Consider the following 55,954-nt stretch of genomic DNA (forward strand, 5'->3'; position numbering starts at 1 on the left):
CCCGATGCCGGTGTTGAGTGGGCAGTCCATTCAAGTCGTGGAAAACCTCCCTGACGGAATGGTGGTCGAGAGCGCCGTCAACAATGCGGCCTGGGTTTGCACGGGCGCTTACACCGCTGGCGGTGCTCCGGTTTCGTACCCGACGAATGGAAGCGCGGTCACTCTGTCTTGTTCGCATGCCCGAACGGCGGACCTGGGCTTCAATGCAAACAATGGAACGGCGGCGCCAGCCCTGGTGGTTCCAGTCTCTAATTCGACCGCCGGGACGCTGACGAATGCAGCCTGTCTGGCTCTGAGCGGCCCAGGCCCTGTCGAGGCGGGCACTGGCGGCGGCTTTCGCAACAATTGCGCGTCGAATGGGACGGGCGGGACCGACCCGGCCAATTCTGCAGACATCCAAATCGTCAAGACAGCTTCGCAGACCGCGGTGATCGTGGGCGAGCCGCTGACGTACACCCTGCAGGCCACCAACCTCTCGTCGACGAACACTGCCACGCGAGTGCACGTTTATGACGTCGTGAACAACCTGCTCACGAGCGCTACTGCGCCGGGCCTGGTTTCCATCACCGCGCCTGCCGGTGCGTCCTGCGGCCCCACCGCGCCAGCGAATGTGAATTCCGCCGACGTGGATTGCAATCTGGGAGATTTGCCGCCGAACGAAACCAAGATCGTCACCATCACCATCCGCCCCAACAATGCGAATGCAGCGCCGTTGGACCGAGTCAACACTGCCACTGTGAATTCTCTGGACATCGGCGATCCCGTCCGGAGCAACAACAGTTCTTCGGTCACGACCAGTATCTTGCCGCGCGTTGACGCGACGGTCACCAAGACGGTGAACCCGAATGCCGATGTTCGCGTGGGGCAGCCAATGGTCTACACCGTCACCGCCCGAAATGCTGGGCCATCGACGGCCAACGAGCTGACGATCACAGACGTCATGCCGGCTAACACGGCTTTCATCAGTGTTGGCACCGCCTCCAATAATGGAACGTGCTCATCCATTCCTACGGTAGGTGCCGGCGGCACGCTGATATGCCGTTGGACCAACGTCCCTGCGAATAACAACCGGACGGTGACGTTCATTGTCCGCCCGCTTGCCGCGGCCCTCGGCAACACGATCAACAACGTGGTCGACGTAGCGGTTGGCACCAATGACACGGAGACGGACACCACCAACAACTCTGCCAACGTCAATGCGAGCGTCATTGATTCGCTGGTAGACATCCTGGTTCAAAAGACTGACACCATGGATCCCGTCCCACTCGGCGGCGACACGACGTATCGCATCAATGTCCGTAATGCTGGCCCGTCCTTCGGCACGAATATGGTGTTGGTCGACACCTTCCCGAACGCAGGGAACACGGCACGCTTTAGCTATCAAGGCGATTTGACAGCCACCGTTGCGGGGGCGCCGGTCACTGCCTCGTGTACGGAGCCAGCAACCGGGTCGATGAGCGGCACGCTGCGCTGTACCTTCCCGACGTTGGCGGTGGGTGCTTCGAATGAGGTGGTCATGACCTATCGCATGCGTGCGGAAAGCATCATCACTGCCGGAGACTATTCCGGCACGCAGGGCAACAAGGCGGTCGTATCCGTTGACGAAAACGAGATTCAGTTGACCAACAATGAAGTCAATGAAGACACGACCACAAGCCGTGCGGCCCCCGCTGCTGGCAGTGAGATCGATCTCAGCATCTCGAAAACCGCCTCAGCCGACCGTGCATTGCCCGGCGCAGAGTTCGACTACACCCTGACGGTGAAGAACAACCAGGCAGCTGGCAGTGGCCGCAATGTGGTGGCATCCAACGGCGCTCAGGTGACCGATACGCTTCCAGCGGGTTTGACGTTCGTGTCTGCAGCGGGCTGCTCTTATGCAACTGGCACACGCCAGCTGACCTGTGTGATACCGAGTCTTGCTGCAGGCGCGTCTACCGTGTTCACTCTGCGAGTGAAGGTTGATTCGCCCTACACCGGGGCGGCCAGTGTGAACAACACCGCTTGCGTGGATATGCCCGGCGATCCGGTGAGCGCGAACAACTGCTCGACAGCCCCCAAGACAGTAGGCACGCCGCCTTTTTCTCCCTCCCCGATTCCGACGATGTCGGAGTGGGCGCTGATGGTTCTGTCGATGCTGCTGGGTGCGCTTGCGATCCATCAAGTGGGGTCTAGCGCGCGTCGCCGTCCTTAACGCCCTGCTGGAAGTCGCACACGCCCGCTGCCTTTTCGAAGGCAGCGGCTTTCCTGCGCTCTTCGACAGCGTTTGTCGAGCCGGAAATGCAGAGCGGGGCCCGAAGGCGCTCTGCGGCCCGAAGCAGACCCTGCTGAGGTGGAGACCTCGAGCTTTCCCCTGCTCATGACGAACTTACGCGGTGTGAGGACTGGGTGCTCCACGCTGCCACCAGAAGGCTCCTACCCGGGAGCCAGGCGGTGCCTCAAACGTGCAGTGATGTTCCGCAGGAACGCCAACATCGCTGGAGGAATTGTGTTTCCGCGCGAATTCCGGTACTACCCTGCCAGTAGATGCGCTCTCTTTGAGTGCGCAGCGTGAGGAAACGCAAAAATCCGTTCACCGCTTCATTCGCGTACTCAACCACCCCTCGGCTACTGACTTTTTAGAGGCCCTCGCAGGTCGAAAGTTAGTCAGAACGTCCCAGAAGCCGCAGGGGCGGTGTGGAATGGCCCGTTTCTAACAGCGTCCAGTCCCCCGTCGCAGCGGCTGGTGCTGCTGGCCGGGCGCTCGGTGTCGCGGCTCGTCCGTGTCCGCGCCGCGCAGCCCGACGTGGGCCGGTTGTCCGACATCGGCGAAGCGGGATCCAGAGCAGGCTGGGCGCGCCGGGCACCACGATGCCACCAGGGCGTGCCTGATGCGCGCATCCTTCTTCATTTTTAGGGAGCTCACCATGAACGGTCCTTCTGATTCGCTTGTTCTGCCTGCGGCGCACGGCGCCGGTGGCCTGCCGCACCGAAGCAACGACGATGCACTGTCGTTGGATCGCTCGGTGGCGGGTGAAGAGGATCCGGGCGCATCGCTGGATGAACTGACCCATGTACCGCCCCCCGCGCCCGGCCGTGCGGCGCCGACGCCCTCTTCTGCCTGCGTGAAGGATGCCCCTTCTTCACCCGCTCCCGGCTCGGCTGCCCGCTAGGCCGGCTGACCGTTCGCAGCGGCGCTGCGCAGGTCGGCACATCGGCCCAAGCGGTAGCCGGTCAGAAAAAAAGCGGCAGGGTGAACCTGCCGCTTTTCTGCAGTTATGTGCGATCTCTGCCGCCGCCCGCCGGGTCAGGCGGCTACCGCTTCAGCGTTCGGGTTGATGGCGGATTCGGCCAGCATGGACAGTTTCTTGTCCGTCGCCTTTTCTTCTTCCAGGGTTTCTTCCAGCAACTTGGCGGCTTCGGCGAAGCCCAGGTGCCGCGCGAAGGTCGCCAAGGTGCCATAGCTGGCGATCTCGTAATGCTCGACCTTTTGCGCGCAACCGATCAGCGCAGCGTCGCGCACCACGCCCTTGTCGCCTTCGGAGATGGCGTCCTGGGCTTCTTCGACCAACCCTTCCATGGCGGAGCACTTGATGCGTTTCAGGCGGATCTCGCACAGCTCCACGATGCGGTCGATCCGCTCGATCTGGCCCTGGGTTTCGCCCAGGTGGTTCTCGAAGGCTGCGGACAGCTCTGCGTTCTCGGCAGCGCGGGCCATCTTGGGCAGAGCCCGGGCGAGCTGCTTTTCTGCGCTGTAGACGTCCGACAGGTCATGGATGAACAGATCCTTGAGGGTTTTGACGGTCATGGTGATCCTTCTGGTTGAAAGTTGGAATAAGGGAGAAAGGCCAGCCTAGAAAAGCCGCCGTTCGTCCGTTGTAGGACGTTGCCGCTGGCCAAGCGGAGCGTCCTGAACCCCGCTTCGGCACCGCCCGGCCATGACCCATTCGGCTGGTGGTCAGGGGCGGGTAGGCGCCGCTAGTCAACGTGTGTCGTCAGGCGCCTAGGCCCCGTCCCGCGGGTCTTTTTCGTTCTGCGACCCCGCTTCGGTCTCGGCCTGCGGCACCACCTTGGTGGCCACCACCGCGACCGGATCGCTCGCGGGAAAGGTGTCGCTCACTGCATCGTCGAGCGTGTCTTCTGTCACGGCCTGGACTTCTACCGTGACGTCTTTCGGTGCCGCGCCCTCGGGCTGGGTGCGGGGCGCATCGGGGTGGCTGTCTTGCGTAGGGAAGGGCCAGGGTTCGGGTGGCTGCATGGGGTCGTCCTCCAACAAAGATGAGCGGGCCAGGGCGCACGCGTGCGCGATGCAGTACAGGTTGCGCTGGTGAGCGGCCGCGCGGGTGTAGGAAGAGCACGCGCGGCGTGTGCCGCCGGCAGGGCATCGACGGTGTTGCGGTCTCGCCCTCGCAGCCGGCGGAGCCGGTTGCCAATTCGATCGCGCTTTGCACAAGGCGCGGCATGATGGTGGGTGGAGCGCGCACCGTGCGCGCCACCCACCGCTTCTTTCGCACCGCTGCCATGACCTTCGACGCCGATACCGCATCTGTCTTTCAGGAAGATTCCGTCGCCCACCTCACCGCGCTGATCAACGACAACTCCGACTGGATCTGGGAGGTGGACGCTGCCGGCCGCTATACCTACTGCTCTGCCCGGGTCACGAAACTGCTGGGGCACACGCCGGACGACATGATCGGCCGGACGCCGTTCGACTTCATGCCCCCGGCTGAGGCTGAACGCGTGGCGCAGGTGTTCGGCGCCATCGCCGGCGCGGCGCGGCCCTTCGCAGGGCTGGTAAACCGCAACCTGCACGCGGACGGCCATGTCGTGGTGCTGGAGACGAGCGGCGTGCCGATCTTCGATGCCCACGGCACGTTACGCGGCTATCGCGGTATCGACCGCGACATCTCTGCGGTGGGTGAACGCTACCTGCAGCTCGAATCGGTGTATGCCACGGCGCCCGTGGCTCTGGGAACGGTGGACCGCGAAGGCCGCTTCATGCTCGCCAACCAAGCCATGGCCGGGCTCTTCGGGGAAGACGCCGCGGGGCTGCAGGGCCGGGCGCTGGCCCAGCTGTTTACACAGGGCGGCCAGCGCATGACCCAGGATTTTCTGCTGGCGGAAGCTGGGCACCCACTGCCACACCATGAGTTCGCCTGGGACGGCCGCTGGTTCTTCGCCGAAGCGCGTCCGCTTGCCGACGCAGTGGGGCGGGTGATCGGCCTGTCGGTCGCCTGGACCGACATCACGCGCCGCAAGCACGCCGAACAGCAGCTGACCGCCGCGAATCAGCAACTGGAGCGCTACGCCCAGCAGGACTATCTGACGGGCCTGTACAACCGGCGGTACTTGGACGACCGCCTGGCCCGAGAGATCGCGCGCGCCCTGCGAAACCGCCAGCCGCTGTCCCTCTGCATGGCAGACGTGGACTTCTTCAAACCCTACAACGACACCCAGGGCCACATCGCGGGCGACGAGTGCCTGCGTGCGGTGGCCAGCGCGCTGGCGCAAGGCGCGGTGCGCCCGGGCGACGTGGTGAGCCGCTATGGCGGCGAAGAATTCGTTGTGGTGCTATGCGGCACCGATGCGGAGGGTGCGCTGGTGGTGGCCGAGCGGCTGCGGGCTGCGGTGGCGGCACTGCAGCTGCCCCACGCCGGCAGCCCGTTCTCCCACGTGACCGCCAGTGTCGGCGTGGTGACCTGCCAGCCCGGGCCGCGCACGGCGGGCGGCGAAGCGGCGCCGTGCACCGTGCCCGACCTGCTGCGGGCGGCGGATCAGGCGCTCTATGCCGCCAAGCACCAGGGCCGCAACCGGGTGGCGCAGCAGGTGCTGGCCTGACGGCGTATCGCCGAAAAATTGAGTGAAATATGCCTCTAGCGCTCTACAGATAAGCGCTGGTAGCTATCATTATTGAAGCATCTTGCGATGGCATGTCGTGGTCACAACGCCAGGTCGTACCCCACGGTGATCAGCGCGTGGTCACAGGACTGTGCCGTCTTGTAGATGTGCCTTGTGCGCGCCAGCGCTGCGATGGCCGGTGTCGCCAGGTGGTGCGCTTTCACGAAATGGCCGTCGTGCCGGGCACGGGCGGGCAGGAACCGGGGGAGGCTGGGGTGGGCTTTCCTTCGTCGGAAAGGGCCAAGGTGCACGTGGCGTCATGGTGATAAACCTCCGGAGCAGCGAAGCAGTCGAGTGGAAGCGCAGCAGATGGTCCCGAGCCTGCGCTTGCCGATGGCAGCAGGCTGTAGGAGGACCCACCACGCTGGGTGTGCGAGTGGGGACGGCGCTCAAGGAGCCAGGCAACAGCAGCGCCAATCTTTCAATTGCCTGTCACCCTACCGTGATGTAAGTCCCGGTAGTGGCAGAGGTTCTGCCAGCGCATGATTCGCCCCATGAAATTGTTGCTGGTCGAGGATGACTTTGATCTGTCGGGCGCTTTAAGCCGCAGCCTGGGCGTGCGCGGCTTCGAGGTGCTCGTGTGCTCCGATGGCCTGGAGGCGCTGGCCATCGCGCGCAAGAAGCCGTTCGACGTGATCGCGCTCGACCTCACCTTGCCTCACCTGGACGGGCTGGAGCTGCTGCAGCGCCTGCGCTCCGGCGGCGACACCACGCCGGTGCTGGTGCTCACCGCGCGGGGGACGCTGGGCGAGCGCATTGCCGGGCTCAACCTGGGCGCTGACGACTATCTGGTCAAGCCCTTCGACCTGGAAGAGCTGGCGGCCCGCCTGCATGCGCTCACCCGGCGCATCGGGCGCAACGGAGAGCTGCGCTGCGGGCTGCTGCGGCACGAATCAGGCTCGGGGGTTTTCTACCATTCCGACGTTCCGTTGGATCTGTCGCCGCGCGAAGGCGAATTGCTGCGCACGTTGATGCTGCGCATCGACCGCGTGGTGCCCAAGGAGGACCTGCGCAATGCCGTCTTCGGCGGTGACGACGCCGTGCAGCCCGACGCCATCGAGGTGCTGGTGCACCGCCTGCGCAAGAAGATCGTTGGCACCAAAGCCGAGATCATGACGCTGCGGGGCGTCGGCTACCTGCTGTGCGACGACGCCAGCCAGGCAGCGCAGCGGAGCAGCCGGTGAGCCTGCACGTCCCCTGGCCATGGCGCAGCCGCGCGCGACCCGCGTCGCTGCGCAGCCTGCTGCTGTGGTCGTTGCTGGGATCGCTGTGGGCGCTGGTGCTGGCGGCTGTCGCGTGGCAGGCGCATGCCGCGTACCTGCAGCTGGCGGATGCGCAGGACGCCCGGCTGCGCGATGCGTTGGCCGGACTGGTGCGTGCCATGGAAGGTGCGCCCGATGTGCCGCTGGCCGATCGCGTGGAGCCCATCGATGCGATGCTGGCTGCCTTCCGTATCAGCACCGCCGGCGGCGAGTGGATTGCCGGCGAGCGGGGTTGGAGCGCCTACCCCTGGCGTCGGCAACTGGCGCAGCAAGGGCTCGCCGATTTCTACATCAGCCATGGGCAAGGCGCGCTGCTGCGCTCTGTAGCGGTAATGGTTCAGGCGCCAGGCGGCGCTGTATCGCAAGTGCTGGTGCAGGTGGGCCTGCCGCTGGTGCAGCGGTGGCCCTCGGCAGGCGTCTTGCTCACCGGCGCGTCGGGTGCTCTGCTGGCGGGCGCGGTGCTGCTGTCGTTGGTCATTTGGGTCAGCGTGACCTTGACGCTGCGCTGGGTGCAGCGCTGCGTGGCCACCCTGGTGCAGCCATTGGCCGATGCATCGGAAGACACCGGCCCTGCCGAACTGCGCGAACTCTCGCAACAGGTGCGGGCGCTTTACCGCAGCGAGCACGACTGGGTGGACGAGCAGCGGCGCTTTCTGGCCGAGGCATCGCACCAGCTGCGCACGCCCATGGCGGTGCTGCGCACGCAGCTGCAATCTGCTATCGACGGCACGGTGGCCGCGGCAGAGGTGCTGCCGCAGATGCTGCACACGGTGGACCGTGCCACGGGCTTGGCCAACCAGTTGCTGAGCCTGACCAAGCTGGAGCAGCTCAAGCGCTCGGGCGGGCTCACTCCCACTGACATCCGCGCTGCGGCACGTGATGCGGTGATGGAGCTGTCCCCGCTGATCGCCGCCAAGCGGCTGGATTTTTCGCTCGAGGGCCCGGCCGCATACGCGCCGGCCGACGCCGTGATGCTCGGGGAGCTACTGCGCAACCTGCTGGCCAACGCCATTCACCACACCCCGCACAACGGTCGGCTGGGCATGCTGCTGCGTCACAGAGGTGAGGGCGGCCAAGGCGGTGAAGGGGGCGCCGAGCTGTTGGTATGGGACGAAGGGCCTGGTGTCGATGACACGGTGTTCCCACGCCTCTTTCAGCCGTTCACCGCGACCAAGGGTGGCGTGGGGCTGGGGCTGTCCATCTGCCGCCAGATCGCGGATGCGATGGGCGCCACCATCCAGATCTTCAACCGCATCGATCAGGGCAAGGTCATCGGTGTCGATGCAGTCATCTCCTGGGGTCAAGGCCCGTGAAGCAGGCTACGTTGCCGCGCGCGCCGCCCTACTGCACAGCCTCTTCTCATCCTCATTCGTTCACATCACAAGGAGACATCTCCATGCATGCCATCCGCTCTTGCCTGGCCGCCATCGCACTGGCCAGCCTGGCGACCGCCGCACCCGCCCAGGGCACCGGTCAGGTCAACGTCATCTGCTCGGTGCAGGACGCCTGGTGCTCGATCATCGCGTCCAGCTTTGCGCGCTCGACGGGTATCAAGGTCAACATGGTCAAACGTGGCTCGGGCGAGGCGCTGGCCCAGCTCATTGCCGAACGCACCAACCCCAAGACCGATGTGTGGTTCGGCGGTACGGGCGACCCGCACCTGCAGGCTGCCGAACTCGATCTGACGCAGGAATACCAATCGCCCCACCTGAGCCAGTTGCATGGCTGGGCGCAGGAACAGGCGCGGCAGTCGTCCTATCGCACGGTCGGCGTGTATTCCGGCCCGCTGGGCTTCGCCTTCAACACCGAGTTGCTGGCCAAGAAGAAGCTGGCCGCGCCGCAGTGCTGGAAGGACCTGACCAACCCGGCCTTCAAGGGCGAGCTACAGGTGGCCAACCCAGCCAGCTCGGGCACGGCCTACACCATGATCGCCACGCTGGTGCAGCTGATGGGAGAGGATCAGGCGTACGACTACCTCAAGCAACTGCACAAGAACGTGAGCCAGTACACCCGCTCGGGCACTGGCCCGATCAAGTCGGTGTCACGCGGGGAGGCGGTAGTGTCCATCAGCTTCGTGCAGGATGCACCGGGCGAGCAGATGCAGGGCTTTCCGATCGCCACCCACACGCCCTGCGAAGGCACGGGCGCCGAGGTGGGCTCCATGTCCATCATCAAGGGCTCGCGCAACCTCGAGAACGCCAAGAAGTTCTACGAGTGGGCGCTGACGCCAGCGGCACAGCAGCTGGGCGCGGCCGTCAAGCAGTTCCACCTCCAGTCGAACAAGGCCACACCGCTGGACAGCAACACGCCTGATTTCCAGAAGATCAAGTTCATCAATTACGACTACGCCAAGTACGGCAAGACGGCCGAGCGCAAGCGCCTGATCGAGCGCTGGGAGCGTGAAGTGAACTCCCTGCCGCGATAAGTCGGAGCACGTTTTCATGAAGACTCATCACAACGGCGCCATCGCGCTGTGGGCAGCGCTTGGCCTGGCTGCTTTTACTTTGCTGCCCTGGCACATGGTTCCCGACGGTTTGTTCTCGCTGCAAAGCTGGGGCGAACTGGTTGGTGGCCACAACACATCGACCGGTCTGGCGCAGGTGCTGCTGCACCGGCGTGCCTGGTTGATCGTGGCCGCCATCGCGCTGGCCCTGGGGCTTGCCGCTGCCGCCATGCAGCCTACGCGGCGCCAGGGCCGTGTGCTGGTCTGGTCGGGCGGGCTGGGGGTGGTGGCCCTGCTGGTGCAGGGCTTCGCCATCGGCCCGGCGGTGCTCGCCGATGCGGCTGCCCAGGGTGTTTCACACGGCTTTTCGCTCGCCAGTTGGCTGGCGGGGCCGGACGCCATGCAGCCCGGTTTTGGGCTGGGCGCTGCCAGCGTGCTGGTGGCGCTGCTCACGCTGGCGGCCTTCGGCGCGGCACGGCTGGGTGCGTTCAAGGGCGACCTGTTCGTGGCCAGCTGCGTGCTGCTGAGCGCCGGCCTGCTGCTGCTTTTTGTCGCCTACCCGGTGCTGCGCACCCTGTCCGGCGCCTTCATAGACGAGAACGGGAACGTGGGCGTGACGGCTGCGCTCGCCCGCCTGGGCGCCGAGCGCATCTGGGGCCTGGGATGCCTGAATTCGAGCCTGCAGTGCGGCGTGGCCTGGAACACGCTGTTCCTGGCGGTCTTCATCGGCGCGGGCACCACGGTACTGGGCACGCTGCTGGCGCTGATCGACGACCGCAGCGATTCACGCATTCGCGGAACGCTGCGCGTGCTGGCCCCGCTGCCTATCGTCACGCCGCCGTTCGTCGTGGGGCTGGGGCTGATCCTGCTGTTCGGCCGTGCGGGCATCGTCAACCAGTTCCTCGAATGGGCCTTCGGCATTCCGCCTTCACGCTGGTTCTACGGCGCGTTCGGTGTGGCGCTGGCGCAGATGTTCGCCTTCACACCCATCGCTTACATGATCATGCGGGGCGTGGTGCAAGGCATCGGCCCGTCGCTGGAAGAGGCGTCGCAGACGCTGGGGGCTTCGCGCTGGAGCACGTTCTGGAATGTGACCTTCCCGCTGCTCAAGCCGGGCCTGGCCAATGCCTTCCTGGTGGGCTTCATCGAAAGCATTGCCGACTTCGGCAACCCCATCGTGGTGGGCGGGCAGTTCTCGGTGCTCTCCACCGAGGTGTTCTTCGCCATCGTGGGCGCGCAGTTCGACCAGGGCCGCGCCGCCACGCTGGCCTGGCTGCTGACCCTGTTCGCGCTGGGCGCCTTCGCCCTGCAGCGCGGCCTGCTGGGCAAGAAGAACTACACGACGCTGTCGGGCAAGGGCGATGCCGGCATCCCCATGCGCCTGCCAGACAGCGTGCGCCGCGTAGCGCTGGCGGTGTCGGTGCCTTGGCTGCTGTTCACAGCCGTGGTGTACGTGTTCGCCTTCAGCGGCGGCTTCGTGCAGACCTGGGGGCGCGACTACACACCCACGCTGGCGCATTTCCGCTCGGCGTTCGACGTGATGTGGACGGGTGGGGTGGAGTTCGTCGGCGTGGGCTGGCCGTCGCTGATCACCACGCTCAAGCTGGCGGCCATTTCGGCCCCGCTCACTGCTGCGCTGGGGCTGATGGTCGCGTGGCTGCTGACGCGGGTGCAGTTCAGGGGGCGCAACCTGTTCGAGTTCTCTGCGCTGCTGGCATTCGCCATTCCAGGCACCGTGCTGGGCGTGAGCTACATCCTGGCCTTCAACGGGCCGCCGTTCGAGCTGACGGGGACCGCCATCATCATCGTGCTGTGCTTTCTGTTCCGCAATCTGCCCGTGGGGGTGCGCGCCGGCATTGCAGCCTTCAAGCAGTTGGACCCATCCCTGGAAGAAGCCTCCGTCATGCTGCGCGCCGGTACCGCGCGCACCTTGCGCACGGTGGTGCTGCCGCTGCTCAAGCCGGCACTGGCGGCAGCCCTCATCTACAGCTTCGTGCGCTCCGTCACCACAGTGTCGGCGGTGATCTTCCTCGTCACCGCAGAAACCGAGCTGGCCACCACTTTCATCATCGGACGCGTGGGGCAGGGTGACTACGGTGTGGCGCTGGCCTACAGCACGGTGCTGATCATCGCCATGGGCGTCGCTACCGCCGCCATTCACATGGCCGTGGGCGGGCGCAAGCTGGGCCGCCGCAGCGTCGCAGGCCGCACGCGGTGATCCCCGGGCTAATGAACGCACACGAGCAACATCAAGGAGCCCCCATGAACGGCATCGAATTTCGCAACATCTTCAAGCGCTACAGCACCTCGGCCAGCGCGCCGGCGGTGGTCAACGACATCAGCTTCACCGTCCCCCGGGGAACGCTCACCACCATTCTGGGGCCCTCGGGCTGCGGCAAGACCACCACCCTGCGCATGATCGCGGGGCTGGAGACGCCCAGTGCCGGCCAGATCTTCATCGACGGCAAGGACGTCACCACGCTCGGGCCGGCGCAGCGCAACGTGAGCCTGGTGTTCCAGAGCTACGCGCTGTTTCCGCACATGAGCGTGATCGACAACGTCTCCTATGGCCTGCGCATGTCCGGCATGGCCAAGAGCGAGGCGGCGGCCAAGGCGGTCGCCATGATCGAGACCGTGGGCCTCAAGGGCCTGAACGAGCGCATGCCCAGCGAGCTGTCTGGCGGGCAGCAGCAGCGGGTGGCGCTGGCGCGTGCGCTGGCACTGGAGCCGGCGGTGCTGCTGTTCGACGAGCCCCTGTCCAACCTGGACGCCCGCCTGCGTCGGTCGATGCGCGAAGAGATCCGCGCCTTGCAGCAGCGCCTGAAACTCACCGTGGCCTATGTCACCCACGACCAGAGCGAGGCACTGGCCGTGAGCGACCAGATCATCGTGATGAACCAGGGTGTCATCGCACAGCGCGGCACACCCAGCGAGTTGTACGAATCGCCCTGTTCGGAGTTCGTGGCCGGCTTCATGGGCGAGGCGATGCTGTTCGATGGCGTCAGCAATGGCCAGGGCTATGCCGACCTGCCCCCGTTGCGCATACGCACGGCGCCCGACATGGCTGCCGGGCCGGTCAAGATCGCCGTGCGTCCCGAAGCGTGGCGCATCCATGCTGCCGGCAACGAGGGTCTGGCTGCGCGCGTCACCAAGCGCACCTATCTGGGCAACGTCATGGAATACACGCTGAGCACGGCGTTGGGCGAGATCTTCGTGGTCTCCCCTGAAGTGGCCCAGCCGCTGAGCCCCGGCGCGCCGGTGAGCCTGGACCTGGCGGGGCATGGGGTGTCGGTCGTCGCGGCTGCCTGACCAGCACGCCACGTGCGCCCTGCGGGGGCGCAGCGTTCACAGCGTCAGGTCGTAGCCCACGGTAATCGGCGCGTGATCGGAGAACTTTTCCGTCTTGTAGATGTGCTCCGTGCGTGCCAGCGCTGCGATGGCAGGGGTGGCCAAGTGGTAGTCAGTGCGACAAATAGCCTACATAAAACCTGGGTGGTGCGGCCATGTCAGAGGACCGCCCCCGGGCCGGAAGCAGACGCTCAGCTGTGTTGCCAGCGCAATCTTCCGAGGCCGCCGAACATCGCGCTGCTTGAGTTCGGCGACCTTTCTACTCAACCTTAAAGCGAGCACTTAGTCCTTGCAGGGCCAAGCCGCTCAAAGCTATGGTAGGGGCGGCACAACCCTTGGCGATGATGTGAATGGTCAGCTCACGCGCCTGAGGAGACAGGGCGGTATGGGTGATGCAGTGCTGCGTCATCATGCCGGTGAGATACAGGTCGGTGATGCCGGCTTGGCGCAGGATCTTCTCCAAGTCGGTGTTGAAGAAACTGTCAGCTTGACCTTTCACGACCATTGGCGAATCGCCCAACGCGGCAGCGACATGGCCATGGGTTTTCACACCCTCGGTGTCGGGCTTGAACGCAGGAGCATCTGCGGAATTGACGTGCTGCACGCCGACGACCAGCCATCCGTCGCGCTTCGCTTGTCCAATTGCTTCTACCGCACCTTTGCAAGCTTCCTCCGCGTTTTCCAGTACAAATCCGCCGCCGGGAAAGTACTCATTTTGAATGTCGATGACGACAAGTGCTTTTTTCATGGTTTTCTCTTTTCAGGTCATAGGGCCTGCCCGAACTCTTGGGCAGGGTCACTTCATCAGAACTGCATGGCCTCGCCGTCGTCTGGGATCGTCACGCGGTTTTGAATCTTCTTTTCCTGCACGAATTCGCGCAGATCCTTGCGGCTGAGCGACATGTGGTTCACCGAATCCATGTGGACAGCGACGATCGCGGCATTGGGCGCTGCTTGGGCGGCCTGCAGCGTGTCCTGCTTGCCCATGATGATGGGATGCTCCTCGAAACCGCTCATAAGGGCGCTGCCCGTGTTCAGAATCACCACAGCTGGCTTGTACTGCTTCAGTGCCTGATCTACTTCCGGGCGCCACACCGTGTCGCCGGCAACATACACCGTCTTGGCGTCGGGCGCAGAAAACACGACCCCCATAACGGGACCCATACCTTCGGCCCGTGCCGGGTCCGCGAACCACAGATCCGTGCCGTGCTGACCGCCGGTCTTGCTCAACGTGACTCCGTTGAAGGTGGTGGTGCCCGCAAGGACGCGCACATCCTTGAAGCCTTGGCCACGAATGGTCTTGGCATCCGTTTCGTTTTGAACGAACAGGGGCATGTTCTTGGGTATCTGGCGCTGCGCCGCGTCGTCCCAGTGGTCCGTGTGGGTGTGGGTCACCACGACGGCTTCGACGCTCTCCATGACATCTTCAACAGAGAACGGCAGGTCCACCAATGGATTGCGGAGTTCGCTGCGATAGGTGTTCGGAAAGCCAGGAAACGCGCCTTTTGCTGAGAGCATCGGATCGACCAGGAACGTGGTGCCCGAGAAGTCAATCTTGACGGTCGCGTTTCGGATGTGCTGAACCTTGACGGTCTTCGCTTGAGAAGTGGGGGCCGTCGGGGCGCTGGCGCCGGTGTAGGCGGTGGCGCAGGCGACAAGCATGGCGGTGGCGCCCAAGGCGACGGCGCTGCGCAAAACGTTCAAGACTTGCATGGTTTTCCTTTTCAATGATTGCTGGTTGCGCGAAGTGAGATTGCGTTCGCGCGATGGGGTCAATTTTGCGGACGGGCAGGGTTCTGCACCAGTGACCCAAATGCCGTTGTTCGATATAATCGGGCCATCATTTGAATCTCGGAGCCGTTGTGCAACCTGTGCGAGTCGTAGTGCTGGCGTTTGAGGGGGTTAGCCTTTTTCACCTCTCTGTCCCAAACATCGTTTTCGGCATGAAGCCGGCACCTGAGGGATTGCCTCCGTATGAAGTTCAGTACTGCGCGCCGGTGCCTGGCCGTATTCGCAGCGACCAAGGCGTGGAGATCGAGGTGTCCTGCGGCCTCGACATCATGGCGAAGGCCGACCTTGTCATCGTTCCCGCATGGAGCAGTCCCGAGACCATCGCTCCCGCGGTGCTTTCGGACGCCCTGCGAAAGGCCCATGCGCGCGGCGCCCAGGTCGTCGGGCTGTGCCTGGGCGCTTTTGTGTTGGGCGATGCGGGTTTGCTGGACGGGCGCCGTGCAACGACCCACTGGGCTTGTCGTGAACTCTTCGCCAAGCGGTTTCCGCTGGCCAACTTTCTTCGTGACGTGCTTTATGTAGACGACGGTAACGTCATGACGTCTGCGGGAACGGTGGCTGCGATCGACTGCTGCTTGGACCTTGTGCGCCAGCGCCATGGTGCCGAGGTGGCCAATCGTGTGGCGAGGCTGCTGGTGACGCCGCCGCACCGTCAGGGTGGTCAGGCGCAGTACATCGAGCAGCCGGTGCCTGCGTTGCCCAGCGAGAATCGTTTGCCGGGCGTTTTGGAATGGGCGAGGACGCACTTGTCGGAGCCCTTAACGCTGGATGTGCTGGCCGACACAGCACGCATGAGCCGGCGAACCTTCACCCGACGTTTTCGTGAGGCCACGGGGAGCACGTTCATGAAGTGGCTGACTGCCGAGCGTGTTGCAAGGGCGCAGCAGTTGCTGGAAACCACTGGACTGCCGATCGAACGCGTCGCCACCGACGCGGGATTTGGTACCGCACTGTCGCTGCGACAGCACTTTGCGAGCCAGCTGCACACATCTCCGTCTGCATACCGGCAGCTCTTCTGTGAAGGTCAACAAAGCGCATCGAGGTAAAAACGCCTGAAGACCGAACCCTGCTGCACGCCCAAGCCCGGCACGCCTTTGGCAAACGAAGCGGAGGGCGATGCCCTGCCTGATTAAAGGTCGAGTTCGTAGTCGATGGTCAGAGGTGCGTGGTCGCTGAACTTGACGTCCTTATAGATGGCGACAGTACGGGCGGTTTCCGCCACGGACGGAGAGGCCAAGTGGTAGTCCAGCCGCCAGCCGACGTTGTTCAGGTAGGCCTGCCCGCGATTGCTCCACCAGGTGTATGCCGCATCGGTGGTGTCCGGCTGCAGCTGACGATAAACGTCGATCAGTCCACCGGTTGCTTCAGTGATGTGCAACAACTTTGTCATCCACTCGCGCTCTTCAGGCAGGAAGCCGCTGTTTTTCTGGTTGCTGCGCCAGTTCTTTAGGTCGATCTGCTGGTGCGCGATGTTGATGTCGCCGCACAGAATGAATTCGCGTTCTGCCTTCAGCTGCATCAGGTGGGGATGGAATTCCGCCAGGAAGCGGAACTTGGCCAGTTGCCGCTCCGGGCCTGACGACCCGCTGGGGAAGTAGGCGCTGATGATGGACAGCTTGCGGGATGGCGTGTCGAAGCGGGCCTCGACATAGCGGCCCTCGTTATCGAACTCGGCCGAGCCGTAGCCGATTCGCACGTCGCTGGGCTCATGGCGCGAGTAGATGCCCACGCCCGAATAGCCCTTTTTCGTCGCGAAGTGGAAGTGGCCCTTCAGGCCCGCCAGATGTTCAAAACGGCCCTGCATGTCAGCCGACTGGGCTTTGATCTCCTGCACACAAATACAATCCGGCCGGTTTGCGGCGATCCAGGCTTCGACGCCTTTGGAGGTGGCCGAACGGATGCCGTTGAGGTTGAGGCTGGTTAACTTGAACAAGGATGAACTCATGGTGACAGACAACGCGCAAAAGGTGGAACAGGCTCGCCTGGCGCAAGATTTCGTGCAGTTCGCCGAGGCCTCGGGTGTGCTGCGTTTTGGCGAATTCAAGACCAAGGCGGGCCGCATGAGCCCGTACTTTTTCAACGCCGGGCTGTTCGACGACGGCGCCAAGATGGGCCGCCTGGCGGAATTCTATGCAAAGGCGCTGCTGGCCAGCGGCATCGAATTCGACATGGTTTTCGGGCCGGCCTACAAAGGCATTCCTCTGGCCGCCACCGTGGCAGTAGAACTGGCGCGCCTGGGCCGTAACGTGCCTTTTGCCTACAACCGCAAGGAGGCCAAAGACCACGGCGAGGGGGGCACGCTGGTCGGCGCCCCTCTGAACGGGCGTGTTTTGATCGTGGACGACGTGATGTCCGCCGGCACCGCTGCGCGTGAATCCATCGCCCTCATTCGCGCTGCGGGCGCCACGCCGCATGCCATGGCGATTGCATTGGATCGGCAGGAAAAAGCCACTGAAGACGGCCGCGACGTAGAGCACAGCGCGGTGCAGTACATGCGCGGCCATTTGGGCATGGAGGTCTGCACTATCGCCACGCTGGCCGATTTATTGCAGTATCTGGCTGAAAGCGGAGAAGGCGCCGGGATGGCGGCCCACCACCAACGCGTGCTGGCCTACCGCCAGCGCTACGGAGTCGGCCCGGCGTAACGAGCGCTTCACTTCCTCAAAACACCCAGCACGCTCACAGGAATCGGCATTTGAACGCACCAGCAGCATCGACGAGAACGGCGCCCATCGCGAAGGCCAGGGTGGCGCGTAGCTCGACTGCGGCGGCGGTTGTGGCCGGTCTTGCTGTGGGCAGCTTGTGGGCCATCCCTGCAGGGGCGCAGTCCACCCCGGGTGCGACTAGCGGGGCCGTCTACAGTTGCGTCGACCGCCAAGGTCGCCGCCTGACGGCCGACCGCCCGATTGCCGAGTGCACCGACCGCGAGCAGCGCGTGCTGGACCAGACCGGTGCCGAGCGTCGGCGCCTGGGCCCCACGCTGACCGAGCAGGAGCGTGCCGTTGTCGAAGCGCAGCGCCAGCGTGAGGCGGCAGAGCGCGCCCGTGTGATGGAAGAGCGTCGCCGTGAGCGTGTCCTGGTGGCGCGCTATCCCGACCAGGCTACGCATGACGTCGAACGCGAAGCAGCGCTGGCGCAGGTGGATGAGGTGACCGCTGTAGCGCAAAAGCGCGTGGACGACCTGCTGCGCGATCGCAAGAAATTCGATACCGAGATGGAGTTCTACCGCAAGGACCCGACCAAGGCGCCCATGACGCTGCGCCGGCAGATCGCCGAGCAGGACGATGCGCTGGCCGAGCAGAAACGCTTCGTGATCGTGCAAGAGGCGGAAAAGCGCCGGGTGAACCAACGGTTCGACGCCGAACTGGCCCAGTTGCGGCCGCTCTGGGCCGCCAAGGCCGCTGCGCAGAGCGCGGCACCGCTGGTGCTGCCACCGCTGCGCTGACGGGTGCGCGGCCGCCGCACGCGGCTTTCGGTGCGACGGGCCTGGGTTCAGGCGGCTGCCAGTTTGGCGCGCAGCACGTCGTTGACTTGCTGCGGGTTCGCCTTGCCCTTGCTGGCTTTCATGGCCTGGCCCACCAACGCGTTGAACGCCTTGTCCTTGCCAGACTTGAACTGCGCGACGTTGTCGGGGTTGGCGGCGATGACGTCGTCGATGATCTTTTCCAGCGCGCCGGAGTCGTTCATCTGCTTGAGGCCCTTGGCGTCGATCACCGCGTCCACGCTCTTGTCCTCGCCGGTCCACAAGGCATCGAACACCTGCTTGCCGGCATTGTTGGAGATCGTGCCGTCGGCAATGCGCGTCAGCAGAGCAACCATTTGCTCAGGCTTCACGGGCGCATCTTCTATAGCGATTTCATCTGCGTTGAGTCTCCGCGACAGCTCACCCATGATCCAGTTGCAGGCGATCTTGGGAGATACCGGCGTGTGGGCGCCCGCAACCACTTGCTGGAAGTAGGTCATGGTGGCCTTGCTTTGCGTCAGAGCCGATGCGTCGTATTCCGACAGGTCGTAGTCGGCGACGTAGCGCGCAGCCACAACGCGAGGCAAGGCATCCATCTGGGCGCGTTGCTCTTCGATCCAGGCTGGCGAGATCTTCAGCGGTGGCAGATCCGGGTCCGGAAAGTAGCGGTAATCCGCCGCGTCTTCCTTGGTGCGCATGGCGCGCGTCTCGCCCGTGTCGGGGTTGAACAGCACGGTCGCCTGCTGGATCGCATGGCCGTCCTCGATTTGCTCGATCTGCCAGCGGATCTCATAGTCGATCGCCTGCTGCATGAACTTGAAGCTGTTCAGGTTCTTGATCTCGCGGCGCGTGCCCAGCGGGTCGCCTGGTTTGCGCACCGAGACGTTGGCGTCGCAGCGAAAGCTGCCTTCCTGCATGTTGCCGTCGCAGATGCCGATCCAGGTCACGATCTTGTGCAGCTCGCGCGCATAGGCCACCGCCTCTTCGCTCGACCGCATGTCGGGCTCGGTCACGATCTCCAGCAGCGGCGTGCCGGCGCGGTTCAGGTCGATGCCGCTTTGGCCAACGAAGTCTTCGTGCAGCGACTTGCCGGCGTCTTCTTCCAGGTGCGCGCGCACCAGTTTCACGGTTTTCTTTTCATCACCCAGATAGAACGACACCTCGCCGCCCTGCACGACGGGGATCTCGAACTGGCTGATCTGGTAGCCCTTGGGCAGATCAGGGTAGAAGTAGTTCTTGCGGGCAAAAATGCTCTCTGGCGCAATGGTGGAGCCGAGTGCCAGTCCTAATTTGATAGCGCAGGCCACCGCTTCGCGGTTCATCACCGGCAGCGTGCCGGGCAAGGCCAGGTCCACCGCGCAGGCCTGCGTGTTGGGTTCGGCGCCGAAGGCCGTGGGCGCACGGCTGAAAATCTTCGATTGCGTGGCGAGCTGGGTGTGGGTCTCGAAGCCGATGACGACTTCGTAGCCGTGGATCAATTTGCTGCTGGTGGTCATGTCACAGGCCTCCTGGCTGGCGGAGGTGGAAGTCGGTCGCCTGCTGCAGGCGGTGCGCTGCGTTGAGCAGGCGGCTTTCCTGGAAGTAGTTGCCGATCAGCTGCAGGCCCACGGGCATGCTGCCCTCGCCGAAACCCGCCGGCACGCTCATGCCGGGCAGGCCGGCCAGCGATGCGGGCAGCGTGAAGATGTCGGCCAGGTAATCGGCCAGCGGGTCGCTGCCGTGCTCGCCCAGCTTCCAGGCCACGGAGGGCGCCACCGGACCGGCGATGACGTCGCAGTCCTTGAACGCCTGCTGGAAGTCGTCGGCGATCATGCGGCGGATCTTCTGCGCCTGCAGGTAGTAGGCGTCGTAGTAGCCATGGCTCAGCACGTAGGCGCCGATCATGATGCGGCGCTTGACCTCGTCGCCGAAGCCCTCGGCGCGCGTCTTCTTGTACATGTCCACCAAGTCGGTGTAGTCCTTGGCGCGGTGGCCGAACTTCACACCGTCGAAGCGGCTCAGGTTGGACGACGCCTCGGCCGGCGCGATGATGTAGTACACGGGAATGGACAGCTCGGTGCGCGGCAGCGTGATGGGCACCAGCTTGGCGCCCAGCTTTTCGTATTCCTTGAGCGCGCCATCGACAGCCGCGCGTACGTCGCCAGACAGCCCTTCGCCGAAGAACTCGGCAGGAATGCCGATGCGCAGCCCGTCGATGCTGTCGCCCAGCTTGGCACTGAAGTCTTCAGCCGGCACGTCCAGGCTCGTGGAGTCGCGGTCGAGGTCGGGGCCGCACATCGCCGAGAGCAGCAGCGCGCAGTCTTCGGCCGAACGCGCCATGGGGCCGGCCTGGTCCAGGCTGGAGGCGAAGGCGATCATGCCGTAGCGGCTGGCGCGTCCGTAGGTCGGCTTGATGCCGGTAATGCCGCAGAATGACGCCGGCTGGCGGATCGAGCCGCCCGTGTCCGTGCCGGTCACGGCTGGCGCCAGCCGTGCGGCCACGGCCACGGCGCTGCCGCCGGAAGAGCCGCCGGGCACACGCGCCGTATCCCAAGGGTTGCGCACGGGCGCGGGGGCGTCTAAGCCCACCGGCGCGATGGCCGAGTTTTCGTTAGCCGAGCCCATGGCGAACTCATCACAATTGAGCTTGCCCAGCGTCACGGCGCCGGCATCGGCCAGCCGCGTAACCACGGTGGCATCGAACGGCGACTGGTAGCCGGCCAGCATCTTCGAGCCGGCGGTGCTGGGAAAGTCGCGGGTGACGAAGATGTCTTTATGGGCGATGGGCACGCCGGCAAGCGGGCCGGCCGTGCCGGCGGCCAGGGCGGCATCTTGCGCGCGGGCCTGGGCCAGCGTGACCTCTTCGTTCACGGACACGAAAGCGCCCAACTGTTGATGAGCGCGGGCGCGCGCCAGGAAATGCTGGGCGGCTTCGACAGCGGAAACCTGTCTGGTGCTCAGTTGGCGGGCCAATTCAGCGACGCCCAGATCGTGCAGGGCGGAAGTTTGGATGTCGATCATGCGGCTTGTCTCACTCAATGACCTTGGGCACCAGGAACAGGCCCCGCTCGACGGCGGGCGCGCTGCGCTGGTTGGCCTCGCGTTGATCGGGCTCGCTGGCCACGTCTTCGCGCAAGCGCAGGGCCACTTCCTGGATGACGGCGATGGGGTGCGGCAGGGGCGTCAAGCCAGCAGTATCCACAGCCCGCATTTTCTCGACGATGCCGAAGAAGCCGTTGAGCTGTGTGAGCATGCGCTCACTGTCTGCGGGGCTCAACTCGAGCCGCGCCAGATTGGCGATGCGGCCAATGTCCTGGGATGTCAGTGCCATAGGGAAAGAGGAGGGGGAAACCGGATGTAAAGCCCAATTCCGGGTTGCGCCATTGAGAGTTATTCACAGGGGATGCGGTATTATCCCGCCTTTGCCGCAATCGCCTCTCCAACGCCGGTCATTGTGCGAAAAAAGCCAACAAACACACCCTAAAACCCGGCGACGGCAGGCCGACGCGCATGCCGTGCCCAAGAGGAATATTGAATGTTCGGAGTCTTCCGTCGGTACTTCTCCACCGACCTTGCCATTGACCTTGGCACCGCCAACACCTTGATCTTCGCCCGCGACAAAGGCATCGTGCTGGACGAGCCTTCCGTGGTCGCCATCCGCCACGAAGGCGGCCCGCACGGCAAGAAGGTCATCCAGGCCGTCGGCCGTGAAGCCAAAGCCATGCTGGGCAAGGTGCCCGGCAACATCGAAGCCATCCGCCCGATGAAGGACGGCGTGATTGCTGACTTCGTGATCACCGAGCAGATGATCAAGCAGTTCATCAAGATGGTGCATCCGCGCACTCTGTTCACGCCCAGCCCGCGCATCATCATCTGTGTGCCCTGCGGCTCGACCCAGGTCGAGCGCCGCGCCATCAAGGACGCGGCCGAGGCCGCAGGCGCCACGGCGGTCTACCTGATCGAAGAGCCCATGGCCGCTGGCATCGGCGCCGGCCTTCCCGTGTCGGAAGCCTCGGGCTCCATGGTGGTGGACATCGGCGGCGGCACGACCGAGGTGGGCGTGATCTCGCTGGGCGGCATGGTTTACAAAGGCTCGGTGCGCGTCGGCGGCGACAAGTTCGATGAAGCCATCATTAATTACATCCGCCGCAACTACGGCATGCTGATCGGCGAGCCCACGGCGGAATCCATCAAGAAGCACATCGGCTCGGCGTTCCCGGGCTCCGAAGTGCGCGAGATGGAAGTCAAGGGCCGCAACCTGTCCGAAGGCGTGCCGCGCAGCTTCACCATCTCCAGCAACGAAGTGCTGGAAGCGCTGACCGACCCGCTGAACCAGATCGTTTCGGCCGTCAAGAACGCGCTGGAACAGACCCCGCCCGAGCTGGGCGCCGATATCGCCGAGCGCGGCATGATGCTGACCGGCGGCGGCGCTTTGCTGCGTGACCTGGACCGTCTGCTGGCCGAAGAAACCGGTCTGCCCGTGCTGGTGGCCGAAGACCCGCTCACCTGCGTGGTGCGCGGCTGCGGCATCGCGCTGGAGCGCATGGACCGCCAGGGCAGCATCTTCACAAGCGAGTGATGGCACAACCCCTTGTGGCGCTTCGCGCCTTCCCCCTTCTCTCGCCTCGCTGCGCGATGCGGGAAGGGCGGAGTGAGTGCCGCGGCTCCATGCCCGCCCGCGCGGGCATGGACGGCTCGAACGCCCCTTGCCTCCGACAAGGGGCCGGACGCCAGTGGCCTGGCAAAGCCAGTTCCACGGCGTCCGCTGGTAGGGCCGTGCGCCGACCTTCGGCCGTTTGACGGCGCTCCGCGCTACGGAATACGATTCGAGCCATGCCCCACGGCACCCTGGAACGGTCTGCGCCGTCCTTCTTCCGGCAAGGGCCGTCGCCGCTTTCCCGACTGGTTCTCTACAGCGCTCTAGCGCTGTTTTTGATGGTGGCCGACGCGCGCTTCGGTGTCACCGATCCGTTGCGCAAGGTGGTCGCGACGGCGCTGTACCCGTTGCAATGGGCCATGCTGCAGCCGGTGGAATTCGTCGGGCGCGGGGCGGGCTATTTCCAGGCGCTGGATGCAGCCGAGCACAGCCGCGAAGAAGCCCAGCGCAAGATGACCCTCATGTCGCAGCGGGCCAACCAAGCGGAAGACCTGCAGCAGGAGAACGCCCGCTTGCGCAAGCTGCTCGAGCTGCGTGAACGCATTGCCACCCCGGCCCATGCCGCCCAGGTGATCTACGACACCGCAGACCCCTACACCCGCCGCGTGATGATCGACCGAGGCCAGATGGCCGGTGTGGAGCTGGGCTCGCCCGTGCTCGACGAAGCCGGCGTGCTGGGCCAGGTCACCCGCGTGCACCCGTTCCTGAGCGAAGTCACACTGCTCATCGATCGCGACCAGGCCATTCCCGTGATGAACATCCGCACTGGCGCGCGCAGCGTGGCTTACGGCGACCCGATCGCGGCCCACGGCGGCGGAATGGAGTTGCGCTTCATGCCCGGCAATGCCGACGTGCAAGAAGGCGATCTGCTCACCACCAGCGGGGTGGACGGGCTCTACCCGTCAGGCTTGCCCGTGGCACGCGTCATTCGCGTGGAGCGCCGGGCCGACTCGGCCTTTGCGCGCATCTACTGCGTGCCGTTGGCGCAGGTGCAGAGTGCACGCCACGTGATGGTGCTGCAGCCGCTCACGGCCGAGCTGCCGGCGCGGCCACCGCCGGTCGAGGCGGCCCCGAAGCGAAAGGCGCGCCGATGATCATGCCCAAGGGCCAGCCGCTGCTGATGCCGGTACGCCCGCTTTTCATTGCCGCCAGCTTGCTGGCTGCGCTCGCCGTCAACATGCTGCCGCTGGGCCGGGTGGTGTGGACGCCAGACCTGGTCATGGTGCTGCTGGTGTTCTGGGGTGTGCATCAGCCCCAGCGCGTGGGCATGGGCGTGGCCTTTGCCATGGGCGTGTGCATGGACGTGTACCAGTCCGCGCTGCTGGGCCAGCACGCGCTGGCCTATACCGCGCTGATGTACGGCGCGATCTTCGCGCACCGCCGGCTGCTGTGGTTCAGCGTGCCTTCGCAGGCCTTGCAGGTGCTGCCGCTCTTCGTGGTGGCGCATGCGATCGAGTTGCTGGTGCGCCTGTTGGCCGGCGGTATCGTGCCCGGCATCGAGGGCCTGGCAGCGCCCGTGCTGGAATCCTTGCTGTGGCCGCTGGCCAGCTGGGTGCTGCTGGCGCCCCAGCGCCGCCCGCCCGACCGCGACGAGAACCGACCCCTTTGACCATCACCATGGCTGCATTGGCCTTCACTGTCTGCTTCGCTCGCTGCGTGGGCAACGGCGCATCGACGCAGGTGTGCCCATGAACGAGCTGCGCAACAACGAAGCCGACGCCTCGCGCTTCCGGCTGCGTGTACTGGTCGTCGCTCTGGTCGTCTTTCTGGCCTTCTGCCTGATCGTGGCGCGCCTTCTGGTGCTGCAGGTCGGGCGGCACGACGAGCTGGCGGGGCAGGCGGAAAGCAACCGCACGGCGGTGGTGCCCATCGTGCCCAATCGCGGCCAGATCATGGATCGCAACGGCGTTGTGCTGGCCACCAACTATTCCGCCTACACCCTCGAAATCACGCCCTCCAAGGTCGACAGCCTGGAAGACACCATCGACGAACTGGCCAAGGTGGTCGATGTGCACCAGCGCGACCGGCGCCGCTTCAAGCGGTTGATGGAAGACGCGCGCAGCTTCGAATCGCTGCCCTTGCGCACGCGGCTCTCCGACGAGGAGGTGGCCCGCTTCACCGCGCAGCGCTATCGTTTTCCGGGGGTGGACATCAAGGCGCGCCTGTTTCGCAACTATCCGCTGGGCGATATCGCCAGCCACGCCATCGGCTACATCGGCCGCATCAACCAGCGCGAGAAAGAGCGCATTGACGATTCGGAAGACGCCGCTAACTACCGCGGTACCGAACACATCGGCAAACTGGGCGTGGAGCAGAGCTTCGAGACCACGCTGCACGGCCTGACCGGCGTGGAGCGCATGGAAACCTCGGCCGGCGGCCACGCCGTGCGCCGGCTGGCCAGCCACCCGGCCACGCCCGGCAACACGGTGATGCTGTCCATCGACATCAAGCTGCAAAAGCTGGTGGAAGAGATGTTCGGCGACCGTCGTGGCGCCCTGGTGGCCATCGACCCGCGCAACGGCGAGGTGCTGGCACTGGTCAGCAAGCCCACGTTCGACCCGAACCTGTTCGTCGAAGGCATCGACACCGAGAACTGGCAGGCGCTCAACGAATCCATCGACAAGCCGCTGCTCAATCGTGCGCTGCGCGGCACCTATCCGCCGGGCTCGACGTACAAGCCCTTCATGGCGCTGGCGGCGCTGGAACTCGGCAAGCGCCCGGCCTCGCAGGTCTATAACGACCCGGGCTTTTTCAACTACGGCGGGCGCACCTTCCGCAGCCATGAAGGCGGGCTGGGCGGCGTGGACATGCACCGCGCCATCCAGTTTTCCAGCAACACGTATTTCTATTCGTTGGCCGTGGACATCGGCGTGGATGCCATCCACGACTTCATGAAGCCGCTGGGTTTTGGCCAGATCACCGGCATCGACCTGGGCGGCGAGGTGCGCGGCACATTGCCCAGCACCGAATGGAAGCGCAACGCCTACAAGCGGCCCGAGGCGCGGCGCTGGTATTCGGGCGAGACCGTGTCGCTGGGCATCGGGCAGGGCTACAACAACTTCACCATGCTGCAGCTGGCAGTGGCCGAGGCCACGCTGGCCAACGGCGGCACACGCTACCGCCCGCATCTGATCAAGGCCATTCGCGACACCGTCTCCGGCCAGGTGACCGAGGTGGAGCAGCCGCCCGGCGAACGGCTGGGCTATTCGGCCAAGAACGTCGAGATCGTGCGCAACGCGCTGATGGCGGTGAACAAGGGCGGCACCGGCACGCGCGTGTTCGCGGGCGCGCCCTACACGTCGGCCGGCAAGACCGGCACGGCGCAGGCGGTGAGCATGGGGCAGAACGTCAAGTACAACGCCAAGGCGCTGGAAGAGCACCAGCGCGACCACTCGCTGTTTGCCGCATTCGCCCCGGCGGAGAACCCCAAGGTAGCGGTTGCGGTGATCGTGGAAAACGCCGGCTTCGGCGCTGCGGCCGCCGCGCCCATCGCGCGCCGAGTGTTCGACTACTGGTTGCAAGGCGACTACCCGAGCGAGCAGGACCTGGCGGCTGTGGTCAAGGGCCAGGCCAGCGCGCCCATCGGCACGCCGCGCCGCGCGGTGGACGTGCCGCTCATCGCTCCCTGATCGGCCCGTTGGCTGAGCCGGGCCGGACCGATCCGATCACGGCTTGGGCGAGCGCGGCGGCTGCAACTGGCTCACCACGAGCGCCAGCACGATCAGCGCGGCGCCCGCCACGCCCGCCGCACCCAGGCGCTCGCCGATCAGCCACCAGGCCGTCAGCGCGGCAAACACCGGCTCCAGCCCGAAGACGATGGCGCTGCGCATGGCGTCCACGCGCTGCTGGCCCCAGGCCTGCAGAGTGACCACCAGCACGCTGGCGACCAGGCCAAGATACAGCAGTGCCAGCCACGACGCGGTGGGCAGCGCCGTGAGCGCCGTCACCGACGACGCGACGCCACCATGCCGCGCCAGCAGCAGCACGGCGGCCGCAGCGAACATCACCACGGCCTGGGCCGACGCCATGCGGGTGGCGCGCAGCGGCTGGTGCGCGGTGCGGCGCGCGCATTCTTCCAGCGTCAGGATGTAGATGGCATAGAACAGCGTGCTGGCCAGCGTCAGCGTATCGCCCAGGTTCCACGGCTCGTGCTCATGGAACATCAGTGCCATGCCGGCCAGGGCCAGCGCGCAGGCGGCCCACAGCGTCCAGCCGTAGCGGCGCCCCAGCACGGCCATGGCCAGCAGCGGTACCACCAGCACGTTCAGCCCGGTGACGAAGGCGTTGCGGTTGCTGCTGGTGCGCGCCAGCCCTTCGATCTGCAGCCAGAAGGCCAGAAACAGCAGGCCGCCCAGCAACAGGCCCCAGCGCAGCTCGGCCTGACGCATGTCGCGCCACAGCGGCGCCAGCACCAACAGGGCGATGGCAAAGCGCAGCCAGATCAGCTGCAGCGCGTCGAGCTGCGCCGATAACAGCTTCATGGCGGGAAAGGTGGTGCCCCAGACCAGGGTCACCAGCAGCAGGGCCAGCAGGCCCCGGCGGTCAGCACGCATGCGGGATTTTCTGTGGCCGGCGATGCCGGCAGTATCAAAAACAGGAGCGGCTAGCGCTTGATCTATAAGGGTTTCAGATATATTTATATCTGAAAGCTTTATCCATAAAGCGCAAGCAGCTCACTTTTCAGGAGCAATCGCCGAAGCGAAGGGCGCGCCCGGCCCACCCGCCACTTCAGGCCCCCATGCGGCCGATGAAGGCGCGGATGCGGTCGTTGGCCGGGTTGTTGAAGAACTCCGCCGGCGGCGCATCGTGGGCGATGCGGCCCTGGTCGAAGAACATCACGCGGTCGGCCACCTCGCGGGCGAAGCCCATTTCGTGGGTGACGACGATCATGGTCATGCCGCCGCGTGCCAGCTCGCGCATCACGTCCAGCACCTCCTGAACCATCTCGGGGTCGAGCGCCGACGTGGGCTCGTCGAACAGCATCACCTTGGGCTCCATGGCCAGCGCGCGGGCAATGGCCACGCGCTGCTGCTGGCCGCCCGACAACTGCCACGGGTACTTGTGCGCGTGGTCCTGCATGCCCACGCGGCGCAGCAGCGTCATGGCCTTGTCGTTGGCCTGGGCGCGCGGTATGCGGCGAATGCGGCGCGGCGCCAGCGTCACGTTGTCCAGCACGCTCATGTGGCCGAACAGGTTGAACTGCTGGAACACCATGCCGACTTCGCTGCGCTGCTGCTGCAGCGTGCGCTGGTCGTCGGTCACCGGCGCGCCGCCGATAGTGATGGTGCCGCTGTCGTGCGGCTCCAGCCGGTTGATGGCGCGCAGCAGCGTGCTCTTGCCCGAGCCCGATGCGCCGATGATCACCGTCACCTCGCCCGTATTGAACGTGGTGGACACCTCTTTCAGCACCTGATGCGCGCCGAACGACTTGCACACCCGGTCGGCCACGATGTAGTGGTTGGCGTTGTGGGCCGCGTTCATTGGATGCGACCTTCCACGTCGAAGCGGTGTTCGATGGCGTTGGACACCTGCGTGACCAGCGTGGTCAGCAGCAGGTAGGTGACGGCCACCGTGGTCAGCGTGGCGATGGGCTGGAAGGTCGCGGACTGGATGCGGTTGCCCACGTTGGTCAGCTCCACCACGCCAATGGCGTAGGCCAGCGACGAGTCTTTGAGCAGCGCCACGAAGTTGCTGATCAGCGGCGGCAGCGAGATCTTGAAGGCCTGCGGAAGCACCACGTCGAAGAACACGAAGGTACGTGACAAGCCCAGCGCGCGCGCCGCCTCGGTCTGCCCGCGCGGCACGGCCAGCAAGCCGGCGCGAATCGCTTCGGCGTTGTACGCGCCCACGTTCAGGCCCAACGCGACGACGGCCGCGGCGAAGTCAGGCAGATTGGCGCCAGGAACCAGCACCGGCAGCGCGAAATAGACGAAGAGAATCTGCACCAGGAGCGGCGTGCCGCGAATGGCCCAGATGTAGATGCCGGCCACCCAGCGCAGGCCGATGAAGCGCGCCGTGCGGGCCAGCGCGGCCGCGGTGCCCAGCACCAGCCCGACGGCGCCGCTGACCAGCGTGAGCAGCAGCGTGGTGCGGGCACCATCCGAGAACGCCTGGGCGTTCGGGCCGATGGGGTCAGGAAAGAACGAGAGCACCCAGCCCAGCAGCGCCAGGGCAAGCACCATCAGCACAAGGGCGGTCACCAGCGTGGCATTGCTGCGTTGCTGGCGGCTCCACTGCGTGGGCCAGATTGCGGTCAGCATTTGATGAAATGAGGCCGGCGCCCGGAGCGTGAGCCACGGGCGCCGGTGGGTTCGTTAATGAACAGAAGGGCTTACTTCGTGCAGCGCACGTCTTCGTTGAAGTACTTCTTGGAGATGGCGGCATAGCTGCCATCGGCCAGGGTTTCCTGGAAGGCTTTGTTCCAGGCTTCGGCCAGGCCGGTGTTGCCCTTGTTGACGGCCGGCGCGATGCGCTCGACGAACAGCATGTCGCCGAGCTTGAAGCCGGCCTTGGCGTTCTTGGTGGCGGCTTCCTTGGCCACGAACTTGTCGCTGACCCAGGCGTCCACGCGCTTGGAAATGAGGGCACGCTGCGCGTCGGTGTCTTGCGGGAAGTTCTTCACTTCCTTCACGCCGGTGAGCTTTTGCACGTTTTCCAGGTAGCTGGTGCCGGTCTGCACGGCCACGACCTTGCCCTTGAGGTCATCGGCGGTGCGCGTCTTGCCGTCGACAGACACGATGATGCCGCCCGAACAGTAGTGCGGCTCGGCGAACGTGACGGCCTTGGAGCGCTCTTCGGTCACGCCGTGCGATGCGATCACCACGTCCCAGCGGTCTTGCGGCAGGCCGGTCAGCAGGGCGTCGAAGCCCAGCGTCTTCCATTCGAGCTTCACGCCCATCTTCTTGACCACGGCCTCGGCGACTTCGACTTCGAAGCCGGTCAACTTGGTGCCCTGGAAGAAGTTGAAAGGCGCGAACTGGCCTTCGGTGGCGATGATGATCTTGCCGTCCTTCTTGATGGCGTCGATCGTGCGGGCCTGCACGGAAAAGCCGGCACACAGGGCCACGGCCAGAGCAATCGTCTTGAGCATCTTCATCTGCTGTTCCTGCGGGGGGATGGTTCCAGGTACAAAAAATCCGGCTTGGCGGTTGGCCAAGCCGGAGCGTTGTCGCACGCCCTGTAGGGGATGAAAAGAGGGCGTCACGAGGCGGTCACATTATAGGGACGGGACTGGCGCACCAGGCACTGCCGCAAACCCTGAGCGGGCTGCAAGCAAGTTCAGGGCCCGGCTGCATCGCCATGGTTTCAAGACCGGCGGATCAGCGTGGATTTACCGAACAGGCTCTCCAGCAAGTCCACCGCCAGCTCGGCCGTCTGATTGCGGATGTCGAGCGCGGGATTCAGCTCCACCAGATCGGCCGAGCGCAGCGCGCCGCTGTCGGCAAGCATCTCCATGCACAGCTGCGTTTCGCGGTAGGTGGGGCCGCCGCGCACCGCCGTGCCCACGCCGGGCGCGACGGACGGGTCCAGGCAATCCATGTCGAAGCTCACGTGCAAATGGGTGTCGGCGTCAACATCGCGCAGCGCGCGCTCCATCACCACGCGCATGCCCAGCTCGTCGATGGCACGCATGTCGTAGACCTCGATGCGGTGCTCGCGCACGAACTGCTTTTCGCTGTCGTCCACGCTGCGCACGCCCACCAGCCCGATCTCGCCGGCCCGCAGCGCGGGGGTGCCGGCCAGCCGCGTCAGGCCCGCCGGGCCGTGGCCCAGCAGGCAGGCGACCGGCATGCCGTGCAGGTTGCCGCTGGGGGTGGATTCAGGCGTGTTGGCGTCGGCATGGGCATCGAACCACAGCACCTTCAGCCGCTTGCCGTGGTTGCGGCAATGCTGGGCTGCCGCGCTGATGGAGCCGATGGCCAGGCAGTGGTCGCCGCCCATCATCAGCGGCAGGTGTCCCGCCTCCAGGTCGGCCAGCACGGCGGCGTAGACGGCCTCGTTCCAGGTCGTCACCTCCATCAGGTGCCGGAAACCGCTGGCCGCCTCGGCCTGCGGGTTGCCGGGGCCGGCCAGATTGCCGCGGTCGATCACATCGAAGCCGCGGGCGCGCAGTGCGCGGGCGATGCCAGCGATGCGCAGCGCGTCGGGCCCCATGCTGGCGCCCAGCACGCTGGCCCCCACGTCCGTGGGCGCGCCGATCAGGGTGAGGGTGGGCGTCGTGGTGGTCATCGGTGCAGGCTCCGTGAAGGTGGGCAGGTCAGCGCAGGAAGGCGTCGTAGCCGGTCTTGAGGATGAGCGCGCTCACCACGAAGATGAATATGCCACGCACGAAGCCGGTGCCGTGCTTGAGGGCCATGTGTGCGCCCAGCACGCTGCCCACCACGTTGGCCACGGCCAGCGGCAGCGCGAAGTGCCACCACACGTGGCCCTTGGCGGTGAAGAGGATCAGCGCGGCGACGTTGGTGGCCAGGTTCAGCAGCTTGGCCGACACCGATGCGTTCAAAAAGTCATAGCCCAGCAGCCGTACGAACAGGAACACGAAGAAGCTGCCGGTGCCCGGCCCGAAGAAGCCGTCGTAGAAGCCGATGGTCAGGCCGATGGCGCAGGCGGCGAGGGTCTCGGTGCGGCCCGCCAGGCGCGGCGTGTGGTGGCGCCCCAGGTCTTTCTTGGCCAGCGTGTAGATCAGCACCAGCACCAGGATGAGCGGCAGCAGCTTGCGCAGGAAGTCGGCCGAGATGACGGTCACCGTCCACGCGCCCGCGAAGGCGCCGACGAAGCCTGCCGCTGCCGCCGGCAGCATCGCCTGCCACGGTATCTGCACGCGGCGGCTGTATTGCCAGGTGGCGATGCCGGTGCCCCAGACGGCGGCGCTCTTGTTGGTGCCCATCAGGGTGGCGGGCGGGGCGGTGGGGAAGGTGGCGAACAGGGCCGGCAGCAGCACCAGGCCGCCCCCGCCCACGATGGCATCCACGAACCCGGCCAGCAGCGAGGCCAGCGAAACAATGATCCATTCCATAGGCCGGCGATTGTCGCACTGCGATGCGGTGAATTTGCTATTCAATCAGGAGCATGCTGCGCTTGTCAATCAAGCGCTGGAGGCCTCTGGGGCTTGTGGGATTTATGCGTTCGGAAAAAGAAAAGGCGCCGGGGTTGCCGGCGCCTTGTAAAAAATGCATCTCATGGGGGATGCTTGGAATGTCTTGTTGGAGTTGGTAAGGTTTGTCTCCTCAGTCCCCTCGTCTGGCACGCCTTGAGCGCGCTATCGAGTGCGTGGACTGTAACGGCGCGCACTGCCGTGGTGCATCAGTGGTTTCCCGCCCCTGTGCGGGCGCTCAAAACCGGTTCGGTCATGCACCGAAAAATGGCACGACCGTTCACTTCGCGTCGGCGCGAATCCAGTCCGCCGCCTTCTCCGCCATCATCAGCGTGGGCGAATTGGTGTTGCCGCTGGTGATGGAAGGCATGGCGCCTGCATCCACCACGCGCAGCCCCGCGATGGTGCCGCCGCGCCCGTCGCGCACGCGCAGTCTGGAATCCAGCACCGCCATGGGGTCGCCGTCTCGCCCCATGGCGGTGGTGCCCACGGGGTGAAAGATCGTGGTGGCGATGTCGCCGGCCAGCCGCGCCAGGTCCTCGTCGGTTTCGTACTGCGGCCCGGGCTTCCATTCGGTGGGCTCGTAGCGCGCCAGCGCCGGCTGGGCGGCGATGCGGCGCGTCACGCGCAGGCTGTCGGCGGCGACCTGGCGGTCTTCGGGCGTGCTCAGGTAGTGGGGCGCGATGGCTGGGGCCTGGCGGAAGTCGGGGCTCTTGATGTGCACGGTGCCCCGGCTGGTCGGGTTCAGGTTGCACACGCTGGCGGTGAACGCCGGAAACGCGTGCAGCGGCTCGCCGAAGGCTTCCAGCGACAGCGGCTGCACGTGGTATTCGAGGTTGGCGTAGGGCTGGTCGGCACTGCTGCGCGTGAAGGCGCCCAGCTGAGAGGGCGCCATGCTCATCGGGCCGCTGCGCTTGAGCGCGTATTCCAGCCCGATCTTGGCCTTGCCCAGCCAGCTGCCGGCCAGCATGTTGAGCGTGGGCACGTGGTTGACCTTGTAGACGGAGCGAATCTGCAGGTGGTCTTGCAGATTGGCGCCCACGCCGGGCAGATCGACCTGCACGTCGATGCCATGCGCGCGCAGCAGATCGGCCGGGCCGATGCCCGAGAGCTGCAGCAGCTGCGGTGAATTGACGGCGCCCGCGCTCAGCACCACTTCGCGCGTGGCATGCGCGGTGGTCATCTCCTCGCCCGTCCACACATGCACGCCGGTGCAGCGGCGGCTGCCGTCTTCCTGTGTCTCGATGATCAATTGGGTGGCCTGCGCGGCGGTCCACATCTCGAAGTTGGGCCGGCCGTAGCAGACAGGGCGCAGAAACGCCTTGGCCGTGTTCCAGCGCCAGCCGGCCTTCTGGTTGACCTCGAAGTAGCCCACGCCTTCGTTGTCGCCGCCGTTGAAGTCGTCGGTGGCCGGAATGCCGGCTTGCTGCGCTGCTTGGGCGAAGGCGTCCAGCACGTCCCAGCGCAGGCGCTGCTTTTCGACCCGCCACTCGCCCAGCCCGCCGGTGGTCTTGCTGCCGTGCAGCTGGCGAAAGCGCTCGCTGGCCGTGTCGGGCTTGTCCAGGCGCCAGTGGTCTTCATGGCGGCGAAACGCGGGCAGTACGTTGTCCCAGCGCCAGGCGTCGTCGCCCGTGACCTGCGCCCACTGGTCGTAGTCGCGTGCCTGGCCGCGCATGTAGATCATGCCGTTGATGCTGCTGCTGCCGCCCAGCGTCTTGCCGCGCGGGTAGCGCAGGCTGCGGCCGTTCAGGCCCGCTTCGGGCTCGGTGTGATAGAGCCAGTCGGTGCGCGGGTTGCCGATGCAATACAGGTAACCCACGGGAATGTGGATCCAGTGGTAGTCGTCCTTGCGGCCGGCTTCGATCAGCAGCACGCGGAAGCGCCCACCGGAACTCAAGCGGTTGCACAGAAGGGCGCCGGCGGTGCCGCCACCGATGATGATGTAGTCGAAAGTGGTGTCGCTCATGTCGGGCGGAAAAGGTGCACCGGGCGGGCACGATAAAGGGATGAATGGCCGGCGCCATTGTGCGGAACGCCTGAAGACTGTCGATAGGGAAACAGCTGATTGCTATGTTATTTGTAGCGTATTGCGCTTATATATCGAGCGCTACGGGCCTTTTTGATGTATTTTTCATCGACAAGCCATACTGTACCGATGAGTACACTAATGGCGACTTTGGCTGACGTGACAGCCTGTTGCACTCAGCTACCATGCTGCAGCGCCAACGTGCGCCGGCGCCCCGCTGACGCACTGCGCGCGCTGCTTTTCCAACCTCTCAAGCTCCACCCGATTCCACCACCGACTGACCGATGACCGACCGCCAGCCCAGCATCACCCGCACCGACGCGCCCGAGGGGCCGTCCGCCATGCTGCATGGCCGTTGGGGTGCGGCGGAGCTGGGCGAGCGGCGCCAGTGGCGCAAGCTGTCCGCGCAGCTGGCTGAATCGCCCCCGGCCGCCGGCCTGGGCTGGGACTTGCACGACCTGGACTGGCTCGACCACGTGGGTGCGCAACTGCTCTGGAACCACTGGGGCCGCGCCTGGCCAGAGCGCCTGCAGTTGACCGACGCGCAGCGCGACATCCTCCAGCGCATCGAACAATTCAGCAGCGAAGAGCCGCCCGCCGAGCGCTGGAGCCTGACCGAGCAGATCGACACGCTGGGCGCCAAGGTGATGCACGCCGTGGGCCACGGCCGCGACCTGCTCACGCTGGTGGGCCAGCTGGTCATCGACCTGCTGCGGCTGGTGCGCAACCCGCGCCTGGTGCCGTGGCGCGACGTGTCGGGCCACCTCTATCGCATGGGCGCCACCGCGCTGCCCATCACCGCGCTGGTGGGCTTCTTGATTGGCGTGGTGCTGGCCTACCTGATGAGCCTGCAGCTGCGCCAGTTCGGCGCCGAATCGTTCATCGTCAACATCCTGGGCATCTCGCTGATCCGCGAACTCGGGCCCATGCTCGGCGCCATTCTGGTGGCGGGCCGCTCGGGCTCGGCCATCACCGCGCAGATCGGCGTGATGCGCGTGACCGAAGAGCTGGACGCCATGCGCGTCATGGGCATCGCCCACGGCCTGCGGCTGGTGCTGCCGCGCGCGGTGGCGCTGGGCATCGCCATGCCGCTGATCGCGCTGTGGACCACGCTGGCGGCGCTGGGCGGCGGCATGCTGGCGGCCGACATCGCCATGGGCATATCGCCCGCGTACTTCGTGCAGGCACTGCCGGCGGCGGTCGCCCCGGCCAACCTGTGGATGGCCATGGCCAAGTCCGCCGTGTTCGGCGTGGCCATCGCCCTCATCGGCTGCCACTGGGGCCTGCGCGTCAAGCCCAACACGCAGAGCCTGGGCGAAGGCACGACGGCTTCGGTGGTGAGCTCCATCACCATGGTCATCATCGTGGATGCGCTCTTTGCCATTGGCTTCAAGAACCTGGGAATCTGACGCGATGACCGACGCCGTTCTCATTCCCGCAAACGACCTGGCCGCCGATGCCGCCAGCGCCGGCTCGGCCGCGCCGGCTCCACCGCCGGCCGACGCACCGGCCGTGGTCGAGGTGACAGGTCTTTCCACCGTGTTCGGCAAGGGCGACGAAGCCTTCACCGTGCACCAGAACCTCGACCTCACGGTGCAGCGCGGCGAAATCCTCTCGGTGGTCGGCGGCTCGGGCACCGGCAAGACCGTGCTGATGCGCCACATCCTGGGGCTGACGCAGCCCACCGAAGGGCGGGTGACGGTGCTGGGCGAGCCAGCCTCGCAGCTGACCGCGCGCGGTGCGGCCAGCCGCGTGGGCATGCTGTTCCAGCAGGGCGCGCTGTTCTCGGCCTTCAACGTGCGCGACAACATCGCCTTTGCGCTGCGCGAGCAGGGCACGCTGCCCTCGCGCCTGGTGTGCGACGCCGCCATGGTCAAGCTGCAGATGGTGGGCCTGAAGGCCGAGCACGCCACGCGCATGCCGGCCGACTTGTCGGGCGGCATGATCAAGCGCGTGGCCCTGGCGCGCGCGCTGATCATGGACCCGCCGCTGTTGATTCTCGACGAGCCCACCGCCGGGCTCGACCCCAACAGCTCCGACGATTTCTGCGAGCTGCTGCGCGAGCTGCACGCCTCTTTGGGCCTCACCGTCATCATGGTCACGCACGACCTGGACACGATCTTCGCGCTGTCCACCCGCGTGGCGGTGCTGGCTGAAAAACGCGTCATCGCCAGCGGCACGCCGCAGGAAGTGGCGCAGGTCGACCATCCCTTCATTCACCAATTCTTTCTCGGCGAACGCGGCCGGCGCGCCATGGCCCCTGTGCCTGCGCCTGCGCCCGATTCGCCGCAATCCGACAAGGACGACTGATGGAAAACAAGTCTCACGCGCTCGCTGCGGGCATCTTCGTCGTGGTCGTGACTGCGCTGCTGGCGGGCCTGGGCCTCTGGCTCACCCGCGACCGCACCGACTACACGCTGTATGAAATGTCCAGCAAGGACAGCGTCAGCGGCCTGCAGCCCGAAGCGGCCGTGCGCTACAAGGGCGTGGCCGTGGGCAAGGTCACGCGCATCGGGTTCGACCCGCAGGTGGCGGGCAACGTGCTGATCCGCATCGCCGTGAACGAATCTGCGCCCGTGTCGCCCACCACCTTCGCCACGCTGGGCTACCAGGGCGTCACGGGCCTGGCGCACATCCAGCTCGACGACGCCGACGCGCCGCTGCAGCCGCCGCCCCCGGGCGACAGCGGCCTGCCGCGCCTGCCGCTGCAAAGCTCGTCGTTCAGCCAGATCGCCGAGCAGGGCCCCGCCATCCTGGCGCAGGTGCAACAGGCGACCGAGCGCATCAACAAGCTGCTGGGCGACGAGAACCAGGCGCGCTTCACGCTGGCGCTGGACAACCTGGCGAAGGCCGCTGGCAGCGCCAACACGCTGGTTCAGCGCATCGACAACACAGTCGCTACCAAGCTCGACCCGGCGCTGGCCACCGTGCCGGCCGTGGCGCAGGACGCGCGCGCCACACTGCAGGCACTGCGCACGGCCGGCGACAACGCGGCTGCCGCAGCCGGCGAGGTGCGCACCGCAGTCTCCAAGCTCAGCGTGGAGGGCGGGCCTATCGACCAGATCGCGGACAGCTCCAAGTCGCTGTCCGACGCGGCCGATCGCTTCGGGCGCGTGTCGTTGCCGCGCCTGAACAACGCCGCCGATGAAGCCGCCCGCGCCGCCCGCCGCCTGGGCCGCACCGCCAGTGGCATCAGCGATAACCCGCAGTCGCTCATCTACGGCAACGGCAGCGCGTCCGCCGGCCCCGGCGAGCCCGGCTTCACGCCGCCCCAGCGCACGGCCCCCGCACCTTGAGCGCCCGTCGCCACCGAACACGTCTTACGAAGGAAATCGGCATGTTTACTATTAAAACAATAGCTGCAAGCCCTGGTGGATCAAGCGCTAGAGCCCTGTTTGGCTTGTGTTTTGCAGCTGCTCTGGCAGGCTGCTCGGTGCTGCCCACACCGCCCACCCGGGCGGAGGTCTACGACTTCGGCCCCGGCCTGGCCGGCGTCCAGGCCAGCCCACCCGCGCAGGCCGTTACGGCACCGGCCGGCAGCGCCAGCACCGCGGCGCTCGCGCCCGTCGCGCTCGCCGAAGTCAGCACCACCGGCGTTCCCGAAGGCAGCACCGCCGTGCTTTACCGCCTGGCCTACGCCAACGCGCAGCAGCTGCGCCCTTACGGCCAGGCCCGCTGGAGCCAGCCACCCGCCCAGCTCGTGCAGCAGGCCCTGCGCGACCAGATGGGCCAGCGCCGCGCCGTGCTGCTGGGTGAAGAAGGCATCGCCCAACTGCTGGACAACGGCCGCCCCCCCACGGTGGTGCGCGTGCAGCTGGAAGAGTTCAGCCATGTCTTCACCGCGCCAGGCACCAGCGGCGGCCTGGTGCGGCTGCGTGCCTCGATCGGCGAATCCACCACCGCCGGCGAAAAGCTCATCGCCCAGCGCGTGTTCACCGTTCAGCGCCCCGCTGCCACGGCCGATGCGGTCGGCGGCACGCGCGCGCTGGCCGACGCCACGACGCAGGCCGCCGTCGAGCTGGAACAGTGGCTGGAGCAACTGGGCCGCTGAGCGCGACGCCGCAAGGCTCAAGACAACGAAAAAGGGGCGCCATGAGCGCCCCTTGCCGTTCCTGCCGCTTCAACCCATTCAAGCGATCAGAAACTGTGCCGCAGCGTCACCGTCGCGTTGCGCGGCGCGCCCGGCAGGTTCAGGTTGGGGCTGCTGCCGTGGGCCGACACGATGTACTGGCGGTCGAACAGGTTGCGCAGGTTCAGCTGCACGGTGGTGCTCTTGCCGATGCGGTACTGCGCCATGGCGTCCACCACCGTGTAGCCCGGCAGCGTGACGGTGTTGCCTGGGTTGGCGAAGCGCGCGCCCACGTAGCTCACGCCGCCGCCCACGCTCCAGGCATCACCCAGCGCCTGGGTGATCCAGGCCGAGAGCGCGTTGCGCGGCGTGATGGTGGCGCGCTTGCCCTGCACCGGCTGGCCGGCGTCGGTGGTGTTGGAGCGCACCACGCGCGCATCCAGATAGGCGTAGCTCACGGTGGCCTGAGTGCCGGCGCGCAACTCGCCGGCCAGCGACAGCTCAAGCCCGCGCGTGCGCTGCGTGCCGATGGGGATCAGGCGCGTGGGCTGCGTGGGGTCGGTGGTCTTGATGTCGGTGCGCTCGAGCTGAAAGAGCGACGCCGTGGCCGTGGCGCGGCCGTCCAGCAGCTCCCACTTGGTGCCCACTTCGTAGTTGGTCGTCTGCTCGGGCTCGATGGCGGCGTTGGTGGCCGACAGCGCGAACATCTCGGCCGACGGCTGGTACGACCGGCTGACCGACACGTAGTACGACTGCACGCTGTCCGGCTGCCACACCAGCCCCAGGCGCGGGCTCCAGGTGCTGTCGGTGCGGCCGAAGTCGGCCTGGCCCGCCAGCCGGTTGTCGGTGTCCTGCCCGAAGCGGTCGTAGCGCAGGCCGGCCAGCAGCTTCCACTGCGGCGTGAAGGTGATCTGGTCCTGCACGTAGAGCGCGCGCGTGTCGTAGCGGTTCAGGGCGCTGGCCGTCAGCGCACCGCCGCCGTTGAGCGGCACCACCGGCAGCACCGGGTTCAGCACATTGACGGTGGCGACCGTGCCGCCGGTATAGGTCAGCGCGTCCTTGTTCTGCTGGCCCAGCTCCAGGCCGTAGAGCAGCTCGTGCGCCACGCTGCCGGTGCGCAGGTTCTGGATCAGCTCGGTCTGGTTGAACACGCCGTGCTCGAAGCGGTCCACGCCCGAGCGCGTGAGCGCCACGGTGCCCGCCGCGTCGTTGGTGGTGCCGGCGGGCAGCGTGTTCTGGCGGTCGAGTTCGTAGTGGTAGTAGCGCAGCGCGTTGCGCACGCGCAGGCTGTCGGAAAAGCGGTGGTTGAAGGTGGCGGTGAACGAACCCACGGTGGATTCGGACGTGTCCGCATCGCGCGCGTTGGCCGAGCCGAAATAGGTGCGCGGGTTCACGTTCACCGGCCGCCCGCGCAGGGCGGGAATGCCGAAGTCGGTCACGCGCTCATCGCGCAGCCATTCGGCCTGCAGCATGAGCGAGGTGTCGGTGCCGGGCTTCCACAGTACCGACGGCGACACCGTCTGGCGCTTCAAGAATTGCTGGCTGCGGTAGCTGTTGGCGTCTTCGGCCGCGCCCGTCACCCGCCACGACCAGTCGCTGCCGGCGGGCGCGCGGCCCACGTCGAACTCGGCGCGCTTGTCGGCCCAGCTGCCCAGGCTGACGGCCACGTCCGACACGTCGGTGCCGGGCTTCTTGGTCACGCGGTTGACCAGCCCGCCTGAAGAGCCCCGCCCGTACAGCACGGCGGCCGGGCCCTTGACCACTTCCACGCGCTCGATGTTGGAGAGGTCGCGAAAGTACAGCGCGTCGTCCCGAAAGCCGTCGACGAACTGGTCGCCGATGCTGGTGAAGCCGCGAATGCTGACCTGGTCGCGCTGCCCGTCGCCGTGCGACAGGCCCACGCCGGCCACGTTGCGCAGCGTGTCCTGCAGCGACGTGGCGGCCTGGTCGCGCAGCACCTGCTGCGGAATCACGTTGATGGTCTGCGGCACATCGCGCAGCGGGGCCTCGGTCTTGGTGCCGCTGGCCGAAGAGGGCGCGTAGTAGGCCGTGTCTTCGGCGCCGCGCGCGGCCTGCACGCGCACCTCGCGCATCGTGCTGCCGGCACCCGTGGTCGCAGCGCCAGCGTTGCCCGCCTCCACGGCGCGCTCGATGGTGAAGGTGCGCTCGTCCTGCGCGCGCACCACCAGCCCGCTGCCCGCCACCAGGCGCTGCAGCGCGCTCTGCACGTCGAGCGTGCCCTGCACCGCAGGCGCCTGCACGCCCTGCGCCACGTCGGCCACGAACAGAATCTGCACGCCACTCTGGCGCGCGAGCGCACCCAGCGACTGCGCCAGCGGTTGGGCCGGCAGGTTGACGGACACGGGCGTTTGGGCCGATGCGGAGGCGCAGGCGAGGTACAGCGCGGCGACAAAGGCGCTGAGGGTGGCGGCGCGGCGCGGCCGGCTAAAGAGGGCGGTGGACATGGCGGTGGACAGGATGGAAAAGGGCTGCGGGAAGGATGAAGTGACCCGGCGCTGCACGGTGCGCGCGGCGGGCCTTACTGCTAGCCGCGTGGCGCGGCAGGTTTGTACACCCTGTGCCGTAGAAAAAACGGTAGCTGCTGGGTTTGGAGCCGTTTTTTAAGCCAAATTGGCCTCCAGCGCCCGCCCATCAAGCGCAAGCAGCTATGGTTTTTGATGTGCATAGCGGCTGGCGATCTCCACGCCGCCATCCGGCCGGTGGTCGACGCGCACCGGCGCCAGGCGCGGCAGCAGGTCGATGAGCTGGTCGAGCCGGTCCAGGTCGAACTGGCCCGAAATGCGCAGCGCGCCGGCGCCGGAGTCGGCCAGCACGATAGGGGCGCGCCGGTGGCGCTGCATCTCGGCCACGGCGTTGGCCAGCGGGGTGGCGTCCAGCACCAGCCGGCCCTCGCGCCAGGCGCCTACGGTGAGCGGGTTCACCAATTGTGGCGCGGGCCAGCGGGTCGGATCACTGCCGGCGCGCAGGCTCTGACCGGCCGACAGGTCGACCGGCGCAGCGTTGCCGGCGGCGGAATGCACGCGCACTTGGCCTTGCAGCACGGTGACGGTGGTGCCGCCGTTGCCGTTGCTGTGGGCATCGCTGCCTGCAGCGGGCGTCTCGCGGCGCACGGTGAACACGGTGCCGATGTCCTGCACCACCACATTGCCCGCCGCCACGGTGAAGGGCCGCTCCAGCCAGGGCAGGGCGGCATGCCAAGGCGTGTGGGCCACGGTGAAGGCGGCCTCGCCGGCGGTCAGCGTGAGCCGGCGCGAGCGCAGGTGCTGCGCCACTTCCACGCGCGACGCGGTGTTCAGCCGCAGCTCGCTGCCGTCGGCCAGCACCACGGTGCTGCGCTCGCCCACGGCGGTGGCCAGCGATTGGCGCTGCAGTGCCGGATCGGCCCAAAGCAGCGCGGCAACCGCCACCAGCGCGACGGAGGTGAGCGTGGCTGCGCCGGCGCCGTGCAGGCCCGTGCGGGCGTGCCGGCGGTGCGCGGCAGCCTGCTCGATCTCTTCGGGCGTGGGCAGGTGCTGGCGCAGCAGGTCGGCAAAGGGCGCCAGGGCGTCGTCGATGGGCAGGTGCGCGCTGCGGCCGCTGCGGGCCGGTGTGGGGGCCGGCTCGGCGCCCTGCGCTTCAGCCGGCATGGTCTGCCACCAGCACCGGCGCCACGTCGCGCAAGGCCCGGGCCAGGTGGCGCGCGACCATGCCGCGCGAAATGCCCAGGCGTCGCGCGGCCTCGTCCTGCGGCATGCCGTAGAGCTTGGTCAGGATGAAGGCCTCGCGGCTGGCCTGCGGCAGGCCTTCGATGGCGGCCAGCAGCGCGCGCTGGCGCTGGCCGGCGGCCACGGCCAGCTCGGGCGGCGACAGCCGGGGCGCGGCGGCGGGCGCGTGCCACTCCAGCTCCAGGCCGTTGATGGCGGTTTCAGGACGGCGCGCCTGGGTGCGATACCGGTCAATGGCCAAATCGCGTGCAACGCAGCGCAAAAACGCCAGCGGGTTGCCGATGGTCTGCGGCACGGGGCGCTCCAGCAGCCGAACGCACAGGTCGTTGACGATCTCGCGCGGCTGGCACTCGTCGCCGAAGCGTCGGCGCAGCGACGCGACCAGCTCGTCGTAGTGCTGCACCAGCACGGCCAGCAGGGGCTCGGGCGATGGCGGCGGCAACAGCGTGGTGTCGGTGGGCGGCATGGTGGCGCATTATAAAGAGAATGGGAATTATTCTTATTGATTGAATGGTGTGGCGCAGGCAAGGGTCGGGTGCGGCGGGCACAATCGGCCTCTTTTCACTGGCCACCGAGGCCAGCCGCGAACACCACGGATCCGGAGGGTTTCATGAGCATCGATCTCGCACACATCAACGCCGAACTCGGCCGCAACGCGCAAGGCCTGGTCGACTGGGCCATCGGTCTGGGGCGGCCTGCCATCGTCACCACCAACTTCCGTCCGTTCGAAGCGGTGATCCTGCACATGGTCACCCGCGCGCAACCCGACGTGCCCGTGGTGTGGATGGACAACGGCCACAACACCGAGGCCACCTACCGCTTTGCCGACGAGGTGGCCAAGCAGCTGGGGCTGAACCTGAGCATCTACCTGCCCCGCCGCTCGCGCGCGCACCGCGAGGCTGTGGACGGCCCCGTGCCCGCGCTGGACGACCCGCGCCACGCGGCGTTCACCGAAGAAGTGAAGCTGGAGCCCTTTGCCCGCGCGCTGCGCGAGACGGCGCCACAGGTGTGGTTCACGGCCTTGCGCGCCACCGATACGGCCGTGCGCGCGCAGATGGAGCCTGTGAGCATCAACCCGGACGGACTCATCAAGGTGGCACCGCTGCTGCACTGGTCGTCCAAAGAACTGTACGAATACCTGCAGGCGCATGGCCTGCCCAACAACTTCGATTACGTGGACCCGACCAAGGGCGAAGACAACCGCGAATGCGGGCTGCATCTGTCGCACTGAGCGGCGGTGTCATTCAATCGCAAGGCGTGCCTGAGGCACGCCTTTTTTGTGGGCGCGCGGTTCGTAGGCTTGGGCTGACGCGGGCTGCGTCATGGCACCTACGCCCTGGCCCACAAGGCGCTTTTACAGTTCGTTCCATCGCACACAGCACGGTTTCTCTCCATATCGGAGCGGCGGGCTGAAGCGACAACAACGCAAAGGAGATCGCCATGAACGAAGACACCGTCAAGGGCAACTGGAAGCAGTTCACCGGCAAGATCAAGGAGCAATGGGGCAAGCTGACCGATGACGACCTCGATGTCGCCGCCGGCAAGCGTGACCAGCTTCTGGGCAAGCTGCAAGAGCGCCACGGCCTGGCCAAAGACGCGGCTGAAACCGAACTGAAGTCGTGGGAAGGCCGTAACCCGGACTTCCGCTACGACCGCTAAAAAGCAGTCTCTGCCAGGCCCGCGGGCCTGGCCTGCATCGAATCCAACAAACAAACAACAAGGCCCGCGTCGGGTGGTCGTCATCGACACCGCACAAGGGCAGCAGAACCCCTTTTTGACCCGAGGAGAAATTCAATGAAACATACCCGTAACCTCATTGCCATCGTTGCTGCCACCATGCTGGCCACGTCCGCCATGGCCATGACCAGCGCCGAACACAAGACCGCCAAGGACCAGATATCCGCCACGTACAAGGCCAACAAGGCCAAGTGCGATGCGCTGACCGCCAACGCCAAGGACATCTGCCAGAAGGAAGCCAAGGGCGTTGAGAACGTGGCCAAGGCCGAGCTGGAAGCGCAATACAAGCCCAGCGACAAGAACACCTACAAAGTGGCTGAAACCCGCGCCGATGCCGACTACGAAGTCGCCAAAGAAAAGTGCGATGACATGAGCGGCGACGCCAAGAACGTCTGCCAAAAGGACGCCAAGGCAGCCCACGTGACCGCCAAGGAAAACGCCAAGGTGGCCCGCGCCCAGGCCAAGCCAGCCGACACCGCTGCCAAGAAGGACGCCAACGTCGCTGAAGTGAAGCAAGAAGCCACCGCTGAAAAGCGCGAAGCCCAGTACAAGGCTGCCAAGGAACGTTGCGACACGATGAGCGGCGACGCTCAGAACAAGTGCGTGGCTGACGCCAAGCGCATGTACGGCCAGTAATTCGCTGTCGCCCCAGGCAACTGCGTTACTGAGTACAAAAACAAAGCGGGGAGCACCGGCATCTGAAGAGACGGCCTGCGTTATCCCACTGTGAGGCCCTGCGGTTGCAGGGCCTTTTTTCGTTGGTGAGACGACTTTGGATTTGCTGAGCTGAATCAATGCCGCCTTCGCCATCGATCCCTAAGCTGCCCGCTGAGCCCGGCCATTCGGTGGGCGTTGAAAGGACGGGTCATAAAGATGGCGCAATTGGAATGGTCGCTGGGGCTGGCGCTGGATCTGCCGCTGATGGACACCACCCACCAGGAATTCGTCGAACTGCTGGCGGCGGTGCAGGCGGCCGATGATGCGGCGCTGCTGCCTGCCTGGCATGCGCTGGTGCACCACACGGTAGAGCACTTCGGGCAGGAAGACCGGTGGATGCAGTCCACCCGGTTTGCATCCAGCAACTGCCACTCGATGCAGCATCGCGTGATCCTGCAGGTGCTGGGCGAAGGCACCGAGCGGGCGGAGAAGCACGGCGAGTTGCAGGTGCTGCGCGGCATGGCGTCGGAGCTGGCCGTGTGGTTTCCGCAGCACACGCAGAGCATGGATGCCGCACTGGCGCTGCACTTGCGGCGCGTGGGGTTCGACCCTGTCACCGGCCAAGTCGCTGCGCCGGCAGAATTGCCTGCCGCCTTGATCGAAGGCTGCGGCAGCGCATGTTCCGGCGGTGACGAGGACGGGCGTGGTCATCGTTCAGAAGTGCCGGCCACGGCGTTGGTGGATGAGGCGGCACCTGCCTGACACTGGCTATATCTCGTCAACCCATACGGCTTCGCGGCAGGCGCATGCCCGCCATGCGCCACGCCAATAGCCGTAGCGCGCGGCGCAGCGACACCGGCATGCCGCCGCCCACGGCCGGGGCGTAGGCGGCTTGCAAAACTTCCTGTTTCACGCTGCGCAGCGCTGCACGGTCCTGCGCCGCCAGGGCGTTCAGCAAGCGGTCGTGATAGCGCTGCACTCGCTGCGCCTCGGCATACGGCAGCGCAGGACCGCTCGGCTGGGCGCGGTTCATTCGGCCTCCCGGGGTGCAGCGTGGGCGGCGCCCTCTGGCCGAGCCGTGCCATACCAGTTGACCTTGCGGGTGAGCACCATCACCGCGCCCAACACCACAAAGAGTGCGATGGAGCCCACGGCCAGCGCGGTCTGTTCCAGCTGCAGCAGCACATACAGTAGGCCGTAGAGCAAGGCAATGCCCGCGCCGAACGGCACGCCGCGCAGCGCCCCGCCCAGCATGTGGCTGGCGTAGTAGCCCAGCAGCAGCACGCAGGCGCCGGCGGCCGCCGCATACGAGACACCGAACGGCAGATGCTCCGACAGGCTGACCAGCAGCAGAAAGAAGCTGCACAGCGCGGTGCCCACCAGCAGGTATTGCACCGGGTGCACGCGCAGCTTCTTCATCAATTCAAACAAAGCCACCGCCACGAACGTGAGCGCGATGAACAGCACGCCGTACTTGGTGGCGCGGTCGGACAGGGAATATGGATTCACCGGGTCGACGAAGGCCACGCTGAAACTGTCGGTGCAGCCGCGCGCCGGGTTTGTGGCGGCTTCCGTGCGATCACCGTCTTCACTGTCTTGCAAGGCGGGATCAGTCCAGCCGGGGTCGCAGATGCGGCGCCCGGCGATCACGTCCTGCTGCGCCGTGGATGCCAATGACGACAGCCGCCAGCGCGCAGTGAAGCCGTCAGCGCTCCATTCGCGTTCGGACGGCAGAAAACGCCCGGAGAAGGAAGGGTGCGGCCAGCTGCTCTGCATCTGCACGTCGGTGGTGCTTCCCAGCGGCACGATGGCCAGCAGCTCTGTGCCGACCAGTTCCAGGTCGAGGTTGGCGCTGACGGCACCGGGCTGGTGGACCAGCGCTTGCGGCAATTGAGCATGCAGCCCGCGCGCGTAGGTGGGGTGGAAGGTGCCGGGCTTGAGCGCCAGCGATTGATCGCCCACCTGCAGCTGCGCGGTGCGGATGCCGCGCGCATCGCCCACGGCCACCATCAGGATCGGGGCGCCGCACTGCATGCGCGAGCCTTTCACGGTCGCTTGCGGCCGCAGGCTCGACAGGTCGGCCCATTGCGCCGTCAGGTGCGCCTTGAGCGTGAAGGCGTTGACCTTGTGCAGGCCGCGAGCGCGCTCTTCCATCACCGCCGCCGTGCGCATCTGCAACTGCTCGGGCATGGCGGTCAGACGGAACTCGCGCCGCCGCTCCACGCTACGCCGGTCCGCCCCCGTGCCCACGGTCTCGTCCCAGCTTTCCACGCAGGCGCTGTGCATGAACGGCCCCAGCAAGGTCTGCGGCCCGGCCAGGCTTTGCGCCACGCTGCGGGTGGCTTCGCTGCGGTATCGCTGCCGGTCGCGCACGACGTCTTCGATCAGGCCGAGGCCGAAAAGCAGCAGCGCGGTGATGACTGCCAGTGCGGCGATCTTGGTGAAGATGGGGTGTTTCAAGAGACTGGTCCTCCATGAGTGGTTCATGGAGAGGCAGTGTTCTGGCTCCCGGTGAGCAGGGAATGAAGTTTGTGAAGCGAGGGTGAAGTGCTACGTGCTTGCGTGCATTCTTAGCCCCGGATGGGAGAATGTCGGCCCCCAACGAGGAGTCATCATGAGATCCAGGCCTACGGCTGCGAGAGTGCCGAGCACAACGTTTTCTCTTACTTTGGGTGTCGTGCTTGGAATCGGTGCAATAGCTGGTGTTGGCAGTGTCCACGCAACGGGCAAGACTGCGGAGGTCGTCTGCACTTACGCGCCCAGTCAAAGTCGTCTTGTCGCTGCGGTGTCTGCATCAGCTGGCGGGTCGGGTGCGACAACGGCAGCAGTAGCAGCCGCCACAGGTTTGACGGTCGTACCTCATAGCAGTGGCGCGTTGATTCTCACGGGCTCATCAGGGTACGTAGCCGGGACGCTGGGCGCTACCGCTTCTGCAGTGGCGGCTGCGCCGACAGTAGTGGCAGTCAGTCTGCTGGTGGGAGGAGCTGTTGTCGCGCTGGAACTGCTGTGCGCGTCAAAGAATCACCCAGAGCAGGTTGCTCAGATTCATGCAGCGACTGAAGAGTTCTTGCGGCGGTTCAAGCCTGCAATTCAAAAAGCTCAGCAAGAAGCGGGGCAAATGGTCAAGTCCGTTCGGCCTGCGTTGGGAGAAGGTGTTGTCAAGGTACGCACGGCGACTCAAGGCGCCATGAAATACGCGTATCGCAAGAGCGTGGATGCAAAGGGTATTTGGGAAGAAATGCGCAAATAAGGGTGACTCCAATACAGTTGCAGCTGCATCGGCCTACTAGTTCACACTGATTTTATGGCGATGGGAAAAGCAGTTTTGCTCGTGTTCCTGGGTGGATATTTTCAATGCCCAGACTGCCCCCATGCAGCGCCATCACGCGCCGCACGATGGCCAGGCCCAGCCCGGAGCCGCTGCGCGAGCCATCCGGCCGTGCCGTGGTGAAAAAGCGCTCGCCCAGGCGCGGCAGGGCGTAGTCGGGCACGCCGGGGCCGTTGTCCTGCACGGTGATCGCGCGGCCGTCGAGCTGCACGCGCACCGTGCCGCCTTCGGGCGAGAAGTCGATGGCGTTGTCGATCAGGTTGCCGATGGCCAGCGTGACCAGCTCCGCCTCCCACGGGCCGCTGGCGCCGTCGCCGCTCAGCTCCAGTGCGATGCCGCGCTGGCGGGCGCGGGCGGCGCTTTGCTGCACGGCGCGTTCGGCGCAGTCGCGCAGGGCGACCGGCGCGGCGGCTTCGGCGTGCTGGCGCTGCTCCAGCTTGCTTAGTTCGAGCAGGCGGTCGATGAGGCGCTGCAGCCGCTCGCTCTGCTCGACGACTTGGGCGGCGAACTGCGCGCGGTCGTGCGGGGGCAGATCGTCCTGCAGCAGCTCGCCCGCGCCGCGGATGGCGGCCACCGGGCTCTTCAACTCGTGCGTGAGGGCGCGCACGTAGCCTTCGATGTAGTCGTGGCCCTGCAGCCGCTCGCGCATGCGGTCCATGGCGCGTGCCAGGTCGCCCAGCTCGCCGGGTACCTGAGGCACGGGCGGCGGCGGCGCTGCGAAGTCGCCCGGCGCCTGCACGCTCAGGGCGTAGTCGCGCAGGCGGCGCACGTGCCACACCGTCCACACCGTGACGGCCACGCCGACCAGCGCCGACAGCACCAGCAGCAGCACGCCGCCACGCAGCACCTTGTTCTCGGCCCGGTCGATGAAGCGCTGCACGGCACGCGTGGGTTTGGCCACGGTCAGCACGCCGGCGATGCGGCCGCCCACCTGAATGGGCGCGGCCACATACATCACGCCGCTGGTGTCGTCGCCCGATACGTCGCGGCTGGCGCGGGCGCCGTATTCGCCGCGCAGCGTGCGGGCCACGTCGCGCCACTGCGAATAGTCTTCGCCCAGGGCTTTGCGCTCGCTGTCGAAGACGACGCGGCCCGTGGCGTCGGTCACGTAGATGCGGAAGTCGAGCGTCTGCTTTGACAGGCCCCAGATGGACGCGTCGATGGGCCGGCTGGCGTAGCTGCGCACGTGCCGGGCGAAGGCGCTGTCGGGCGCATCAGGAGCGTCGGCGCGCAGCCGCCCGGCGGCCAGGTCGTCGCTCGCCAGCTCGGCCAGGATGTTGGCGGTGTCCACCATCATGTCTTCCATCACCTCGCGCACGCTGGGCTTGATCTCGGCCGTGAACACGCGCAGCACGAAGAACGCGGCGATGCCGTTGATGAGGAAGAAGGCGAACAGCAGGCGGATGCCGAGGCGCATGGGTTCAGGTGGGTATTGTGGTGAGTGCTATTAAAAATATAGCTGTCAGCGCTTATATATCAAGCGTTGGAGGCCGATTTGACTCATATACCGCGCTCGCTCAGCCGTCCAGGCTGTAGCCCATGCCCCGGTGCGTGCTGATGTATTCGCGCGCCGGGTCGGCCTCGCGCAGCTTGGCGCGCAGGGTCTTGATGTGCGTGTCGACCGTGCGGTCGGTGCTGTCGCTGTCGTCGCCCCAGGCGGCGGCCAGCAGCGCGTCGCGCGAATGGATGCGGCCGGCGCCTGCCAGCAGGGCGGACAGCAGGCGGTATTCGCGCCGCGTCAGCGCCAGCGCGCGGCCGTGCAGGTAAATGCGCTGGCCGGCGGCGTCGTCTTGAAAGGGGCTGGCAGGAGCCGGCGCAGCGGCGGTGGCGCCGGAGCGCCGCAGCAGCGCCTTGACCCGCGCTGCCAGCTCGCGCGGGCTGAAAGGCTTGGGCAGGTAGTCGTCGGCTCCCAGCTCCAGGCCCAGCACGCGGTCGATCTCTTCGCCCTGCGCGCTCAGCACCAGCACAGGCGTGGCCTGGCCGACCAGGCGCAGCTCGCGCAGCAAGTCCAGCCCGTTGCCGTCGGGCAGGCCCACGTCCAGCACCACCAGGTCGAATGGCGCGGTGCGCGAATCTCGTAATTGCGAGCGCGCGTCGCGCAGCAACAGGCTGTGCAGGGTGGCCAGGCCCTCGCGCTCCAGCGCATAGGCCACCGTGCGTGCGATGGCCGGGTCGTCCTCGACCAGCAGAATGCGCGCAGACATCGGCGGGCCCGCCCGTTCAGCGCGCGACCAGCACGGGAAAGAGCTTGCCCAGGCCGTCGGCCATCACCTCGACGGCCAGCGCCGCGAGGATCAGGCCCATCAGCCGGGTCATCACGTTGATGCCGGTCTTGCCCAGCACGCGGGCGATGGGGTCGGCCAGCGCAAAGCACAGCGCCGTGGCAATCGCGATGACCACGCCGTAGCCCACCAGCGCCGCGTGCTGCCAGAAGGTCTGCGCGCGGTCGGCGTAGATCACCACGGTGGACATGCTGGCCGGCCCGGTCAAGAGCGGAATGGTCAGCGGCACCACGGCGATGCTGTCGCCCTGCGCGGCTTTCTCGGCGCCTTCTTCCAGCTCGTTGGTCATCGGTTTCGCTTCGGCGGGCTGCGCGTTCAGCATGTTCAAGGCGCTGATGAGCAGCAGCATGCCGCCGCCCACCTGAAAGCTCTGCAGCGAGATATTGAAGAACGCCAGGATCTGCAGGCCCAGCAGCGCACACGCGGCAATGACGCAGAACGCGCTGAACGAAGCCACCTGGATGGTGCGGCGCCGCTCGGCCGAGGAAAAGCCCGCCGTGTAGTGGATGAAGAACGGCACGATGGCCAGCGGGTTGACGATGGCCAGCAGCGCAATCAGGGGTTTGAGCGATTCCATCAGCGTCCTCCGGAGATTTCCATGAGTGTCATGGTGGTGTAGGGCGACGCATCGCCCATCAGCCACACGATGCCCTCGGCGACTTCCTCGGCCGTGCCGCCGCGCCCCATCGGCACCAGGTGCGCCAGGTCGCGCACACGGTCGGGCAGGCCGCCGCTGGCATGAATGTCGGTGTCGATCAGGCCGGGGCGCACGGCGTTCACGCGAATGCCCTCGGCCGCCACCTCGCGCGCCAGGCCGAGCGTCAGCACGTCGATGGCGCCCTTGGCTGCGGCGTAGTCCACGTATTGGCCCGCCGCGCCCAGTCGCGCTGCGGCGCTGGACACGTTCACGATGCTGCCTCCCGCGCCGCCGTGCTGCGTGCTCATGCGGCGCACGGCCTCGCGGGCGCAGTAGAAGCTGCCCAGCACGTTGACGTCGAACATGCGGCGCAGGCGCGCGCCGTCCATGACGTCCACGCGGGCCGGCACATCGACAACGCCAGCGTTGTTGACCAGCGCGGTCAGTTGCCCGAGCCGCGTATCCACGGCTTGGAACATCGCCACCACGTCGGCTTCTACGGCCACGTCGCCCTGCACGGCAATGGCTTGGCCCCCGGCCTCGGTGATCTGCCGCACCACGGCGTCGGCCGCGCCGGCCTGGCGGGCGTAGTTCACTGCCACCGCCCAGCCCTGGCGGGCGGCCAGCACTGCCGTGGCCGCGCCGATGCCGCGGCTGCCGCCAGTGATCAAGGCCACTTTGTCCATATGCTGTCTCCTGCAAGAATGTGCGGCATTACAGCACTGCGGCGCGCCGTCCGGCAGTCCCACGGGCCGATGCCGCAGATGATCCGCAGTTGTCTTGAACTTTCCACCACGAGGAGCATGCATATGGGCAGTTTTGTCGATCTCACTTCCGCCGACGGTTTCACCGTACCCGCCTGGGTCGCGCAGCCCGAAGGCCCCGTGCGCGGCGCCGTGGTGGTGCTGCAGGAGATTTTTGGCGTCAACTCGCACATCCGCAGCGTGGCTGACCGCCTGGCCGCACGGGGCTATGCCGCGGTGGCCCCAGCCACGTTCGAACGCGTGGCGCCCGGCGTGGAGCTGGGTTACACCGGCGAGGACATGCAAGCCGGCATGGCACTGAAGACGCAAGTCGAAGCGCTGCCCGGCGCCGGCGTGCTGCCGGACATTCAGGCGGCCATCGATCATGCCGCGCAACTGGGCGGCGGCAAGGTGGGCATCGTGGGTTTCTGCTGGGGCGGCCTGCTGACCTGGCGCGCCGCGTGCGAATTGAAGGGCTTGTCCGCTGCCATCTGCTACTACGGCGGCGGCATGACCCAGGACGAAGAGGCGGCGCGCACGCCAGCCTGCCCGGTGCTAGCGCATTTCGGCCGCCGCGACCATTTCATTCCGCTGGATGGCGTGCAGGCCCTGAGCCGCGCGCATCCGGAGGTGGAAATCCACGTCTACGACGCCGACCACGGCTTCAACTGCGACCAGCGCGGCTCCTACGACGAGGCCTCGGCCACTGCGGCGCGCGAACGCACGCTGGCCTTCCTGGCCCAACACGTCGGCTGATCGGTTTCTGACCGATTCGGGTGGTTGCGCGGCGCCTTGCGCAGCCACCTGCAGGGCAGGTCGAGCGAGTGGGAATGGACGGTTGATACGCGCTGGCGCCGAGTGCGTCAAAATCACGCCCATGAACGCGCTCAACATCGCTGAATACACCCAGACCCTCGGTTTACAGGCAAAAACGGCCTCTGCGCTTATGGCACGGGCGCCGGCAGCTATCAAAAACAGAGCATTGCTGGCGCTGGCCCGCCTGTTGCGCGAAAGCGTTGGCGACCTGCAGGCAGACAACGCCCGCGACCTGGAACGCGCCCGCGCCGCCGGCCTGGCCGAACCTATGGTGGACCGCTTGAAACTCAGCCCCCAGGTTCTGGAGACCTGCGCCCTGGGCTGCGAGCAACTGGCGGCCATGCCGGACATCATTGGCGAGATTTCCGGCCTGAAGCAGCAGCCCAGCGGCATTCGCGTGGGGCAGATGCGCGTGCCAATTGGCGTGTTCGGCATGATCTACGAGAGCCGCCCGAACGTCACCATTGAGGCCGCCAGCCTGAGCATCAAGAGCGGCAACGCGTGCATCTTGCGCGGCGGCTCCGAGGCCATCGATTCCAACAAGGCGCTGGCCCAACTGGTGCAGCGCGCGCTGGCCGAAGCCGGCCTGCCCGAAGACGCCGTGCAACTGGTGCAGACCACCGACCGCGAGGCCGTCGGCCAGCTGATCGCCATGCCCGCGTATGTGGACGTGATCATCCCTCGCGGCGGCAAGGGCCTGATCGAGCGCATCAGCCGCGATGCCAAGGTGCCGGTCATCAAGCATCTGGACGGCAACTGCCACACCTATGTGGACGACCCCTGCGACATGGCCATGGCCGTGAAGGTGGCCGACAACGCCAAGACGAACAAGTACAGCCCATGCAACGCCAGCGAGGGCTTGCTGGTGGCGCGCGGCGTGGCGGCGCAGTTTCTGCCGCAGATCGGCACCGTCTATGCCGCCAAGGATGTGGAAATGCGCGGCTGCCCTGAATCGCTGGCGCTGCTGGCCACCGTGCCCGGCGCCAAGCTGGTGCCTGCCACCGAGCAGGACTGGAGCGAGGAATACCTCGCGCCCATCATCAGCATCAAGGTGGTGGACGGCGTGGATGAGGCCATTGCCCACATCAACCGCTACAGCAGCCACCACACCGACGCCATCCTGACGCGCGACCACGTGCATGCCCAGCAGTTCCTGCGCGAGGTGGATTCCGCCAGCGTGATCGTGAACGCCAGCACGCGTTTTGCCGATGGCTTCGAGTACGGCCTGGGGGCTGAAATCGGCATCAGCACGGACAAGTTCCACGCGCGCGGGCCGGTGGGCATCGAAGGGCTCACTTCGCTCAAGTGGGTGGTGCTGGGCGAAGGCGAAGTCCGCAGCTGAGGCTGCGGACCACCGTCATGAAGATCATTATTTTGGGCGCGGGCCGCGTGGGCTACAGCGTGGCCGAGAGCCTGGTGTCCGAGCAGAACGACATCACCGTCATCGACACCGACGCGGAGCGCTTGCGGGACCTGGAGGCGCGCTTCGACCTGCGGGGCGTGGTCGGCAACGGCATCGACCCGGCCGTGCTGGCCGAGGCCGGCGCGCGCGACACCGACCTGTTGATCGCCTGCGCGGCGCAGGACGAGACCAATCTGGTGTGCTGCAAGGTGGCGCAGCTGATGTTCAGTGTGCCTACGCGCATCGCGCGGGTGCGCTCTTCCGGCTTTGATACCGAACAGGGAAGCCTGTTGCTGGGCAAGGACGGCTTCGGTGTGGACAGGATCATTTGCCCCGAAGAGTCGCTGACCCGCTACATCGGCAAATTGGTGGAGTTTCCCGAGGCGCTTCAGGTGCGCCAGTTTGCAGGCGGGCGGGCCTGCCTGGTGTCGGTGCGCGCGCGGCTGGGTGCCGCCATGGTGGGAATGAAGATCGCCACCATGCGCGAGACTGCGCCCGAAGTCGCCATGCGCATCGTCGCGATCTACCGGCGCTTTCCCGAAGAGCCCGACCGCTTCATTCCGTGCGACGGCGCAACGCGTGTAGAGCCGGGCGACGAGGTGTTCGTGCTGTCTGCCCGCGAGCACATTCCGCAGGTGCTGGCTGCGCTGCACCGGCGCGGCGACCAGCCGTCGCGACCCGTGCGCCGCATCATGGTGGCTGGTGGCGGCCGTGTGGGCCAGCGCCTGGCGCGGCAGCTGTCGCAGCAGGGCGGCTTCAACGTGAAGATCATCGAGGAAGACCCAGCCCGCTGCCTGGCGCTGGCCGCAGAGTTGCCCACCGACATCCTGGTGCTGCAGGGCGATTCGACCGACGAGGACCTGCTGGGCGACGAGGGCATCGAAGAGGTCGACCTGTTCCTGGCGCTGACCGACGACGACGAAGACAACATCATGGCCAGCCTGCTGGCCAAGCGCATGGGCGCGCGCCGGGTGCTGGCGCTGATCAATCGCCGTAGCTATGCCGACCTGATGCACGGCACGCAGATCGACATCGCCCTGTCGCCCGCGCAGGCCATGCTGGGCGAGCTTCTGGCGTACGTGCGGCGTGGCGACGTGCAGGCCGTGCACAGCCTGCGCCGGGGCGTGGCCGAGGCGCTGGAGATTGTGGCGCGGGGCGACCGCAAGAGCTCGCGCGTGGTGGGCCGCAAGGTCAGCGAGATCCACCTGCCGGCCGAGGTGCACATGGGCCTGATCGTGCGTGGCCTGCCAGAAGCGCGGGGGGTGGAGCCGGCACTGGACGTGGAGCCCGAGGTAATCATTCCGCGCAGCCACACCGTCATCGAGAGCAACGACCATGTGGTGTTCTTCCTGCCGCACAAGCGGCTGGTGCGCGACGTGGAAAAGCTGTTCCGCGTAAGCGCCACGTTCTTTTGACGTGCCGGCCAGCGCGCAGATCCCCCCCCCGTCTTCCATACAACCCACCCCATCCCATGGCGGATCTCTTTCCCGTTCTGCGCGTGCTCAGCGTGCTGCTGGCGATGTTCGGCCTGTCGATGGTGGTGCCGCTGGCGGCGTCCTGGTTGGCCAAGGATGGCCTGTGGGCGATGTACGTCGCGTCGCTGGCGATCACCTGGGCGGTGAGCGGTGCGCTCTGGCTGCAGACCAGCCATCACCGCCGCGAATTGTTGCCGCGCCACGGCGTGATGCTGGTGTCGCTGGTGTGGGTGGTGCTGCCGCTCTTTGCCGCGCTGCCGCTGCTGTTCACCACGCACCAACTGGGAAGGCCGCTGTCGTTCACGCATGCCTACTTCGAGGCCGTGTCGGGCCTGACGACCACCGGCGGCACGGTGATGACCCAGCTGGATGACCTGCCGATGTCGGTCAATCTGTGGCGCACCTTCATGCAGTGGATCGGCGGCATGGGCATCTTGATTCTGGCCGTGGCAGTGCTGCCGCTGCTGGGCGTGGGCGGCGCCCAGCTCTTCAAGGCCGAGGCGGCCGGGCCGGTAAAGGACACCAAGCTCACCCCGCGCATGACCGAGACGGCAAAGGGGCTGTGGGGCGTATACGTGCTGTTCTCCGTCGCCTGCGCCCTGGCGTACTGGGGCGCGGGCATGACGCCCGAAGACGCGCTGATGCACATGTTCGCCACGGTGAGCCTGGGCGGGCTGTCGTCGCATGACCTGAGCTTTGCCCACTTCAAGTCGCCGCTGCTCGAAGCGATCGCCGTGGTGTTCATGCTGTTCGCCAGCTGTAACTTCGCGCTGTATTTCATCGCCGTGCGCAAGCGGCACCTGCGCGGCTTCTGGCGCGACGCGGAGATGCGCGCGACGATGGTGGCGCTCATCGGCGGCGGGCTGGTGGTTTCCGTGCTGCTGTGGGCCAAGAACATCTATCCGCTGTCGGACGCGCTGCGCTACGGCATGTTCCACGTCATTTCGGTGGCGACCACCACCGGCTTCGTCACCACCGACTACCTGGGCTGGCCGGTGTTCGCGCCGGTGTTCATGCTGCTGCTGTCGGGCGTGGCGACCAGCGCGGGCTCGACCGGCGGCGGCATCAAGATGGTGCGCATGCTGATCCTGATGAAGCAGGCGCGGCGCGAGATGACGCGCATCGTGCATCCGCGTGCGGTGCAGC

Annotated in this window: 52 protein-coding genes and 2 pseudogenes (2 of these 54 only partly in view); 28 read left to right on the forward strand and 26 right to left on the reverse strand. The window is 66.3% G+C overall.

Annotation, left to right across the window (positions count from 1 at the left end):
- Both RQI28_RS14665 and RQI28_RS14670 read left to right on the forward strand, forming a co-directional pair.
- A protein-coding gene (locus RQI28_RS14665; RefSeq protein ID WP_311223403.1) for an IPTL-CTERM sorting domain-containing protein crosses the window boundary here: on the forward strand, window positions 1-2,191 show its 3' portion. The gene continues 1,355 nt to the left of window position 1, outside the view; the window shows 2,191 of its 3,546 coding nt (coding positions 1,356-3,546); its start codon lies beyond the left edge, outside the window; the stop codon is at window positions 2,189-2,191.
- A gap of 712 nt (window positions 2,192-2,903) precedes the next feature.
- Window positions 2,904-3,149 carry a hypothetical protein gene (locus RQI28_RS14670; RefSeq protein ID WP_311223404.1) on the forward strand — a complete coding sequence of 82 codons (246 nt, stop codon included), beginning with the start codon at window positions 2,904-2,906 and terminating at the stop codon, window positions 3,147-3,149.
- Between the two features lie 134 nt (window positions 3,150-3,283).
- Here the strand turns inward: RQI28_RS14670 and RQI28_RS14675 are convergent, their stop codons facing one another.
- Window positions 3,284-3,784, reverse strand: a complete 501-nt coding sequence (locus RQI28_RS14675; RefSeq protein ID WP_311223405.1) for a ferritin-like domain-containing protein — start codon at window positions 3,782-3,784, stop codon at window positions 3,284-3,286.
- A 195-nt stretch (window positions 3,785-3,979) separates the two neighbouring features.
- On the reverse strand, window positions 3,980-4,234 hold the full coding sequence (locus RQI28_RS14680) for a hypothetical protein (RefSeq protein WP_311223406.1): 255 nt from the start codon (window positions 4,232-4,234) through the stop codon (window positions 3,980-3,982).
- A gap of 203 nt (window positions 4,235-4,437) precedes the next feature.
- On the opposite strand from RQI28_RS14680, the gene RQI28_RS14685 reads away from it, so the two are divergent.
- Entirely contained in the window at window positions 4,438-5,814 is a 1,377-nt protein-coding gene (locus RQI28_RS14685; RefSeq protein WP_311223407.1) for a diguanylate cyclase, read from the forward strand.
- Window positions 5,815-5,915: 101 nt separating this feature from the next.
- On the opposite strand, the pseudogene RQI28_RS14690 reads toward RQI28_RS14685, so the two are convergent.
- A pseudogene (locus RQI28_RS14690) lies at window positions 5,916-6,029 on the reverse strand (exodeoxyribonuclease III); the annotation flags it as partial.
- Window positions 6,030-6,368: 339 nt separating this feature from the next.
- On the opposite strand from RQI28_RS14690, the gene RQI28_RS14695 reads away from it, so the two are divergent.
- The 5 genes from RQI28_RS14695 to RQI28_RS14715 all read left to right on the forward strand — a co-directional run bounded on the left by RQI28_RS14695 (window position 6,369) and on the right by RQI28_RS14715 (window position 12,888).
- Window positions 6,369-7,058: a response regulator transcription factor gene (locus tag RQI28_RS14695; RefSeq protein WP_311223408.1), complete on the forward strand. Its 690-nt coding sequence runs from the start codon at window positions 6,369-6,371 to the stop codon at window positions 7,056-7,058.
- Window positions 7,055-8,449, forward strand: coding sequence for a HAMP domain-containing sensor histidine kinase (locus tag RQI28_RS14700; RefSeq protein ID WP_311223409.1), 1,395 nt, complete (start codon window positions 7,055-7,057; stop codon window positions 8,447-8,449). The genes RQI28_RS14695 and RQI28_RS14700 overlap by 4 nt, the downstream gene beginning before the upstream one ends.
- An 83-nt stretch (window positions 8,450-8,532) precedes the next feature.
- On the forward strand, window positions 8,533-9,561 hold the full coding sequence (locus RQI28_RS14705; protein WP_311223410.1) for an ABC transporter substrate-binding protein: 1,029 nt from the start codon (window positions 8,533-8,535) through the stop codon (window positions 9,559-9,561).
- 16 nt (window positions 9,562-9,577) lie between these two features.
- Window positions 9,578-11,797, forward strand: coding sequence for an iron ABC transporter permease (locus tag RQI28_RS14710; protein ID WP_311223411.1), 2,220 nt, complete (start codon window positions 9,578-9,580; stop codon window positions 11,795-11,797).
- 44 nt (window positions 11,798-11,841) lie between these two features.
- Window positions 11,842-12,888 carry an ABC transporter ATP-binding protein gene (locus tag RQI28_RS14715; protein ID WP_311223412.1) on the forward strand — a complete coding sequence of 349 codons (1,047 nt, stop codon included), beginning with the start codon at window positions 11,842-11,844 and terminating at the stop codon, window positions 12,886-12,888.
- Window positions 12,889-12,924: 36 nt separating this feature from the next.
- Here the strand turns inward: RQI28_RS14715 and RQI28_RS14720 are convergent.
- The 3 genes and pseudogenes from RQI28_RS14720 to RQI28_RS14730 all read right to left on the reverse strand — a co-directional run.
- Window positions 12,925-13,047, reverse strand: a pseudogene (locus RQI28_RS14720) (exodeoxyribonuclease III); the annotation flags it as partial.
- Window positions 13,048-13,186: 139 nt separating this feature from the next.
- Window positions 13,187-13,675 carry an isochorismatase family protein gene (locus tag RQI28_RS14725; RefSeq protein ID WP_311223413.1) on the reverse strand — a complete coding sequence of 163 codons (489 nt, stop codon included), beginning with the start codon at window positions 13,673-13,675 and terminating at the stop codon, window positions 13,187-13,189.
- Between the two features lie 56 nt (window positions 13,676-13,731).
- Window positions 13,732-14,640, reverse strand: a complete 909-nt coding sequence (locus RQI28_RS14730; RefSeq protein WP_311223414.1) for an MBL fold metallo-hydrolase — start codon at window positions 14,638-14,640, stop codon at window positions 13,732-13,734.
- 149 nt (window positions 14,641-14,789) lie between these two features.
- On the opposite strand from RQI28_RS14730, the gene RQI28_RS14735 reads away from it, so the two are divergent.
- The gene (locus RQI28_RS14735) at window positions 14,790-15,764 is read left to right on the forward strand and encodes a helix-turn-helix domain-containing protein (RefSeq protein WP_311223415.1); all 975 of its coding nucleotides are present in this window, start codon (window positions 14,790-14,792) and stop codon (window positions 15,762-15,764) included.
- An 83-nt stretch (window positions 15,765-15,847) separates the two neighbouring features.
- On the opposite strand, the gene RQI28_RS14740 is transcribed toward RQI28_RS14735, so the two are convergent.
- A complete protein-coding gene (locus tag RQI28_RS14740) occupies window positions 15,848-16,651 on the reverse strand; it encodes an exodeoxyribonuclease III (protein WP_311223459.1) in 804 nt (267 codons plus the stop codon).
- Between the two features lie 10 nt (window positions 16,652-16,661).
- Here RQI28_RS14740 and pyrE point away from each other — a divergent pair, with 10 nt between their 5' ends.
- Entirely contained in the window at window positions 16,662-17,363 is a 702-nt protein-coding gene (pyrE, locus tag RQI28_RS14745; RefSeq protein ID WP_311223416.1) for an orotate phosphoribosyltransferase, read from the forward strand.
- A gap of 131 nt (window positions 17,364-17,494) precedes the next feature.
- Window positions 17,495-18,163 carry a DUF4124 domain-containing protein gene (locus RQI28_RS14750; RefSeq protein WP_404976913.1) on the forward strand — a complete coding sequence of 223 codons (669 nt, stop codon included), beginning with the start codon at window positions 17,495-17,497 and terminating at the stop codon, window positions 18,161-18,163.
- Between the two features lie 47 nt (window positions 18,164-18,210).
- Here RQI28_RS14750 and gatB read toward each other — a convergent pair whose 3' ends face one another.
- The 3 genes from gatB to gatC are packed head-to-tail and all read right to left on the reverse strand — an operon-like array spanning window position 18,211 to window position 21,491.
- Window positions 18,211-19,677, reverse strand: a complete 1,467-nt coding sequence (gene gatB, locus RQI28_RS14755; RefSeq protein WP_311223417.1) for an Asp-tRNA(Asn)/Glu-tRNA(Gln) amidotransferase subunit GatB — start codon at window positions 19,675-19,677, stop codon at window positions 18,211-18,213.
- A gap of 1 nt (window position 19,678) precedes the next feature.
- Window positions 19,679-21,181, reverse strand: coding sequence for an Asp-tRNA(Asn)/Glu-tRNA(Gln) amidotransferase subunit GatA (gatA, locus tag RQI28_RS14760; protein WP_311223418.1), 1,503 nt, complete (start codon window positions 21,179-21,181; stop codon window positions 19,679-19,681).
- Window positions 21,182-21,191: 10 nt separating this feature from the next.
- Entirely contained in the window at window positions 21,192-21,491 is a 300-nt protein-coding gene (gene gatC / locus RQI28_RS14765) for an Asp-tRNA(Asn)/Glu-tRNA(Gln) amidotransferase subunit GatC (protein ID WP_311223419.1), read from the reverse strand.
- A gap of 204 nt (window positions 21,492-21,695) precedes the next feature.
- On the opposite strand from gatC, the gene RQI28_RS14770 reads away from it, so the two are divergent.
- The 4 genes from RQI28_RS14770 to mrdA all read left to right on the forward strand — a co-directional run bounded on the left by RQI28_RS14770 (window position 21,696) and on the right by mrdA (window position 26,446).
- Entirely contained in the window at window positions 21,696-22,739 is a 1,044-nt protein-coding gene (locus RQI28_RS14770; protein ID WP_311223420.1) for a rod shape-determining protein, read from the forward strand.
- A 254-nt stretch (window positions 22,740-22,993) separates the two neighbouring features.
- Window positions 22,994-23,911 (forward strand): rod shape-determining protein MreC, encoded by a 918-nt coding sequence (mreC, locus tag RQI28_RS14775; protein ID WP_311223421.1) that lies wholly within the window; start codon window positions 22,994-22,996, stop codon window positions 23,909-23,911.
- Window positions 23,908-24,426 carry a rod shape-determining protein MreD gene (gene mreD / locus RQI28_RS14780; protein WP_311223422.1) on the forward strand — a complete coding sequence of 173 codons (519 nt, stop codon included), beginning with the start codon at window positions 23,908-23,910 and terminating at the stop codon, window positions 24,424-24,426. Before mreC ends, mreD begins: the two co-directional genes overlap by 4 nt.
- Window positions 24,427-24,505: 79 nt before the next feature.
- The gene (gene mrdA, locus RQI28_RS14785) at window positions 24,506-26,446 is read left to right on the forward strand and encodes a penicillin-binding protein 2 (RefSeq protein ID WP_311223423.1); all 1,941 of its coding nucleotides are present in this window, start codon (window positions 24,506-24,508) and stop codon (window positions 26,444-26,446) included.
- A gap of 36 nt (window positions 26,447-26,482) precedes the next feature.
- On the opposite strand, the gene RQI28_RS14790 is transcribed toward mrdA, so the two are convergent.
- From RQI28_RS14790 to RQI28_RS14820, 7 genes are all read right to left on the reverse strand, one after another.
- Window positions 26,483-27,370, reverse strand: a complete 888-nt coding sequence (locus RQI28_RS14790) for a DMT family transporter (RefSeq protein WP_311223424.1) — start codon at window positions 27,368-27,370, stop codon at window positions 26,483-26,485.
- Window positions 27,371-27,545: 175 nt separating this feature from the next.
- Window positions 27,546-28,298 carry an amino acid ABC transporter ATP-binding protein gene (locus tag RQI28_RS14795; protein ID WP_311223425.1) on the reverse strand — a complete coding sequence of 251 codons (753 nt, stop codon included), beginning with the start codon at window positions 28,296-28,298 and terminating at the stop codon, window positions 27,546-27,548.
- Entirely contained in the window at window positions 28,295-29,077 is a 783-nt protein-coding gene (locus RQI28_RS14800) for an amino acid ABC transporter permease (protein WP_311223426.1), read from the reverse strand. Before RQI28_RS14800 ends, RQI28_RS14795 begins: the two co-directional genes overlap by 4 nt.
- A gap of 71 nt (window positions 29,078-29,148) precedes the next feature.
- The gene (locus tag RQI28_RS14805) at window positions 29,149-29,913 is read right to left on the reverse strand and encodes an ABC transporter substrate-binding protein (protein WP_311223427.1); all 765 of its coding nucleotides are present in this window, start codon (window positions 29,911-29,913) and stop codon (window positions 29,149-29,151) included.
- Window positions 29,914-30,122: 209 nt separating this feature from the next.
- Window positions 30,123-31,046, reverse strand: coding sequence for an arginase (rocF, locus tag RQI28_RS14810; RefSeq protein WP_311223428.1), 924 nt, complete (start codon window positions 31,044-31,046; stop codon window positions 30,123-30,125).
- 28 nt (window positions 31,047-31,074) lie between these two features.
- Window positions 31,075-31,833 (reverse strand): TSUP family transporter, encoded by a 759-nt coding sequence (locus RQI28_RS14815; protein ID WP_311223429.1) that lies wholly within the window; start codon window positions 31,831-31,833, stop codon window positions 31,075-31,077.
- Between the two features lie 358 nt (window positions 31,834-32,191).
- Window positions 32,192-33,877 (reverse strand): GMC family oxidoreductase N-terminal domain-containing protein, encoded by a 1,686-nt coding sequence (locus RQI28_RS14820; RefSeq protein ID WP_311223430.1) that lies wholly within the window; start codon window positions 33,875-33,877, stop codon window positions 32,192-32,194.
- 344 nt (window positions 33,878-34,221) lie between these two features.
- Here RQI28_RS14820 and RQI28_RS14825 point away from each other — a divergent pair, with 344 nt between their 5' ends.
- From RQI28_RS14825 to RQI28_RS14840, 4 genes are read left to right on the forward strand one after another with little or no spacing between them, the layout of a single operon-like run.
- Window positions 34,222-35,346, forward strand: a complete 1,125-nt coding sequence (locus tag RQI28_RS14825; RefSeq protein WP_311223431.1) for an ABC transporter permease — start codon at window positions 34,222-34,224, stop codon at window positions 35,344-35,346.
- Between the two features lie 4 nt (window positions 35,347-35,350).
- Window positions 35,351-36,247, forward strand: a complete 897-nt coding sequence (locus RQI28_RS14830; RefSeq protein WP_311223432.1) for an ATP-binding cassette domain-containing protein — start codon at window positions 35,351-35,353, stop codon at window positions 36,245-36,247.
- Window positions 36,247-37,233, forward strand: a complete 987-nt coding sequence (locus RQI28_RS14835) for an MlaD family protein (RefSeq protein WP_311223433.1) — start codon at window positions 36,247-36,249, stop codon at window positions 37,231-37,233. The genes RQI28_RS14830 and RQI28_RS14835 overlap by 1 nt, the downstream gene beginning before the upstream one ends.
- 41 nt (window positions 37,234-37,274) lie before the next feature.
- Window positions 37,275-37,988, forward strand: coding sequence for an ABC-type transport auxiliary lipoprotein family protein (locus RQI28_RS14840; RefSeq protein WP_311223434.1), 714 nt, complete (start codon window positions 37,275-37,277; stop codon window positions 37,986-37,988).
- A gap of 86 nt (window positions 37,989-38,074) precedes the next feature.
- Here RQI28_RS14840 and RQI28_RS14845 read toward each other — a convergent pair whose 3' ends face one another.
- The 3 genes from RQI28_RS14845 to RQI28_RS14855 form a co-directional block, all read right to left on the reverse strand.
- Entirely contained in the window at window positions 38,075-40,471 is a 2,397-nt protein-coding gene (locus tag RQI28_RS14845) for a TonB-dependent siderophore receptor (protein WP_311223435.1), read from the reverse strand.
- 201 nt (window positions 40,472-40,672) lie between these two features.
- The gene (locus RQI28_RS14850; RefSeq protein WP_311223436.1) at window positions 40,673-41,653 is read right to left on the reverse strand and encodes a FecR domain-containing protein; all 981 of its coding nucleotides are present in this window, start codon (window positions 41,651-41,653) and stop codon (window positions 40,673-40,675) included.
- A complete protein-coding gene (locus RQI28_RS14855) occupies window positions 41,643-42,197 on the reverse strand; it encodes a sigma-70 family RNA polymerase sigma factor (protein ID WP_311223437.1) in 555 nt (184 codons plus the stop codon). The genes RQI28_RS14850 and RQI28_RS14855 overlap by 11 nt, the downstream gene beginning before the upstream one ends.
- A 144-nt stretch (window positions 42,198-42,341) precedes the next feature.
- On the opposite strand from RQI28_RS14855, the gene RQI28_RS14860 reads away from it, so the two are divergent.
- The 4 genes from RQI28_RS14860 (at window position 42,342) to RQI28_RS14875 (ending at window position 44,887) form a co-directional block, all read left to right on the forward strand.
- The gene (locus tag RQI28_RS14860) at window positions 42,342-42,962 is read left to right on the forward strand and encodes a phosphoadenosine phosphosulfate reductase family protein (protein ID WP_311223438.1); all 621 of its coding nucleotides are present in this window, start codon (window positions 42,342-42,344) and stop codon (window positions 42,960-42,962) included.
- A 209-nt stretch (window positions 42,963-43,171) separates the two neighbouring features.
- Complete coding sequence (locus RQI28_RS14865) at window positions 43,172-43,390, forward strand: CsbD family protein (protein ID WP_311223439.1); 219 nt, start codon at window positions 43,172-43,174, stop codon at window positions 43,388-43,390.
- 135 nt (window positions 43,391-43,525) lie between these two features.
- Window positions 43,526-44,104, forward strand: coding sequence for a hypothetical protein (locus tag RQI28_RS14870; protein WP_311223440.1), 579 nt, complete (start codon window positions 43,526-43,528; stop codon window positions 44,102-44,104).
- 237 nt (window positions 44,105-44,341) lie between these two features.
- A complete protein-coding gene (locus RQI28_RS14875; RefSeq protein ID WP_311223441.1) occupies window positions 44,342-44,887 on the forward strand; it encodes a hemerythrin domain-containing protein in 546 nt (181 codons plus the stop codon).
- A 16-nt stretch (window positions 44,888-44,903) separates the two neighbouring features.
- Here RQI28_RS14875 and RQI28_RS14880 read toward each other — a convergent pair whose 3' ends face one another.
- Together RQI28_RS14880 and creD are read right to left on the reverse strand one after the other, a co-directional pair.
- Window positions 44,904-45,158, reverse strand: coding sequence for a hypothetical protein (locus RQI28_RS14880; protein WP_311223442.1), 255 nt, complete (start codon window positions 45,156-45,158; stop codon window positions 44,904-44,906).
- Window positions 45,155-46,585, reverse strand: coding sequence for a cell envelope integrity protein CreD (gene creD / locus RQI28_RS14885; RefSeq protein ID WP_311223443.1), 1,431 nt, complete (start codon window positions 46,583-46,585; stop codon window positions 45,155-45,157). The genes RQI28_RS14880 and creD overlap by 4 nt, the downstream gene beginning before the upstream one ends.
- A gap of 385 nt (window positions 46,586-46,970) precedes the next feature.
- On the opposite strand from creD, the gene RQI28_RS14890 reads away from it, so the two are divergent.
- Window positions 46,971-47,375: a hypothetical protein gene (locus RQI28_RS14890; protein WP_311223444.1), complete on the forward strand. Its 405-nt coding sequence runs from the start codon at window positions 46,971-46,973 to the stop codon at window positions 47,373-47,375.
- A gap of 52 nt (window positions 47,376-47,427) precedes the next feature.
- Here RQI28_RS14890 and creC read toward each other — a convergent pair whose 3' ends face one another.
- From creC to RQI28_RS14910, 4 genes are all read right to left on the reverse strand, one after another.
- Window positions 47,428-48,870 (reverse strand): two-component system sensor histidine kinase CreC, encoded by a 1,443-nt coding sequence (creC, locus tag RQI28_RS14895; RefSeq protein WP_311223445.1) that lies wholly within the window; start codon window positions 48,868-48,870, stop codon window positions 47,428-47,430.
- Between the two features lie 100 nt (window positions 48,871-48,970).
- Window positions 48,971-49,657, reverse strand: coding sequence for a winged helix-turn-helix domain-containing protein (locus RQI28_RS14900; protein ID WP_311223446.1), 687 nt, complete (start codon window positions 49,655-49,657; stop codon window positions 48,971-48,973).
- A 16-nt stretch (window positions 49,658-49,673) separates the two neighbouring features.
- Window positions 49,674-50,312: a MarC family protein gene (locus RQI28_RS14905; protein WP_311223447.1), complete on the reverse strand. Its 639-nt coding sequence runs from the start codon at window positions 50,310-50,312 to the stop codon at window positions 49,674-49,676.
- Complete coding sequence (locus RQI28_RS14910) at window positions 50,312-51,058, reverse strand: SDR family oxidoreductase (protein ID WP_311223448.1); 747 nt, start codon at window positions 51,056-51,058, stop codon at window positions 50,312-50,314. Before RQI28_RS14910 ends, RQI28_RS14905 begins: the two co-directional genes overlap by 1 nt.
- Before the next feature lie 123 nt (window positions 51,059-51,181).
- On the opposite strand from RQI28_RS14910, the gene RQI28_RS14915 reads away from it, so the two are divergent.
- From RQI28_RS14915 to RQI28_RS14930, 4 genes are all read left to right on the forward strand, one after another.
- Window positions 51,182-51,871, forward strand: a complete 690-nt coding sequence (locus RQI28_RS14915) for a dienelactone hydrolase family protein (protein ID WP_311223449.1) — start codon at window positions 51,182-51,184, stop codon at window positions 51,869-51,871.
- A gap of 121 nt (window positions 51,872-51,992) precedes the next feature.
- The gene (locus tag RQI28_RS14920; protein WP_311223450.1) at window positions 51,993-53,273 is read left to right on the forward strand and encodes a glutamate-5-semialdehyde dehydrogenase; all 1,281 of its coding nucleotides are present in this window, start codon (window positions 51,993-51,995) and stop codon (window positions 53,271-53,273) included.
- Window positions 53,274-53,290: 17 nt separating this feature from the next.
- Entirely contained in the window at window positions 53,291-54,748 is a 1,458-nt protein-coding gene (gene trkA / locus RQI28_RS14925; protein WP_311223451.1) for a Trk system potassium transporter TrkA, read from the forward strand.
- A 56-nt stretch (window positions 54,749-54,804) separates the two neighbouring features.
- A protein-coding gene (locus tag RQI28_RS14930) for a potassium transporter TrkG (RefSeq protein WP_311223452.1) crosses the window boundary here: on the forward strand, window positions 54,805-55,954 show its 5' portion. It continues 317 nt past the right edge of the window; only the first 1,150 of its 1,467 coding nucleotides appear in the window; it begins with the start codon at window positions 54,805-54,807; its stop codon lies off the right edge, out of view.

Source organism: Acidovorax sp. WCS2018Noco2-16 (assembly GCF_031843945.1).
Lineage (GTDB): Bacteria > Pseudomonadota > Gammaproteobacteria > Burkholderiales > Burkholderiaceae_C > Paracidovorax.

Bases quoted from the DNA above. Each gene is read 5' to 3' on its own strand.
- RQI28_RS14670 (WP_311223404.1), top strand. From the start codon at position 2,904: ATGAACGGTCCTTCTGATTCGCTTGTTCTGCCTGCGGCGCACGGCGCC.
- RQI28_RS14675 (WP_311223405.1), bottom strand. From the start codon at position 3,784: ATGACCGTCAAAACCCTCAAGGATCTGTTCATCCATGACCTGTCGGAC.
- RQI28_RS14680 (WP_311223406.1), bottom strand. From the start codon at position 4,234: ATGCAGCCACCCGAACCCTGGCCCTTCCCTACGCAAGACAGCCACCCC.
- RQI28_RS14685 (WP_311223407.1), top strand. From the start codon at position 4,438: ATGATGGTGGGTGGAGCGCGCACCGTGCGCGCCACCCACCGCTTCTTT.
- RQI28_RS14695 (WP_311223408.1), top strand. From the start codon at position 6,369: ATGAAATTGTTGCTGGTCGAGGATGACTTTGATCTGTCGGGCGCTTTA.
- RQI28_RS14705 (WP_311223410.1), top strand. From the start codon at position 8,533: ATGCATGCCATCCGCTCTTGCCTGGCCGCCATCGCACTGGCCAGCCTG.
- RQI28_RS14710 (WP_311223411.1), top strand. From the start codon at position 9,578: ATGAAGACTCATCACAACGGCGCCATCGCGCTGTGGGCAGCGCTTGGC.
- RQI28_RS14715 (WP_311223412.1), top strand. From the start codon at position 11,842: ATGAACGGCATCGAATTTCGCAACATCTTCAAGCGCTACAGCACCTCG.
- RQI28_RS14725 (WP_311223413.1), bottom strand. From the start codon at position 13,675: ATGAAAAAAGCACTTGTCGTCATCGACATTCAAAATGAGTACTTTCCC.
- RQI28_RS14730 (WP_311223414.1), bottom strand. From the start codon at position 14,640: ATGCAAGTCTTGAACGTTTTGCGCAGCGCCGTCGCCTTGGGCGCCACC.
- pyrE (WP_311223416.1), top strand. From the start codon at position 16,662: ATGGTGACAGACAACGCGCAAAAGGTGGAACAGGCTCGCCTGGCGCAA.
- gatB (WP_311223417.1), bottom strand. From the start codon at position 19,677: ATGACCACCAGCAGCAAATTGATCCACGGCTACGAAGTCGTCATCGGC.
- gatA (WP_311223418.1), bottom strand. From the start codon at position 21,181: ATGATCGACATCCAAACTTCCGCCCTGCACGATCTGGGCGTCGCTGAA.
- gatC (WP_311223419.1), bottom strand. From the start codon at position 21,491: ATGGCACTGACATCCCAGGACATTGGCCGCATCGCCAATCTGGCGCGG.
- RQI28_RS14770 (WP_311223420.1), top strand. From the start codon at position 21,696: ATGTTCGGAGTCTTCCGTCGGTACTTCTCCACCGACCTTGCCATTGAC.
- mreC (WP_311223421.1), top strand. From the start codon at position 22,994: ATGCCCCACGGCACCCTGGAACGGTCTGCGCCGTCCTTCTTCCGGCAA.
- mreD (WP_311223422.1), top strand. From the start codon at position 23,908: ATGATCATGCCCAAGGGCCAGCCGCTGCTGATGCCGGTACGCCCGCTT.
- mrdA (WP_311223423.1), top strand. From the start codon at position 24,506: ATGAACGAGCTGCGCAACAACGAAGCCGACGCCTCGCGCTTCCGGCTG.
- RQI28_RS14790 (WP_311223424.1), bottom strand. From the start codon at position 27,370: ATGCGTGCTGACCGCCGGGGCCTGCTGGCCCTGCTGCTGGTGACCCTG.
- RQI28_RS14795 (WP_311223425.1), bottom strand. From the start codon at position 28,298: ATGAACGCGGCCCACAACGCCAACCACTACATCGTGGCCGACCGGGTG.
- RQI28_RS14800 (WP_311223426.1), bottom strand. From the start codon at position 29,077: ATGCTGACCGCAATCTGGCCCACGCAGTGGAGCCGCCAGCAACGCAGC.
- RQI28_RS14805 (WP_311223427.1), bottom strand. From the start codon at position 29,913: ATGAAGATGCTCAAGACGATTGCTCTGGCCGTGGCCCTGTGTGCCGGC.
- rocF (WP_311223428.1), bottom strand. From the start codon at position 31,046: ATGACCACCACGACGCCCACCCTCACCCTGATCGGCGCGCCCACGGAC.
- RQI28_RS14815 (WP_311223429.1), bottom strand. From the start codon at position 31,833: ATGGAATGGATCATTGTTTCGCTGGCCTCGCTGCTGGCCGGGTTCGTG.
- RQI28_RS14820 (WP_311223430.1), bottom strand. From the start codon at position 33,877: ATGAGCGACACCACTTTCGACTACATCATCATCGGTGGCGGCACCGCC.
- RQI28_RS14825 (WP_311223431.1), top strand. From the start codon at position 34,222: ATGACCGACCGCCAGCCCAGCATCACCCGCACCGACGCGCCCGAGGGG.
- RQI28_RS14830 (WP_311223432.1), top strand. From the start codon at position 35,351: ATGACCGACGCCGTTCTCATTCCCGCAAACGACCTGGCCGCCGATGCC.
- RQI28_RS14835 (WP_311223433.1), top strand. From the start codon at position 36,247: ATGGAAAACAAGTCTCACGCGCTCGCTGCGGGCATCTTCGTCGTGGTC.
- RQI28_RS14840 (WP_311223434.1), top strand. From the start codon at position 37,275: ATGTTTACTATTAAAACAATAGCTGCAAGCCCTGGTGGATCAAGCGCT.
- RQI28_RS14845 (WP_311223435.1), bottom strand. From the start codon at position 40,471: ATGTCCACCGCCCTCTTTAGCCGGCCGCGCCGCGCCGCCACCCTCAGC.
- RQI28_RS14850 (WP_311223436.1), bottom strand. From the start codon at position 41,653: ATGCCGGCTGAAGCGCAGGGCGCCGAGCCGGCCCCCACACCGGCCCGC.
- RQI28_RS14855 (WP_311223437.1), bottom strand. From the start codon at position 42,197: ATGCCGCCCACCGACACCACGCTGTTGCCGCCGCCATCGCCCGAGCCC.
- RQI28_RS14860 (WP_311223438.1), top strand. From the start codon at position 42,342: ATGAGCATCGATCTCGCACACATCAACGCCGAACTCGGCCGCAACGCG.
- RQI28_RS14865 (WP_311223439.1), top strand. From the start codon at position 43,172: ATGAACGAAGACACCGTCAAGGGCAACTGGAAGCAGTTCACCGGCAAG.
- RQI28_RS14870 (WP_311223440.1), top strand. From the start codon at position 43,526: ATGAAACATACCCGTAACCTCATTGCCATCGTTGCTGCCACCATGCTG.
- RQI28_RS14875 (WP_311223441.1), top strand. From the start codon at position 44,342: ATGGCGCAATTGGAATGGTCGCTGGGGCTGGCGCTGGATCTGCCGCTG.
- RQI28_RS14880 (WP_311223442.1), bottom strand. From the start codon at position 45,158: ATGAACCGCGCCCAGCCGAGCGGTCCTGCGCTGCCGTATGCCGAGGCG.
- creC (WP_311223445.1), bottom strand. From the start codon at position 48,870: ATGCGCCTCGGCATCCGCCTGCTGTTCGCCTTCTTCCTCATCAACGGC.
- RQI28_RS14900 (WP_311223446.1), bottom strand. From the start codon at position 49,657: ATGTCTGCGCGCATTCTGCTGGTCGAGGACGACCCGGCCATCGCACGC.
- RQI28_RS14905 (WP_311223447.1), bottom strand. From the start codon at position 50,312: ATGGAATCGCTCAAACCCCTGATTGCGCTGCTGGCCATCGTCAACCCG.
- RQI28_RS14910 (WP_311223448.1), bottom strand. From the start codon at position 51,058: ATGGACAAAGTGGCCTTGATCACTGGCGGCAGCCGCGGCATCGGCGCG.
- RQI28_RS14915 (WP_311223449.1), top strand. From the start codon at position 51,182: ATGGGCAGTTTTGTCGATCTCACTTCCGCCGACGGTTTCACCGTACCC.
- RQI28_RS14920 (WP_311223450.1), top strand. From the start codon at position 51,993: ATGAACGCGCTCAACATCGCTGAATACACCCAGACCCTCGGTTTACAG.
- trkA (WP_311223451.1), top strand. From the start codon at position 53,291: ATGAAGATCATTATTTTGGGCGCGGGCCGCGTGGGCTACAGCGTGGCC.